The organism is Klebsiella sp. Q11, from assembly GCF_964241505.1.
GTDB classification, from domain to species: Bacteria; Pseudomonadota; Gammaproteobacteria; order Enterobacterales; family Enterobacteriaceae; genus Klebsiella; species Klebsiella michiganensis.
The window spans coordinates 56434-113147 of the sequence record NZ_CAXSXW010000009.1; the positions used below are offsets into that span (position 1 = coordinate 56434).

Here is a 56714-nt window from a genome sequence, read left to right on the forward strand (position 1 = left end):
TGAGATAAAAAAACAATCAGGAGTCGACAATGAGCACACCATCGCATCTGACCGCCCAACCGCTGGTCTGGGGGCATGGCCCCCGCACCTTTGAGGTGTTCCTCGAACCCACCTGTCCTTTCTCCGTGCGGGCATTTAATAAGCTTGATGACCTGCTGGATGAAGTTGGCGCGGATAACGTGACGATCAAAATTCGTCTGCAGTCTCAACCGTGGCATCTGTTTTCCGGCGTCATCGTCCGCTGCATTCTCGCAGCCTCCACCCTGCCGCACGGCCGCGAGCAGGCGCATAAGGTGCTTAAAGCCGTCGCCGACCACCGTGAAGAGTTTGAGTTTACCGACCACTGCAGCGGGCCGAACATGAACGCCACGCCGCAGCAGATTATCGAGCGTATCGAACGCTATAGCCACGTCTCGCTGGCCGCGGCGTTTGCCCGCCCGGAGCTGCAAAACGAGATCAAATGGCATAGCAAGTACGCGCGCCAGAACGGCATCCACGTGTCGCCGACCTTTATGGTTAACGGCCTGGTGCAGGCGGATCTCGGCAGCGGCGACGACGTCAGCGTATGGGCCGCGCGGATTCTGGCTTAGTACGACTCTCCCGCGCCGGCGCGGTAGCGCCAGCGACACGACATCAACACCTCACTAAAAAGGCAGATCAGCATGTCAGAGAATAACTACCAGCCACCTAAAGTGTGGGAATGGAAGCAAAACAACGGCGGCGCATTCGCCAATATCAACCGTCCCGTCTCCGGCGCAACGCACGATCGGGAGCTGCCGGTGGGCGCGCATCCGCTTCAGCTCTATTCGCTGGGAACGCCCAACGGCCAGAAAGTGACCATTATGCTGGAAGAGCTGCTGGCGTTAGGCGTCAGCGGCGCGGAGTACGACGCCTGGCTGATTCGCATCGGCGAAGGCGATCAGTTCTCCAGCGGCTTTGTCGAGGTTAATCCGAACTCAAAAATCCCCGCGCTCCGCGACCACTCCACCACCCCGCCGACCCGCGTTTTTGAATCCGGCAGCATCCTGCTCTATCTGGCGGAAAAGTTCGGCTTCTTCCTGCCCAAAGATCCGGCAGGCCGCGCCGAAACCCTCAACTGGCTGTTCTGGCTGCAGGGCTCGGCTCCGTTCCTCGGCGGCGGCTTTGGCCACTTCTTCAGCTATGCGCCGGTGAAAATCGAATACGCGATCGACCGCTTTACGATGGAAGCCAAGCGCCAGCTTGACGTGCTGGACAAGCAGCTTGCCCGCGGCCGTTTTGTGGCAGGAGAGGAGTACACCATCGCCGACATGGCCATCTGGCCGTGGTACGGTAACGTGGTGCTGGGGAACGTTTACAACGCCGCCGAGTTCCTGGATGCCGGTAGCTATAAAAACGTGCTGCGCTGGGCGCAGGATGTGGGTAAGCGCCCCGCCGTTCAGCGCGGGCGGATGGTTAACCGCACCTCAGGCCCGCTCAACGAGCAGCTTCACGAGCGCCATGACGCCAGCGACTTCGACACGCAAACCGAAGATAAACGCCAGGCGTAGCGCCCATGCCCGCCGGAGGCTTCCGCCTCCGGTTTTTAGCGCAAATACTTCTCAAACCACGCCAGCGTGCGTTGCCAGGCCAGGTCAGCCGCGGCCCGGTCATAGCGCGGCGTAGAATCATTATGAAAGCCGTGATTCACGCCCTGATAGAGATAGGCCTCGTAGACTTTATTGTGTGCCTTCAGCGCTTTTTCATAGGCGGGCCAGCCTTCATTAATGCCGTTATCGAGTCCGGCATAATGCAGCAGCAGCGGCGCTTTAATTTTATCAACCTCATGCAGCGGCGGCTGGCGGCCGTAAAACGGCACCGCGCAGGCCAGCTCAGGGATCGCCACCGCCGCCGCGTTGCTGACGCCGCCGCCGTAGCAGAACCCGGTGATACCGACCTTCCCCGTCGCCTGCGGATGCTTCACCATAAACGCGACCGCCGCAAAGAAATCATTCATCAGCTTCACGGGATCGACTTTCTGCTGTAGCGCGCGGCCTTCATCATCATTACCGGGATAGCCGCCGACGGAGCTCAGGCCATCCGGCGCCAGCGCGATATAGCCCGCTTTAGCCACCCGCCGGGCAACGTCTTCAATATAGGGATTCAGGCCGCGATTCTCATGAACCACCACCACGGCGGGCGCTTTGTCGGCTATTTTCGCCGGCGTCACCTGATAAGCCCGCACTTCGCCGTGGCCGTCAGGAGAAGGGTAATGAATATACTCCGGACGGATATCCGGGTCGGTAAACGCCACCTGCTCCGCCAGAGCATAGTCGGGCTTCAGCAGGTTAAACAGCGCCAGCGCGGTCATCCCGCCGACGGTATACTTCCCCGCCAGCTGGAGAAACTCGCGTTTGCTGATTTTGCCGTGGGCGTAGTAGTCATAGTATTCGAGCAGCTGCTGCGGAAAATCTTTGGCCGTTAGTCGCGTCATCACCCTGCCTCCGTTATTAAGCGCCCTTTAAGCAAAGCAGAAGCTCGGACATACGCCAGCGGAGAAAAGCAGAAACGGGGAGTAAAAAGCCCAGCGGCCAACACCGCCGGGGGAGGAGGGATCAGTGTTTCACTTTGGTCAGACGATCGAGGTAGCCCATCACAAAGGCCGACAGCACAAAGGTCAGGTGGATGATGACGTACCACATCAGCTTATTGTCCGGGACGTTTTTCGCATCCATAAACACCCGCAGCAGATGAATGGAAGAGATCGCCACGATGGAGGCGGCAACCTTATTTTTCAGCGAAGTGGCGTCCATTTTGCCCAGCCAGCTGAGCTTCTCCTTGCCCTCGTTGATATCCAGCTGGGAAACAAAATTTTCATAGCCGGAGAACATCACCATCACCAGCAGACCGCCCACCAGGGTCATATCCACCAGCGACAGCAGGGTCAGAATCATATCCGACTCACTGACGCTGAAAATATGCGGCAGTATGTGGAAGATCTCCTGAAAAAATTTGATCGTCAGCGCAATCAAACCGAGCGAAAGGCCAAAATAAACCGGCGCCAGCAGCCAGCGCGAGGCGTACATAGCATTTTCCAGAAAGCGTTCCATAAGATCCTGTCAGTTAACATAAACGGCCGCCATTATACCGCAACAGGGCAACGTTATAGCAACAGGCGTCCAACAAGAGAGCGATTCGAGGAGATAAAAAAAGGCTGGCGCAAGGCCAGCCTGAGAAGATGCGTGGAGAGAGATTACTTCGCTTTGACGGTTTCTTCGCCCACCAGGCCAATCTTCAGATAGCCCGCCTGATGCAGGGTATCCATGACCTTCATCATCGTCTCGTAGTCCACGGTTTTATCCGCGCGGAAGAAGACGGTGGTGTCTTTCTTGCCTTCGGTCAGCGCATCCAGCGAGGCGATCATGCTCTCGTCGGTAATGGGGTCATTGCCGAGGAACATGGTTTTATCCGCCTTCACCGACAGATAGATCGGCTTTTCCGGACGCGGCTGCGGCTGGCTGGAGGAAGCAGGCAGATTCACCTTCACGTCAACGGTAGCCAGCGGCGCCGCCACCATAAAGATGATTAACAGCACCAGCATGACGTCGATAAACGGCGTCACGTTGATGTCGTGCATTTCGCCGTTATCATCGAGGTTTTCGTTAAAATGCATCGCCATAAAGCATTAACCTACGCGTAGTTTCTGGGCGGTACGTACCGGCTTAACGCCGCTGGCGCTCAGGTCCAGGTCGCGGCTTTGCAGCAGCAGAACCTGGGCGGCGACATCGCCAAGGGACGCTTTATAGCTGGCGATCATGCGGGCAAAAATGTTGTAGATGACCACCGCCGGAATCGCAGCGAACAGGCCAATTGCCGTGGCCAGCAGCGCTTCCGCGATACCCGGAGCAACCACCGCCAGGTTAGTGGTCTGGGTCTGGGCAATCCCGATAAAGCTGTTCATGATGCCCCAGACGGTACCAAACAGGCCGACGAACGGGGAAATCGCGCCGATGGTCGCCAGATAACCGTTGCCGCGTCCCATGTAACGACCTACCGCCGCCACGCGACGCTCCAGTCGGAAACCGGTACGTTCTTTAATGCCTTCGTTATCTTCAGAACCTGCGGAAAGCTCCAGCTCGTTCTGCGCCTCGTTGATCAAGCGCGAGGTCAGGCTTTTCGCATCGAAACCGTTAGCGATATCGCTGGCCTGGTCGAGAGAGCGTGCTTCAGCAACCAGCTGCTGTTCGCGCTTGAGGCGGCGCTTGCTGGCCAGGATTTCTGCGCCTTTGCCGAAAAAGATAGCCCATGTAACGACCGACGCCAGAATCAGGCCGATCATCACTACCTTAACGACAATATCGGCATGATGATACATACCCCAAACGGAGAGATCCGCCTGCATCAAATTATTACCCACACTGTATCTCCAGGACGTAAATCACAAAATCTGCGCACAATAATATCAAAACGACATCGAATTGATAGTGGTTCTCATTAGTATTTACACTGTGCAGCAAATCACGTTTATTTTCCTTGCGCTTACGCAGTAAAAAAGTTGCTGACCCCGCCGTTGATAAAATTTTTACCTGTATCCGCCGCGACCCGGTACATCAACGGGCATTCATGTTAGTTTAGACGTCCAGACGTATAAAAACAGGTTATCTGAACATGGCTGATAAACATCTTGATACTGCGCTGGTTCACGCCGGGCGCAGCAAAAAATACACCCTGGGCTCGGTAAACAGCGTCATTCAGCGCGCCTCATCGCTGGTTTTCGACACCGTCGAAGCGAAAAAGCACGCGACGCGCAACCGCGCCAAAGGCGAGCTGTTCTACGGGCGTCGCGGGACGCTGACCCATTTCTCCCTGCAGGAAGCGATGTGCGAGCTGGAAGGCGGCGCCGGCTGCGCCCTCTTCCCCTGCGGCGCGGCGGCGGTCGCGAATACCATTCTGGCGTTCGTCGAGCAGGGCGACCATATTCTGGTGACCAACACCGCCTATGAGCCTACCCAGGATTTCTGTACGAAAATTCTCGCCAAACTCGGCGTCACCACCGGCTGGTTCGACCCGCTCATCGGCGGCGATATCGCCCGTCTGGTGCAGCCGAACACCCGCGTGGTGTTCCTCGAATCCCCCGGCTCCATCACCATGGAAGTCCATGATGTTCCGGCGATCGTCGCGGCGGTACGTCGCGTCGCTCCCGAAGCCATCATTATGATCGACAACACCTGGGCGGCGGGCGTGCTGTTTAAAGCGCTGGAGTTTGGTATCGATATCTCCATTCAGGCCGGCACCAAATATCTGATCGGCCATTCCGACGCGATGGTGGGTACCGCCGTGTCCAATGAGCGCTGCTGGGCGCAACTGCGCGAAAACGCCTATCTGATGGGGCAAATGGTGGATGCCGATACCGCCTATATGACCAGCCGCGGTCTGCGCACCTTAGCGGTACGCCTGCGTCAGCACCATGAAAGCAGCCTGCAGATTGCCGAATGGCTGGCGCAGCATCCGCAGGTGGCGCGCGTGAATCATCCCGCCCTGCCCGGCAGCAAAGGCCATGAGCACTGGAAGCGCGACTTCACCGGCAGCAGCGGTCTGTTCTCTTTCGTGCTCAATAAACGCCTGACCGACGCCGAACTCTCCGCTTATCTGGACCACTTCAGCTTGTTCAGCATGGCCTACTCCTGGGGCGGCTTTGAATCGCTGATTTTAGCCAACCAGCCGGAACACATTGCCGCAATCCGTCCTGATGCTGAAGTTGATTTCAGCGGCACGCTGATCCGCCTTCATGTCGGGTTAGAAAATGTTACCGATCTGCTGGATGATTTAGCGGCGGGCTTCGCGCGTATCGTGTAAAGTGACGGTCAGTGGCAACAATAGCGGACGTTTTTTAGAAAAACGGCCGCTTTAGTTGCGCCCGGGATCAAGGTGCCCGAGCCTCTTCAGGAGTACACTAGACAAAAAACACGGTACCACTTAGGAAAGTCCATGGTTGTCATTCAAGAAATTGTCGCCGCGCTGTGGCAGCATGATTTTGCCGCGTTGGCAAACCCCCACGTTGTGGGCGTTGTATATCTGGTCATGTTCGCAACCCTGTTTCTGGAAAACGGTCTGCTGCCCGCCTCATTTTTACCGGGCGATAGCCTGCTGCTGCTCGCCGGGGCGCTCATCGCCAAAGGCGTAATGGACTTTGTACCTACGGTCGCCATTTTAACCGCCGCGGCCAGCCTCGGCTGCTGGCTGAGCTATATCCAGGGGCGCTGGCTGGGTAACACCGTTACGGTTAAGCGCTGGCTTGGGCATCTGCCGCATAAGTACCATCAGCGGGCAACCTGCATGTTTGACAAACACGGCCTGCTGGCGCTGCTGGCCGGGCGTTTCCTGGCGTTTGTTCGCACCCTGCTGCCCACCATGGCGGGCATTTCCGGGCTGCCAAACCGCCGCTTCCAGTTCTTCAACTGGCTGAGCGCGCTGCTGTGGGTTGGCGTAGTCACCGGTCTGGGCTATGCGCTGAGCATGATTCCCTTCGTTAAGCGCCATGAAGATCAGGTTATGACCTGCCTGATGATTCTGCCTATCGCGCTGCTGATCGCCGGGCTGCTCGGTACGGTTATCGTGGTGATTAAAAAGAAATACTGTAACGCCTGATCGTTTACCGGGGCGGCGCGGATTCGCCGCCCTTACATCGTTCGTCACATCCCCTGAATCGTTCTGATACGCGCCGCATCCTCCCCCGGCGTCATGCCGAAATAACGCTTAAACTCGCGGCTGAACTGCGACGCGCTTTCATACCCCACCCGCATCGCCGCCGCGCTGGCCTTCATACCATCGTGGATCATCAGCATGCGCGCTTTATGCAGGCGATAGGTTTTCAGGTACTGCAGCGGGGAGGTGCTGGTGACCGATTTAAAGTTATGGTGGAACGCCGAAACGCTCATATTCGCTTCCGCCGCCAGCTGATCGACGCTGAGGTTCTCTGTGTACTGGCTTTCAATACGCTTCAATACGCGGCTAATCAGGCTGAAGTGGGTCTGACGACTGACCAGCGCCAGCAGCGCTCCCCCGCACGGCCCGGTCAGCACGTGATAGAGAATTTCGCGGATAATCTGTTTGCCAAGAATGCGCGCGTCCAGCGGGCGCTCCATGACATCCAGCAGGCGCTCCGCCGCGCACAATATCTCTTCGGACAGCACTGCAGAGTTGATCCCGCTCGACGCCATGGACGGCTGAAACTGCTCATCTTCCCCGATATCCATCAGCAGTTCTTGCAGCTGAAGAATATCGACGTTCAGCCGAACCCCCGCCAGCGGGACTTCCGGAGTGGCGAAGGTTTCGCATTCAAACGGCAGCGGTACCGTCAGCAGCAGATACTCATTGGTGTCATAGCGAAAGGTACGCTCGTTAATGTAGCCAATTTTATGCCCGGAAAAGAGAAAAACGATCCCCGGCTGATACATAACCGGCGTGCGCGTCCCCGGCTGGGTACCGTACAGCAGGCGAATATCCGGCAGCAGAGCATTAAGCATTTCTTCTTTATCTTTCAGCTGATTAACCTTATGCGTTAATAGCTGGCATATCTCAGCGCGGTTCATTTATCGTGCTTCTCCGAACGTTTTTATACCTTCGCATTGTGCGCACTTCCGGCGAATTTCTCCAGCCACAAGGAGAAATGGGCAAGACAACGGCAGGAATGTGCATTGAGGGGAACGGCCCGCGGGAACACAATGTCCGTCATCTGGCAGAGGTATTGTCTCTGTTGGCGGTTTTATCTATTTGAGGGCACCAGCCATGAATAATTTCGACCTACATACCCCAACCCGCATTCTGTTCGGTAAAGGCGCGATTGAAAATCTGCGCGATCAAATCCCGGCGGATGCACGCGTGCTTGTCACCTACGGCGGCGGTAGCGTGAAGAAAACCGGCGTGCTTGATCAGGTTCTGAGCGCGCTGAACGGCATTGACGTTCGGGAATTTGGCGGCATCGAGCCAAACCCGTCCTACGAAACGCTGATGAACGCGGTGAAAATCGCGCGTGATGAAAAGATCACTTTCCTGTTGGCGGTGGGCGGCGGCTCCGTTCTCGACGGCACCAAATTCATCGCCGCGGCGGCCCACTATGCGGCCGATAGCGATCCGTGGGAAATTCTCGAAACCTACGGCAGCAAAGTGGCCAGCGCTATCCCGATGGGCTCCGTGCTGACGCTGCCGGCGACCGGTTCCGAATCCAATAAAGGCGCGGTGATCTCGCGTAAAACCACCGGCGACAAACGCGCGTTTATGTCCACCCACGTCCAGCCGGTGTTCGCTATTCTGGATCCGGTTTACACCTACACCCTGCCGCCGCGCCAGGTGGCTAACGGCGTCGTTGACGCATTCGTCCATACCGTTGAGCAGTACGTCACCTATCCGGTCGACGGCAAAATCCAGGACCGCTTTGCCGAAGGTATTCTGCTGACCCTGGTGGAAGACGGCCCGAAAGCGCTGAAAGAGCCGGAAAACTACGACGTTCGCGCCAATATTATGTGGGCGGCCACCCAGGCGCTGAACGGCCTGATTGGCGCAGGCGTGCCGCAGGACTGGGCGACCCATATGCTCGGCCACGAGCTAACCGCCATGCACGGTCTCGATCACGCCCAGACGCTGGCTATCGTTCTGCCAGCCCTGTGGAATGAAAAACGCGATGCTAAACGCGCCAAGCTGCTGCAGTACGGCGCGCGCGTCTGGAACATCACCGAAGGTTCCGAGGAAGAGCGCATTGACGCCGCTATCGCCGCAACGCGTGATTTCTTCGAACAGATGGGCGTCCCGACGCGCCTTTCCGCCTACGGTCTGGATGGCAGCTCCATCCCGGCGCTGCTGGCGAAACTGGAAGAGCACGGCATGACCCAGCTCGGTGAAAATCAGGATATTACGCTGGACGTCAGCCGCCGTATTTACGAGGCTGCGCGCTAATCAACGCCCTCTCCGACGCGTAAACTCGCGCAAAGGAGAGGAGTTTAACTACCGTTTTTAGCTATTTCGTCCAGACTTAATGCTACCCCTCGGCGGAATTTATTCCGCTGAGTTCATTAACAGGAGGAAGGCATGACACATCCAACCGTTATAAAACTACACGACGGCAACCTGATGCCGCAGCTGGGGCTCGGCGTGTGGAAAGCAGGCAACGAGGAAGTCGTCTCCGCCATTCATAAGGCGCTGGAAGTCGGTTATCGCTCGTTTGACACCGCCGCCGTGTACCAGAATGAAACCGGCGTCGGCAATGCGTTAAGCAGCGCAGGCGTCGCCCGCGATGAGCTGTTCGTCACCACGAAACTGTGGAATGACGATCAAAAACAGCCCAAAGAAGCGCTGCAGGAAAGCCTTAAAAAACTGAAGCTCGACTACGTCGACTTATACCTCATTCACTGGCCGGTTCCGGCAACTAACCATTACGTCGACGCCTGGAAAAGCTTAATTGAGCTACAGCGGCAGGGGCTGGCAAAAAGCATCGGCGTCTGTAATTTCCAGGTTCATCATCTGCAAAAAATCATCGATGAAACCGGCGTCGCTCCGGTGATAAACCAGATTGAACTTCACCCGCTGATGCAGCAGCGCCAGCTTCACGCCTGGAATGCGACGCATAAGATCCAGACCGAGTCCTGGAGCCCGCTTGCGCAGGGCGGCGAAGGGGTATTCGATCAGAAAATTATTCGTCAACTGGCGGATAAATACGGTAAAACCCCGGCGCAGATCGTTATCCGCTGGCATCTCGACAGCGGCCTGGTGGTGATCCCGAAATCGGTGACGCCATCGCGCATTGCCGAGAATTTTAACGTCTGGGACTTCCGTCTTGATAAAGATGAATTGAGTGAAATCACTAAACTGGACCAGAACAAGCGACTGGGACCCGACCCGGATCAGTTCGGCGGTTAACCTTTCCTGCTCCGTCGGCTTCCGGCGGAGCATCGCTTTGCTATCCGGCTAAAACCACGTACATTCAGGGTTTATTGCAATCAAATGGATGCGTGCTGATGAGCTGTATTTTCTGCCAAATTGTTGAGGGGAAAGCCCCCTGCCATAAGGTGTGGGAAGATGAACACCACCTCGCCTTTCTCTCTATTTTCCCTAATACCGACGGTTTTACGGTCGTGATCCCGAAGAAGCACTACCCCAGCTATGCGTTTGATATGCCGCCGCAGGCATTGGCCGATCTGGTGCTGGCGACGCAGAAGGTGGCAAAGCTTCTGGATAAAGCCTTTGATGACGTGGGCCGTACGGGGATGTTTTTTGAAGGCTATGGCGTTGACCATGTCCACAGCAAACTCAGCCCGATGCACGGCACCGGCGATATGACCCAATGGCGGCCGATCGAGTCGCGTCAGACTAAGTTTTTTGCGCAATATGAAGGCTATCTCTCTTCCCACGATCATGAGCGGGCGGATGATGAAAAGCTGGCGGCGCTGGCGGCCAGAATCAGAGAGGCATAGCCATAGAATTTGCTTTGCCGTTTGGTAAGCTGCTGACCGGGCCCGGAATTATCAGGCCCGGTCAGCGAAGCGCCAGCGGGCAATGCAGTCAAATTAACGACCGGCGACCTTACCGCGTTTTACGGGCTTCTTCGCCGTCGCCCCGCCGTTCGAGCGCTGGTGTACAATCGGCGTATGCTTGGTCAGCGCCGGACGGGTATGGCGGTTCTGGCGACGCGCTTCGCGCATTTCGTCGATCGTCGGCGCCGGTACCAGGCAATCGCGACGGCTGCCGATCAGGTGCTTTTTACCCATGGTTTCCAGCGCCTGACGGATCAGCGGCCAGTTGGCCGGATCGTGATAGCGCAGCAGCGCCTTGTGCAGGCGGCGCTGTTTGTCGCCCTTCGGCACCACCACATCCTCACTCTTATAGCCAATCTTACCCAGCGGGTTCTTACCGGTGTAATACATGGTGGTCGAGTTCGCCAGCGGCGACGGATAGAAGTTCTGCACCTGATCCAGGCGGAAACGATGCTGTTTAAGCCACAGCGCCAGATTCACCATATCTTCATCCCGCGTGCCGGGGTGGGCGGAAATAAAGTATGGGATCAGATACTGCTCTTTACCGGCCTGCTTCGAATAGGTATCAAACAGCTGCTTAAAGCGATCGTAGCTGCCCATACCCGGCTTCATCATTTTCGACAGCGGTCCCTCTTCCGTATGCTCCGGGGCAATCTTCAGATAGCCGCCAACGTGGTGGGTAGCCAGCTCTTTGATATAGCGCGGGTCTTCAACGGCGATGTCGTAACGTACGCCGGAAGCGATGAGGATCTTTTTGATGCCTTTCAGGTCACGGGCGCGGCGATAGAGATTAATCGTCGGCTCATGGTTAGTGTCCATATGCGGGCAGATATCCGGATAAACGCATGACAGGCGGCGGCAGGTCTGCTCGGCGCGCGGCGACTTGCAGCGCAGCATATACATGTTGGCCGTTGGGCCGCCAAGATCGGAAATAATGCCGGTAAAACCGGGAACCGTGTCGCGAATCGCTTCGATTTCATTGATGATCGAATCTTCGGAACGGCTCTGAATGATACGCCCCTCATGCTCGGTAATTGAGCAGAAGGAACAGCCGCCAAAACAGCCGCGCATAATGTTAATCGAGAAGCGGATCATCTCGTAGGCCGGAATGCGGGCATCGCCGTATGAGGGATGCGGAACGCGCTTATACGGCAGGGCAAACACGCTATCCATCTCTTCGGTGGAGAGCGGGATGGCGGGCGGGTTAACCCAGATATAGCGCTCGCCGTGCTTCTGCATCAGCGCGCGGGCGCAGCCGGGATTGGTTTCATGGTGCAGAATACGCGACGCGTGCGCGTAGAGAACCTTGTCGCCTTTCACCTTCTCAAAGGAAGGCAGCAGGACGTAGGTCTTCTCCCACGGCTTCGGACGCGGGGGCTGCACGGTAACGCGCTTCGCTTCCTGTTTTGGCGGCGCGACGGTTTTGTTATCCGCGCACGGCAAATCTTCACCGTACGGATGCGGAATCGGGTCGATTTTTCCCGGCGTATCCAGACGCGTGGAATCCACTCCGCTCCAGCCCGGCAGCGCCTCTTTCACCATGATGGCGGTGTTGCGTACGTCACGAATTTGCCCAATGGGCTCGCCGGCGGCCAGACGGTGCGCCACTTCCACCAGCGGACGCTCGCCGTTGCCGAACATCAGCATATCGGCTTTGGAGTCCACCAGAACCGAGCGACGCACGGTATCAGACCAGTAGTCGTAGTGCGCGGTACGGCGCAGGCTGGCTTCGATACCGCCGAGGATCACCGGGACATCTTTCCAGGCTTCTTTACAGCGCTGGGTATAGACCAGCGTGGCGCGATCCGGGCGTTTACCGGCAACGTTACCCGCCGTGTAGGCATCGTCATGACGCAGCTTGCGGTCGGCGGTGTAGCGGTTGATCATCGAATCCATGTTGCCGGCGGTGACGCCGAAGAACAGATTCGGTTTACCCAGGCGCATAAAATCGTTTTTATTATTCCAGTCCGGCTGGGAAATAATCCCCACGCGAAACCCTTGCGCTTCCAGCATGCGTCCGCAAATCGCCATGCCGAAGCTCGGGTGATCGACATAGGCATCGCCGGTAACCAGAATGATGTCGCAGCTATCCCAGCCAAGTTGATCCATCTCTTCTCGCGACATCGGCAAGAACGGCGCGGGGCCAAAGCAGGCGGCCCAGTACTGCGGCCAGGAGAAAAGGTCACGATCCGGTTGGATCAGGGATATTGCGCTCATATTGCTTCCGGGGAAATGATAAAAAAATAATCAAAAAGGGCGGCGATTATAAGCCGGAACGATGGAAGAAATGAAGGAGGTTTTTCCAATCCCGGCCGCATGGAACCGGGACAGAATAAATTACGGCGCCGGATTCACCAGAATCTGGCCAATGGAGCCCCGGTCGGCAAGCTCCAGCGTCTGGCTTAAATACTGGAACGGGAAGTGCGGCCAGGAGGGCTGATTGTAATAGACCAACAGTTCAACCTGGCCGTCGATCCAGACGGTATCCTTCCAGCCGCGATCTTCCGGGAACGGCGCGGAGCCGTTGACGTTACGCACCTGGAACATGACGCCTTCAATATGGAACGACTGCGGCCGGTCGGCGCGCACAATCCAGCGCTCCCAGGTGCCCTGCTGCGCCGTAATATCGATACGCTGCGGATCCCACAGCTGACCGTTGATCCCCGGATCGTCGCCAAGGGTGATCTCACGGCTGCGAATCGCCGCGCCGGCCAGAATTTCCGTCGGCAGCAAACGCACGGGCAGACTATCGGTCACCAGCGGCAGCAGGCCCGTCGGGCGCAATGTCAGAATCAGCGTGGAGATCAGAATGCTCGACGGCTCGAAGAAGCCGCGAATACGATCGACGATGCTTGCCGCTTCCCCGCAGGTGATCGACACTTCATCGCCGTTGGTCATATCGACCAGAATTTCTCGACGCTCTCCCGGCGCCAGCGACAGCTGCTTCAGCGAAACCGGCGCGGGCAGGAGCCCCTGGTCACCGGAAATCACGTGCAGCAATCGGCCATCGCTCATCTGCAGCTGATAGCGACGGGAGTTGGACGCATTCAGCAGGCGCAGGCGCACCCAGCCGCGCGACACCTCAACGAAAGGCCCCTGTACGCCGTTCACCAGCAGCGTATCGCCCACGAAACCACCGCTACCGGGCTCGCTGTATTCAGGCGTACCGAAGTTATCCAGACGCTTGTCCTGAATAATCACCGGGAAATCATCCACGCCGTAGTGATTGGGGATCGGCAGATTCTTACTGACATCATCTTCCACCAGCCACATGCCGGCCAGGCCGTTATAGACCTGTTTTGCCATATGGTTTGGGGTGTTGGCCTGATACCACAGGGTCGCCGCGCTTTGCCGGATTGGCAATACCGGCGCCCAGTCGGCGTTAGCGGACATCATGCGCGCGGCGCCGCCGATCAGCGGACCGGGGACCTGCAGACCACGGATAGTCATCGCCACGTTTTCCGTCAGGCGGTTGCTGTAGATCAGCTTCACATCGTCGCCATTCCAGACGCGAATGGTTGGCCCCATATAGCGACCGTTAATCCCCCACACCGAGGCGCGGGTACCGGGCGTAAACGACCAGTGCGCGCGCTGTAGCGTCAAGAATAGCGGCTGCCCGCGGCGGGACTCCAGCAGAGGGGGGATCGGCAGCGCAGGCTGCTGGCCAGCGGCCTGTGCCTTCAGCGGCGCGGCGCCCGCGCACAGCGCTACGCCTGAAGCCTTAATGAACTGACGCCGACTGAGTGACATATTAACTCCATGAAATACTGACTAATTAATAAGGGAATTCGTTTCCCGCCAGCAATCCGCGCGCTGTTTGCGGCGTTTCCTGTGTTATTTCTTTGCGGCCGCTTCGCGTTCGGCAACTTCTTTATCCAGCTCAGCGATTTTCGCGGACATCAGCTCGCGGCAGTGCGTGGCCAGCGCGCGAACGCCCTCTTTTCCATACTGGCTGGTATCTACCGGCGGCAGCATTTCTACAATCACCAGACCGTTATTCAGACGATTGAGATTAATTTTATTCGATGTATTAGACACGCACACCGGAATAATTGGCACGCCAGCCGCGACAGCGGCATGAAAAGCGCCGGTTTTAAAGGGCAGCAAACCGCGGCCGCGGCTGCGGGTCCCTTCCGGAAACATCCAAAAAGAGATATTGCGCTTTTTAAATGCGTTCACGACTTCGGCAATAGTGCCATGCGCCTTTGCCCGGTTATTGCGATCGATCAGCAGGTTCCCCGTCAGCCAGTAGAGCTGGCCGAAAAAGGGGATCCACGCCAGGCTCTTTTTACCCACGGTCACGGTCGGCGGCTGCACGATATTTGATGCCGTCACCATATCATAGTTATTCTGGTGGTTAGCGATATAGATAGCGTTGCCGTAGCTTTCCGCGTCGGCTGGCTTGCGCAGCTCGACTTTCAGGCCGAAGACCGGCGACAGTTTGCCAAACAGGTGGCCGAAGGTGGCGACGTGCTTAGGGTTACGCGGGCTGAACAGACAATAAATACAGCCGAAGATGCAGACCAGAATACAATAGATGACAACGATAATTAGTCGAAAAATAAATAGCATAGCTACCTCTAAAACCCAAACCGCTTAGAATTATACTCGCTGTTTCGCAGATTGCAGGCATCGGGCATCATTGCAAAGCGCGTTGCGCATCTCGAATGACGCAGGCGGATATTGTTCATCGCAATGCCTGAATAAACAACGATTTTGCGGTAAATATTAACCTCCCCCGCCGAACCGCGGGGGAGGATGCTCCTACTCTTCGCTATCGCCCGCGGAGGCGCGACGCGGTGAATCAATCTCCACCCGGTCAATTTTCTGTAATCCGCGCATCAGAGAGCCGCGGCGGCCGCGCTCGCCGGTGACTTTTTGCAGCTCTTCCGGGCGTAGTTTGATTTTCCGTTTGCCGACGTGAATCGTCAGCGTACTTTGCGGCGGCAGAACGAACAGGTGCGCCAGGCCATCCTGGCCCGCAGCCGCTTCCGCCGACGGAATACTGATGATCTTGTTGCCTTTGCCTTTCGACAGCTGCGGCAGATCGCTCACCGGGAACATCAGCATGCGGCCGGCTGCGGTAATGGCCAGCAGCATATCGGACTCATCCTCAATCACCAGCGGCGGCATTACGTGCGCGTTATCCGGAAGGCTAATCAACGTCTTACCGGCACGATTGCGCGCGACCAGATCGTTGAAAGTACAAATAAACCCGTAGCCTGCGTCGGAAGCCAGCAGCAGTTTTTGGTTATCGGCCTCCATCAGCATATGTTCTACCGTCGCCCCCGGCGGCAGCGTCAGCTTACCGGTGAGCGGCTCGCCCTGTCCGCGTGCGGACGGCAGGGTGATCGGGTCAATCGCGTAGCTACGCCCGGTGGTGTCAATAAAGACCACCGGCTGATTGCTCTTCCCTTTCACTGCGGCTTTAAAACTGTCGCCCGCTTTATAGTTCAGCCCCGGCGCGTCGATATCGTGGCCTTTGGCGCTGCGCACCCAGCCGCTCTGCGACAGAACGATGGTGACCGGCTCGGACGGCAGCATATCGTGCTCGCTCATCGCTTTCGCTTCTTCACGCTCGCGCAGCGGCGAACGGCGATCGTCGCCAAAGGCGTCGGCGTCGGCCTGCAGCTCTTTCTTCAGCAGGTTATTCATTTTGCGTTCAGAAGCCAGAATGGCCTGCAGATGGTCGCGCTCTTTTTCCAGCTCGTTCTGCTCACCGCGAATCTTCATCTCTTCCAGCCGGGCGAGATGGCGCAGTTTTAATTCCAGAATCGCTTCCGCCTGAGTTTCGCTGATGCCAAAGCGCGACATCAGGGCCGGCTTAGGCTCATCTTCGTGACGGATAATTTCGATAACTTCATCGATATTCAGAAACGCCACCAGCAAACCTTCCAGGATATGCAGACGCTTAAGGACTTTTTCCAGACGGTAGCTGAGACGACGGCGCACGGTATCGCGGCGGAAAGTCAGCCATTCCGAGAGGATTTCCAGCAGGTTTTTTACCGCCGGACGGTTATCGAGCCCGATCATATTCAGGTTGATACGATAGCTCTTTTCCAGATCGGTCGTCGCGAACAGGTGGTTCATCACCTGCTCCATATCCACGCGGTTAGAGCGCGGGACGATCACCAGGCGAGTCGGGTTTTCGTGATCCGATTCGTCGCGCAGGTCATCCACCATCGGCAGCTTTTTGTTGCGCATCTGGGCGGCGATCTGCTCGAGCACGCGGGCGCCGGAAACCTGATGCGGCAGCGCGCTGATCACCACCGCGCCGTCTTCTTTCGTCCACACCGCGCGCATCCGCACCGAACCGCGGCCGTTCTGGTAGATTTTGCGGATCTCGGCGCGGGGGGTGATGATTTCCGCTTCGGTCGGGTAATCCGGCCCCTGTACGATATCCAGCAGATCGTCCAGCGAGGTCTGCGGTTTTTCAATCAGGGTAATGGCCGCCTGAGCGACTTCACGCAGGTTGTGCGGCGGAATATCCGTCGCCATGCCGACGGCAATGCCGGTAGTGCCGTTGAGCAGAATATTAGGCAAGCGCGCAGGCAGCATCTTCGGCTCCTGCAAAGTGCCGTCGAAGTTCGGTACCCAGTCAACGGTGCCCTGCCCCAGTTCGCTCAGCAGCAGTTCAGCATACTTCGACAAACGGGATTCGGTATAACGCATCGCGGCGAAGGATTTAGGATCGTCCGGTGCCCCCCAGTTCCCCTGACCGTCAACCAGCGGATAGCGGTAAGAGAAGGGTTGCGCCATCAGCACCATGGCTTCATAGCAGGCGCTATCGCCGTGCGGATGGTATTTACCCAGCACGTCGCCGACGGTGCGGGCGGACTTTTTGAACTTGGCGCTGGCGTTGAGACCCAGCTCAGACATCGCATAGACGATGCGACGCTGGACCGGCTTCAGGCCATCGCCAATAAACGGCAGCGCCCTGTCCATGATGACGTACATGGAGTAGTTCAGGTAGGCGTTTTCCGTAAATTCATGCAGCGCAAGGCGCTCTGCCATATCGCTCATTAATCGTGAATCCTCAATCTGCGTACCGGCCGTTCGGACGGCAAAACTACCGGCGATAATACCCTATCTGACGCCCTGAGTCACAGGGCGTTAGGCTGGTTGAGGAATTCAGTGGACATCCTTCATTTCAGCGGAAGATAAACGTCCGTCTGCAGCTCATGCTCACCGACTTCATGCACGAAAGTGAGGTAGCGAAAGAAAACAGGGAAATCGCGCAGCGACTCTCCCGATGCGGGCAGCCAGTCGCGATAAAGAAACCAGATGCTCTGCGCGAGCGTGTCCAGAGAGCCGTGATGACGCACCACTGCGCAACGTCCGCCGGGGATCTCGCCATTCACCACGCCGAAGCTGTTTTCCGGCACCGGCTGGCTGACCGTACCGCCAATATCGAAACGAAAATCGTCAGCCGGCGTGGCCGCGGGGTCGTCCCAGGAGATTCCTCAGGTTGCGCAGCTGGCGACCGGGGACAGACCGCTCACCTTGCGCCAGGCGATAAACTTCGCGGCGGTCTCATTGACTAAATCAGGGTTGCCGCGATGCCGCAGCCTCGCGATCTGAGTGGTAGGTAGCTGGATTATTTTAACATCCATCGGGTGTTGCTCCTGTAGCGTATGTTTCGGCACACGTCGATGCCATTCCAGCCAGTCCGGCTGTTGACGGAACTGGCTGGGGCTTTGCGCGAAAGCGCTGCGGAAGGCACGGCTGAACGACTCAGGATTCTGGAACCCCGCATCAAGGGCAATATTGATAATCTTTTCCTGTGGATTAAACGCCAGTCGCCAACAGGCGCGACGCAGACGTAGCCACTGGATATAGCGATAGAGCGGTACCCCGCTATAGGCGCTGAATTGCCGGTGAAAATGATACGGCGAGCTGTGGGCTATCGCACTAAGCGTCTCCAGCGACAGCGGCGTGTCCAGATGGCGCTCAATGTACAAGCACACTTGCTGAAAACGCCCGGCAAAGGCCGGGCTTACCTGAGTATCGTTCATCGCATCCTCCCGGAAACATACTCTGACAGAGCGAGGAGTGCGGTTCCTGACCGATCTTGCTTAAGATGATAAGAAAATTATGGCGTGATTTTACGAATCTGCTTTACGTCGATTTCCACTGAGTTCCAGTCTTTATCCACTTCACCCTGAATCTCTACCGTATCCTGCGGGGTCACGGTCACGCCGTTCCAGCGCTTGTGATCGATATCGACGTTCACGGTGCCGGAGCTGTCCTGGAATTTATACAGGTCGTCGGAAATACGCTCCACGATTTTACCGCGCAGGGTCACCCAGGTATCGTCACGCAGGCTTTTCGCATTCGCAACCGTCGTTACGCTCCCGTTCGGGCCAATGAACCCGCCGTTTTGCGTAGTCGTCTGGCTGGTTTGCGTCGAGCCGGGTCCGGAAAATCCGCCCTGCCCGGCGGCCAGTACCGGCATGGAAACTAAGGCGATGATAGCGGTCATTGCGGCGATTTTCTTCATGATGTGTTCTCCCTTTGTGTTTATATCGTCACTATTACACCGGGCAAAACTTAACGACTTCTTAAGCGGAAAAAATAAATTTTATTCCTGTACAGCGCGCGCCGCAACGCGCTTTACTGCGGGAATATCCGAGGGACACAGGAGCAGAAAATGCGCATTTTACTGGTGGAAGACGACAAACTGATCGGCGACGGCCTTAAAACCGGCCTGACCAAGCTGGGCTTCAGCGTCGACTGGTTTACCCGCGGCGAAGAGGGCAAAGCCGCGCTGTACCACGCCCCTTACGACGCCATTATTCTGGACCTGACCCTGCCCGGCATCGATGGGCTGGATATTCTGCGCGAATGGCGCGACAAAGGCCGCCACGAACCGGTACTGATCCTCACCGCCCGCGACGCGCTCAGCCAGCGCGTTGAAGGGTTACGTCTCGGCGCCGATGACTACCTCTGCAAACCTTTCGCACTGGTTGAAGTCGCCGCGCGTCTGGAAGCGCTGATGCGTCGCGCCCACGGCCACAGCAGCAGCGAGCTGCGGCACGGCAATGTTGTTCTCGATCCAGGCCGACTCACGACCACGCTAAACGGCGACAGTCTGCCGCTCAAGCCAAAGGAGTTTGCTCTGCTGGAACTCCTGATGCGCAACGCCGGACGCGTGCTGCCGCGTAAGCTGATTGAGGAAAAGCTCTATAGCTGGGATGACGATGTCTCCAGTAACGCGGTAGAAGTGCACGTCCATCATCTGCGCCGTAAGCTCGGCAGCGGCTTCATTCGCACCGTGCACGGCATCGGCTATACCCTGGGGGATGCATGAAACGACTGGGTAGACTGAGCCTGCGCGTCCGCCTGACGCTGCTTTTTCTGCTGCTGACCAGCGCCGCCTGGGGCATTGCCAGCCTTGTGGCCTGGCAACAAACCGCCGACAAACTGGATAAGCTGTTCGATACCCAGCAGCTGCTGTTCGCCCGCCGCCTGAGCGCGATGAATGTTGACGAACTCCATACCCTCGCTCCGCAGGTACGGGAGCAGAAAAAGGTCAAACATGGCCATCTCGATGACGATGCGCTGGCTTTCGCTATCTTTACCGCCGATGGCAAAATGGTGCTTAACGATGGCGAAAATGGCCAGGATATCCAGTGGGGTAACCATCGGGAGGGGTTCAGCGATGGCTACCTGCGCGGCGACGATGACGAGTGGCGCTTCCTGTGGCTTACCACCCGCGACGGCCGCCACTGTATCGCCGTCGGTCAGGAGTGGGATTACCGCCGCGAGATGGCGCTGGATATCGTCACCTCCCAGCTTACGCCCTGGCTGGTTGCGCTGCCGCTGATGTTTTTGCTGCTCATCGTGCTGTTGAGCCGGGAGCTGGCGCCGCTGAAAAAGCTGGCCACCACGCTGCGCGCCCGGGCGCCGGACTCCGCCGAAACGCTAAATAGCGAGAACGTACCCAGCGAAGTTCGCCCGCTGGTCGACGCGCTAAATCAGCTCTTTACCCGGACGCATGACACCATGATCCGCGAGCGTCGCTTCACGTCCGATGCCGCCCACGAGCTGCGCAGCCCGCTGGCGGCGCTGAAGGTGCAGACCGAAGTGGCCCAGCTCTCAACGGACGATCCGCAAGGGCTGGATAAAGCGCTGGCGCAGCTTCATCAGGGGATCGATCGCGCCACTCGCCTGGTCGACCAGCTGCTCACCCTGTCGCGTCTGGATTCGCTGGCGCAGCTGGACGATCTCCAGACTATCGCCCTTGATGAACTGCTGCAGTCGGCGGTCATGGAGATGTACCACCCCGCCCAGCAGGCCGGCGTTGAGCTACGCCTGCACCTGAACGCGAAAAACATCACGCGCACCGGCCAGCCGCTGCTGCTGAGCCTGCTGGTGCGCAATCTTCTGGATAACGCCGTGCGCTATAGCGCCGCCGGACGCCAGGTCGACATCATCCTTGATGCGGGTGAATTTCGCGTACGCGACAACGGCCCGGGCATCAGCGCCGAGGCCCTGACGCGCATCGGCGAGCGCTTTTATCGCCCTCCCGGCCAGGAACAGCCCGGCAGCGGCCTTGGGCTCTCCATCGTCAAACGCATCGCCGCGCTGCACGGGATGACGGCCAGTTTCGACAACGCCCGGGGCGGCGGATTCGAGGCGCGCATTCGCTGGTAGCGACATTATTGCTAAAAAAGCAAAAGACTTTGCACATTTTGCTCATTTTACCGCTCTGCCCTGCGGGGTAAAATTAGCCTCAAAATTGAAAAGTTGAGGATAAAAAATGAGCAACATCCTGATTATTAACGGTGCGAAAAAATTCGCCCACTCTAACGGCCAGCTGAACGACACCCTGACCGAGGTCGCGGATGGCTATCTGCGCGACGCCGGGCATGATGTTAAGGTCGTCCGCGCCGAGAGCGACTACGACATAAAAGAAGAAGTGCAGAATTTTCTCTGGGCAGATGTGGTTATCTGGCAGATGCCGGGCTGGTGGATGGGCGCACCGTGGACGGTGAAAAAGTACATTGATGATGTCTTTACCGAAGGTCACGGCGCGCTGTATGCCAGCGATGGCCGCACCCGCTCCGACGCCAGTAAGAAATATGGTTCCGGCGGCCTGATTCAGGGGAAAAAATATATGCTGTCCCTGACCTGGAACGCGCCGATGGAAGCGTTCACCGAGAAAGATCAGTTCTTCCACGGCGTTGGCGTCGACGGGGTGTACCTGCCATTTCATAAGGCCAACCAGTTCCTTGGGATGAGCGCCCTGCCCACCTTCATCGCCAACGATGTGATCAAAATGCCCGATGTTCCGCGTTATACGGCAGAATATCGCAAGCATCTGGCGGAAATTTTTGGTTAACTGTAGTGAGTTATGAAAAGACGACAAGCGCGGCTCATTTTAGCGGCGGCTTGAAGTATGATGAGAATATACAGAAGGAGTTGAGTTAACCATGTTGACAGTGATCGCTGAAATTCGCACTCGTCCGGGCCAACACCATCGTCAGGCGGTGCTGGATCAGTTCGCAAAAATTACCCCGACCGTTCTCCAGGAAGAAGGCTGCCACGGCTATGCGCCGCTGGTGGATCACGCCGCTGGCGTCAGTTTTCAGACTACTTCACCAGATTCCATCGTGATGGTCGAGCAGTGGGAAAGCGTCGCGCATCTTGAAGCGCACCTGCAGACGCCGCACATGAAAGCCTACGGCGAAGCCGTGAAAGGCGACGTACTGGAAATGAATATTCGTATTCTTGAAGCGGGTATTTAAGCAAGCAAAAGAGATCGGCCGGTTTCCCGGCCGATTTTTTATTATCCGTCCAGCTCCGCCAGATCGCCCTTCTCCTGCAGCCAGTTACGCCGATCTTCAGAACGCTTCTTCGCTAACAGCATATCCATCATGGCGGTCGTCTGCTGCTCGTCTTCATCGTTGATAATCAGCTGTACCAGACGGCGGGTATTCGGATCCAGCGTGGTCTCGCGCAGCTGCATCGGGTTCATCTCGCCCAGCCCTTTGAAGCGCTGCACGTTCGGCTTGCCTTTCTTGCGCTTAAGCTGCTCCAGCACGCCAGTTTTCTCTTCTTCTGTAAGCGCGTAATACACGTCTTTGCCGAGGTCGATACGGTACAGGGGCGGCAGCGCCACGTAGACGTGACCTTGTTTAACCAGCGTGCGGAAGTGCCTGACGAACAGCGCGCAAAGCAGCGTCGCGATGTGCAGGCCATCGGAGTCGGCATCCGCCAGAATACAAATCTTGCCGTAGCGCAGCTGGCTCAGGTCGTCGCTATCCGGATCGATACCGATGGCGACGGAAATATCATGCACTTCCTGGGAAGCCAGCACCTCATCGGAAGAGACTTCCCAGGTGTTCAGGATTTTACCTTTCAGCGGCATGATCGCCTGATACTCGCGATCGCGCGCCTGCTTGGCCGATCCGCCCGCCGAATCCCCTTCCACAAGGAACAGTTCGGTTCGGTTCAAATCCTGGGCGGTACAGTCCGCCAGCTTACCGGGCAGCGCCGGACCGCTGGTCAGCTTTTTACGCACCACTTTCTTCGCCGCGCGCAGGCGACGCTGGGCGCTGGAGATCGCCATTTCCGCCAGCAGCTCTGCCGACTGAACGTTCTGGTTCAGCCACAGGCTGAAGGCATCTTTGACCACCCCGGAAACAAACGCGGCGCACTGACGTGAAGAGAGGCGCTCTTTCGTTTGCCCGGCAAACTGCGGGTCCTGCATCTTCACGGACAGGACGTAGGCGCAGCGCTCCCAGATATCTTCCGCCGACAGCTTCACGCCGCGCGGCAGAATATTGCGGTATTCGCAGAACTCGCGCATGGCGTCCAGCAGCCCCTGGCGCAGGCCGTTAACGTGGGTACCGCCCTGCATCGTCGGGATCAGGTTGACGTAGCTTTCGGTCAGCAGTTCACCGCCTTCCGGCAGCCACAGCAGCGCCCAGTCGACCGCTTCGGTATCGCCGGAGAAGGTGCCGACGAACGGTTTTTCCGGCAGCAGCGGCAGGCCGTTAACCGCTTCGCTAAGATAGTCGGTCAGACCATCGGCGTAGCACCAGCGCTGTTCGCTGTCGTTAACCAGATCGCGGAAAACAATCTCTACGCCCGGGCAGAGAACGGCCTTGGCCTTTAATAAATGAGAAAGGCGCGAGACGGAAAAACGCGGGCTATCGAAAAAGCTTTCGTCCGGCCAGAAGTGCACGCTGGTACCGGTATTGCGCTTACCGCAGGTACCGGTCACGTGCAGATCTTCTACTTTATCGCCGTTTTCAAACGCGATGCTGTAGACCTGGCCGTCGCGGCGCACGTTCACCTCAACGCGTTTCGATAAGGCGTTGACCACCGAAATCCCTACGCCGTGCAGGCCGCCGGAGAACTGGTAGTTCTTATTGGAGAACTTCCCCCCGGCGTGCAGGCGGCAAAGAATCAGTTCAACTGCCGGAACCCCCTCTTCAGGGTGGATATCCACCGGCATTCCGCGTCCATCGTCGATGACTTCCAGCGACTGATCGGCGTGGAGAATCACCTCCACGCGTTTCGCGTGACCGGCCAGGGCCTCATCCACGCTGTTATCAATAACTTCCTGACCAAGATGGTTTGGACGTGTGGTATCAGTGTACATTCCCGGACGGCGGCGAACCGGCTCTAGCCCGGTGAGTACCTCAATGGCATCAGCGTTATATGAAGATTGCGTCATGGTGTGTATTCGTAGGTCGTTCCGAACCGCTCAGCGCAGGCCCAGAAAATCGATAATCTGAGTGAAATGATCTTCAAAGCCAACAAATGCGTGATTACCGCCCTCCTCTACCGTTTGTCGGCAGGAGGCGAAATAATCCACGGCCTGGCGGTAATCAAGCACTTCATCACCCGTTTGCTGCAATAACCAGATTAAATCCGGCGCTTCCAGCGGGTCAATTTGCATGACCTTGAGATCGTAAATATGGCGAGACTCTAGCACATATTGCTGCCCCGTGTATGGATTCTCATTGGGGCCAAGGAAATTGTTCAACAGCTCAAACGGGCGCACCGCGGGGTTCACTACCACGGCGGGCAGCATAAAGCACTGCGATAGCCAGGTCGCGTAATATCCCCCCAGCGACGACCCGACAACGCCCAGCGGTTCACCGCCATGCTCCAGCACGATAGACTCCAGATGCTCAGCCGCCTGCGCGGGATAAACCGGGAGCTCCGGTATCACCATCGAGATGTCAGGATAGGTCTGCGCCAGCCACGCTTTCAGCGCAGTCGCTTTTGCCGACCGAGGCGAGCTGTTAAAACCATGCAGATAGAGAAGCGTAGACATCAGTATCCTTCTGAAGCGATATCCGGGTGAAATTTCACGCCTTCGAGGCGGCAAACTTCAGTGGTCAATGTGCCGTCAGGATGCAGTTCCAGCCAGCGCCAGCCTGGGGAGACGGTATCGAGCGTGAAGTTCGCGCAGTGCGGCTTAAACTGCACGCAGGTGGATGGCGTGGCCATCATGCGCCGTCCGTTCCAGTCAAGGTCCAGCTCCTGGTGAATATGGCCGCAGAGCAGATGCTTAACGCGAGGAAAAGCGGCCAGCGCGCAATCAAGCGCCCCGGCATTGCGCAGGCTATGCTGATCCAGCCAGCTACAGCCTGACGGCATGGGATGATGGTGCAACAGCAGCAGCGTATAGCGCTGCGGAACTTCGGTCAGCTTCTGCTCAAGCCATTCCAGCTGGAAATCGCTCAGCTCGCCGTGCGGCACGCCGAACACCTGGCTATCCATCAGCAATACTTGCCAGTGGTCGCCCAGCAATACGCGTTTAGCGGGAGAGATGCCGGATTCCTGCAGCGTGCTGTACATTGCCGGTTGAAAATCATGATTACCCGGTAGCCAGACGCAGGGTGCAGTAAAACTCGCGATGCCTTCAGCAAAATGCTGGTAGGCCGCGGCAGAGTGATCTTGCGCCAAATCGCCTGTAGCAACGATCAGGTCGCACTCTCGCTGTGAGGCGTGGATCGCATCCAGTACGGCCTGATAGCTTTCCCAGGTATTGATACCTAACAGCGTTTCATGTTTTTCAGCAAACAGGTGAGTATCGGTAATTTGTAATATCCTGACTCTGGCCTCACCAGCCAAAGGTAGGTTTAACAGGCTTTCCAAATGGTGTCCTTAGGTTTCACGACGCTAACAAACCGGAATCGCCATCGCTCCATGTGCAAAACAGTATCGCAGCCAATCGGCCAGAAACTGATTAATTTGATGCTTTTCGTCGCGTTGATGCAACTTTTTATTAGGATAATCATACCGCGCTTTAAAGCGAAAGATCTGCTGACTTGAACACACTTCAGCGACCATTGCATCGTGATAGAGCCGTACCGTCATTGACGGCAGACTCCAGTAGCTCACCGACGGCGCCGTCTGTTCAATCGCCACTAACGTAGTGTAGCGGGTCGATTCGACGATGGTTAATCGGTATTGCGCGTTGCCCACCTGGTAACTCACCTTTTCTCCCGCTGCATCCGTTCGCGGCAACAGGCGGCGCAGCTGGGCAAAGTTGGTTTCACACAGGCGCATCATTTCAGGAAAGTCAGGCGTATAACGCTTCATTTTGTCCACTCGTTTCGTAAATTGTGATAATGCAGTTGCAGCCATTGCAGCGCGATGACAGAGGCTGCGTTGTCGATTTTCCCCTCTTCCACCCATCTGTAAGCCTGTTCCCGGCTCACCACATGAACGCGAATATCCTCGTTTTCGTCGGCCAGTCCATGAATTCCTTTTGCCGTCGTTGCATCGACTTCACCCACCATAATAGACAGCCTTTCGCTGGTGCCGCCGGGGCTGGCCAGGTAGCTCAGGACCGGTTTAACCCGGCCAACAATAAGCCCGGCCTCTTCCACCGCTTCACGACGGGCGACATCTTCAGGAGATTCGCCTTCTTCTATCATACCGGCGACCATTTCGAGCAGCCACGGGCTCGCGCTGGTATCATACGCCGCAATACGGATCTGCTCGACGAGCACAACTTCATCGCGTACCGGGTCAAAGGGTAGCAAGACTGCGGCGTGGCCGCGCTCAAAAATTTCGCGGGTCACTTCGCCGCTCATCCCGCCGTTAAACAGGCGATGGCGAAAACGATATAAATCGAGCGAAAAAAAACCGCGATAAAGCGTTTCGCGTGCAATAATTTCTACATCGTTTTTAGAGAAGGTAATCCCCTGCTGATTGACGTCGCTCATTTCGATATCCTGTAGAACATGAAGTTATGAATTTATAGGCGGTGTGGCTACCGTTTTACGGCTCGTATGCTAGATTGGTGCAAATTACCGCCCCATGGCACATAACGCCAACTTTTTACGGTAACAGACTCTATACAATCAGTGATTATTTTTAGAATTTGAGTAGCGCTAAATGCTTCACAACAAGGAATGCAAATGAAGAAACTCTTTCCCATCCTTATCGGCCTGGGCCTGACTGGCTTCAGCGCCATGAGCCAGGCTGAAAACCTGCTGCAGGTTTATCAGCAGGCGCGTGTCAGCAACCCTGATCTGCGTAAATCAGCAGCCGATCGTGATGCCGCATTCGAGAAGATCAACGAAGCGCGTAGCCCGTTATTGCCACAGCTCGGTCTGGGTGCAGATTATACCTATACCAGCGGCTTCCGTGATGCTAAAGACCAGAATTCCGACGTCACCAGCGGATCGCTGCAGCTCACGCAGGTTCTGTTTGATATGTCGAAATGGCGTGCGCTGACGCTGCAGGAAAAGAACGCCGGCATTCAGGACGTCACCTATCAGACGGATCAGCAAACGCTGATTCTGAACACCGCGACGGCCTATTTTAAAGTGCTGGCCGCGATCGATACGCTCTCCTATACCGAAGCGCAGAAACAGGCTATTTACCGCCAGTTAGATCAGACCACCCAGCGCTTTAACGTTGGCCTGGTGGCGATTACTGACGTACAGAACGCCCGTTCGCAGTACGATGCCGTGCTGGCGAATGAAGTCACCGCGCGCAACGACCTCGATAACGCCGTAGAAGGGCTGCGTCAGGTGACCGGCAACTACTATCCGGAGCTGGCCTCGCTGAACGTTGATGGTTTTAAAACCACTAAACCATCGGCGGTGAACGCGCTGTTGAAAGAAGCGGAAAACCGCAACCTGTCGCTGCTGCAGGCCCGACTCAGCCAGGACCTGGCGCGCGAGCAAATTCGCCAGGCGCAGGATGGGCATCTGCCGACCCTGAATTTAAACGCGTCCAGTAGCGTATCTAATAACAGCTACAGTGGTTCTAAAAACACCACGCAGGACAGAGATATCGGGCAGAACCAAATCGGCCTGAACTTCTCCCTGCCGCTGTATCAGGGCGGGATGGTGAACTCCCAGGTTAAACAGGCGCAGTACAACTTTGTCGGCGCCAGCGAGCAGCTGGAAAGCGCGCATCGTAGCGTGGTGCAGACCGTTCGTTCCTCTTTTAACAACGTGAACGCGTCCATCAGCAGCATCAATGCCTACAAACAGGCCGTGGTGTCTGCCCAAAGTTCACTGGATGCCATGGAAGCCGGTTATTCAGTGGGTACGCGTACCATCGTCGATGTCCTGGACGCGACCACCACGCTGTATAACGCAAAACAGCAGCTGTCCAACGCGCGTTATAACTACCTGATTAACGAGCTGAACATCAAGTCCGCGCTCGGTACGCTGAACGAGCAGGACCTGGTTGCGCTGAACAACACGCTGGGTAAAGCGATTCCGACCTCGCCGGACAGCGTGGCGCCGGAAAATCCGCAGCAGGATGCCAGCGCTGACGGCTACAGCAACACCGTCGCGGCAAAACCGGCGTCCGCACGCAGCACCAGCGGCAGCAATCCGTTCCGCCAGTAATTAAGCTTGCGCACTCCACGCTTCGCTTACCCCGCAGGTAAGCGAAGCGTTAAACGTAAGGCAACGTAAAGATCCCCCGCTTTCCGCCCCTATTCGCTTCATTTTCCACCACTCATCCTCTATCCTGAGCGTTAACAAAACGCATACCACTGGGTCCAGGAAGACAAACATGAAACGGACAAAAAATATTAAACACGCCTCCTTCCGCAAAAGCTGGAGCGCTCGTCATTTAACTCCCGTTGCGCTCGCCGTGACGGCGGTATTTATGCTCGCCGGCTGTGAACAAAGCGATGAAACGGTTTCTCTGTATCAAAACGCCGATGACTGCTCTGCCGCTAACCCGAGCAAATCCGCAGAGTGCACCACCGCTTACAACAACGCGCTCAAAGAAGCGGAGCGCACCGCGCCGAAATACGCCTCCCGTGAAGATTGCGTCGCCGAATTCGGTGAAGGTCAGTGCCAGCAGGCGCCGGCTCAGGCAGGCATGGCTCCGGAAAACCAGGCCCAGGCGCAAAGCAGCGGCAGCTTCTGGATGCCGCTGATGGCGGGCTACATGATGGGCCGGATGATGGGCGGCGGAATGGGCGCTCAGCAGCCGCTGTTCAGCTCAAAAAACCCGGCCAGCCCGGCCTATGGTAAATACACCGACGCGGGCGGTAAGAGCTACGGAGCAGCGCAGCCGGGCCGTACCATGACCGTGCCGAAAACTGCGATGGCGCCAAAACCAGCCACCACCAGCACCGTGACGCGCGGCGGGTTTGGCGACTCGGTCGCTAAGCAATCAACCATGCAGCGTAGCTCAGCAAGCTCCTCTTCTTCACGCTCGATGGGCGGCTAAGCGACATGGAAAGAATCAGCATTACCGAGCGCCCGGACTGGCGCGAAAAGGCGACAGAATATGGCTTTAACTTTCACACCATGTACGGCGAGCCATACTGGAGCGAAGAAGCCTATTACAAACTGACGCTGGCGCAGGTTGAAAAGCTTGAAGAGGTCACCGCTGAGCTGCATCAGATGTGTCTGCAGGCGGTGGAAAAAGTCATCGCCAGCGATGAGTTAATGGCCAAATTTCGCATCCCCAAACACACCTGGGGCTTCGTACGCCAGTCGTGGAAAACCCATCAGCCCTCGCTGTATTCGCGTCTCGATCTCGCGTGGGACGGCGTGGGTGAGCCGAAGCTGCTGGAGAACAACGCCGATACGCCGACGTCTCTCTATGAAGCGGCATTCTTCCAGTGGATCTGGATGGAAGATCAGCTGAACGCCGGTCAGCTGCCGGCAGGCAGCGATCAGTTCAACAGCCTGCAGGAGAAGCTGATCGATCGCTTTGGCGAGCTGCGCGAGCAGTTCGGCTTCCAGCTGCTGCATATGGCCTGCTGTCGCGATACCGTTGAAGACCGCGGTACCGTGCAATATTTACAGGACTGCGCCGCAGAAGCGGGCGTGGCGACCGAGTTCCTCTACATCGAAGATATTGGTCTCGGCGAAAAAGGCCAGTTTACCGACCTGCAGGATCAGGTGATTGGTAATCTGTTCAAGCTCTATCCATGGGAGTACATGCTGCGCGAGGTGTTCTCCACCAAGCTGGAAGATGCAGGCGTGCGCTGGCTGGAGCCGGCGTGGAAGAGCATTATCTCCAACAAAGCGCTGCTGCCGCTGCTGTGGGAGATGTTCCCCAACCATCCGAACCTGCTGGCCGCTTATTTCAGCGAAGATGCGCATCCGGAGCTGGAGAAGTACGTTATCAAACCGATCTTCTCCCGCGAAGGCGCTAACGTCTCTATCGTGGAGAATGGCAAAGTGCTGGAGGCGGTAGAAGGGCCGTACGGTGAAGAGGGCACCATCGTGCAGGCGTTCTATCCGTTGCCGAAGTTTGGCGACAGCTACACGCTCATCGGCAGTTGGCTGATTAACGACCAGCCGGCGGGAATTGGCATTCGCGAAGACCGGGCGCTGATCACTCAGGATCTGTCGCGCTTTTATCCGCACATTTTCGTCGAGTAACAGCAAACCCCGGCGGCATTGTTTACTGCCGGGGTTTATCTATTTTCAGGCGCCAATGACCACCGACAGCATGCTCAGGGAGCCCATTTCCATTCCTTCAACCGGGATCGTAATCGGCTCTTCACCGTCCCAGGCGCCCAGCACGTACAACAGCGGCAGAAAGTGATCGGCCGTCGGGTTCGATAACGATCCGCCTTCATGCGCCAGGTAATTCACCAGCGGATGTTCCGCTACGGGACCTTTCCAGTCCAGGTTCGCCTTCACGTAGTCATTAAACGACGCCGCCCAGGGATAAGGTGTATTTTCGCCGTGCCAGCGTGCGGTACGCAGGTTATGCACCACGTTGCCGCTTGCCACCAGCATAATGCCCTCATCGCGTAGCTGAGCCAGCTTACGCCCCATTTCGAAATGCCATGCCGCGGGCTTCGTACTATCAATACTCAGCTGTACCATCGGAATATCGGCATCGGGATACATTTTAATCAACACGCCCCAGGAACCATGGTCAAAGCCCCAGGCTTCTTTATCCAGCGTCACCGGCACCGGCGCCAGCAGCTCGACCAGACGCTGGGCCAGCTCAGGCGAACCCGGCGCCGGATAATGCGTATCGTAGAGCGCCTGGGGAAAACCGCCAAAATCATGAATCGTTTTCGGCGCCTCCATCGCGGTCACTCCTGTACCGCGAGTGAACCAGTGCGCGGAGATCACCACAATGGCTTTAGGCCGCGCCAGCGTCTCGCCCAGATGCCGCCAGGCGCGAGTATAGATGTTATCTTCCAGCACGTTCATCGGGCTACCGTGACCTAAAAACAGCGCGGGCATGCGGGTACGGGACATAGTGATATCCTTTATTAAGAAAGTTGATGTATTTACATTACGCTCTTTCTATGGAGGATAAACTCAGATAAGCATGATGATGATCGTCAGAAAATTTGAATGTAAGCGGCGGTAAAGAGTGAATCCGCGCGCTCGCGATCGTCAATGGATCACGATACTCTTAATAAGAATCATTTTCATAAGGAGGTGAATGTTGTCCTCACCCGTCATTTTGACCCTGCTGGCAGGGAGCGCTACCTTTATTGGCGCCATTTTCGGCGTTATCGGGCAGAAACCCTCGAATCGCTTACTGGGGTTCTCACTGGGATTCGCCGCCGGGATCATGCTGTTGATTTCGTTGATGGAGATGCTGCCCGCCGCGCTGGCTACCGAAGGCATGTCCCCCATGCTCGGCTACGGCATGTTTATTATCGGCCTTCTGGGCTACTTTGCGCTTGACCGCATGCTGCCTCACGCCCACCCGCAGGATCTGATGTCTCCCGGCATTTCCCGCCCGCGTAACCTGCGCCGTACGGCGATTTTACTGACCTTAGGCATCAGCCTGCATAACTTCCCCGAGGGCATTGCGACCTTCGTGACGGCCAGCAATAATCTCGAGCTGGGCATGGGGGTCGCGTTAGCCGTTGCGCTACACAACATCCCGGAAGGACTGGCGGTAGCCGGACCGGTATATGCCGCCACGGGCTCCAGAAGTAAAGCGGTGTTCTGGGCGGGTCTTTCCGGCATGGCGGAAATCTTCGGCGGCGTGCTGGCCTGGCTGGTGCTGGGCAGCGCGATATCCCCGGTGATGATGGGCGCCGTTATGGCCGCGGTTGCCGGTATCATGATTGCGCTGTCGGTTGATGAGCTTATGCCGCTGGCGAAAGAGCTCGATCCACAAAGCAACCCGAGCTATGGCGTGCTGTGCGGGATGTCAGTGATGGGATTAAGCCTGGTGGTTTTGCAAACGGTGGGCATTGGCTAAACAAAAGCTAAAAACAATGAAGCCCACCATAAGGCAGGCTTTATTCAGCAACCAACTGCAATCAGCTGGCTTTACGCTCGTGTTCGCGACGGTAGGCTACTAAATCTTCAATCGTGACCACTTCCATATTGTGCTGCTGAGCAAACTCGATGCACTGCGGCGCACGCGCCATAGAGCCGTCGTCGTTGGTCAGTTCACACAGTACGCCCGCCGGTTTGAGGCCAGCCAGCGTGACCAGATCGATGGTTGCTTCAGTATGGCCGCCGCGGGTCAGGACGCCGCCCGGCTGCGCGCGCAGCGGGAAAACGTGTCCTGGGCGGTTCAGGTCGGACGGCTTAGCGCCATCGGCAATTGCCGCACGCACGGTGGTCACGCGGTCAGCGGCGGAAACGCCGGTGGTCACGCCTTCAGCGGCTTCGATGGTCACGGTAAAACCGGTACCGTAGGCGCTGGTGTTGTTCTCAACCATCATTGGCAGGTCGAGCTGTTTACGGCGATCTTCCGTCAGGCACAGGCAGACAATGCCGCTGCCGTGGCGAATGGTCAGCGCCATCTGCTCAACGGTCATGGTTTCAGCGGCGAAAATCATATCGCCTTCGTTTTCACGGTCTTCATCGTCAAGTACCATCACACCGCGGCCTTCGCGCAGTGCATCCAGAGCACGTTCTACACGTTCAAAAGCGGTACCAAAAGAGGAAAGTAGCGTCTGATTCATGGTAAAAAAAACCTCATCAATTGTATGGTTACCAGAATCAGGGCAGTCTTAGGAGCGCCGGTTTAGCGGCAAAAGTCAACGCAAGCGGGTACAAACCCGGCTGAGCCGTTACTCTCTCCCATCCGGACTCTAACCGTCGGCCCCGGAATTACACCGGATCTGCTGACCTTTCTGCATTTGCAGAAAGCGCTCGCGGGCTTTCAACGCTATGGTTGATTTACCGCCGGTGGGGAATTTCGCCCCGCCCTGAGAATAAGCAAAGCAACTATAACGCTATTGACTATCGTCGGCAATGCATAAGCTTCAAACATTTATGGTTTATAGGCGCCGACGATCGCACTACAATGAGCGGATAACCGACCAGAGCAGGAAACCACCATGATTGACCCGAAAAAAATTGAACAAATCGCCCGTCAGGTTCATGAATCAATGCCGAAGGGGCTCCGCGATCTGGGGGAAGACGTGGAGAAAAAAATCCGTCAGGTGCTCCAGTCGCAGTTAACTCGTCTGGACCTGGTAAGCCGCGAAGAGTTCGACGTGCAGACGCAGGTGCTATTGCGCACGCGTGAAAAGCTGGCGCTTCTGGAGCAGCGTCTTAACGATCTGGAAAACCGTTCGCCGAGCGCACCGGCTGCGCCGGACGTCGAAGAGAAGCCGTAAAACAAGCAACGGGCCGTCAGGCCCGTTGTCGTATCTGTAGTGCGGTCAGTAGATTAGTGCTCCAGCTCCGCTTCTGGCGTCATGGTTTTATTCGCCTGGCGGCAGTAAAGTTCGTAGCGTTGACAAAACCATTCGCGATGCGCTTCATCCATATTACCAACAATGGCCTGAAGATCGACGGGCTGACCTTGTGCGTTCATTCTGGCGAAGCTCTGGGCCAGAAAATCAAAATTCTTCATTAAATACATATCGTTTTTCTTCATACGCATACTCCTTCAGCCGTTGGTGTTCTGATTGGTCATATGCTTTTTACTGACTTCAGTATTTATCCTTACCTTAACTTTTTTTGTACGAAAAATGCGCCTGAAGTGGCGATTTGTTGAGCCAAATCATTTATGCCGTCATTAAATAAAAAGAGGCCCGCGATTGGGCAATCGCGGGCCTCTTTTGTCCGGTTTTGCAGCGTTATCGCTGGTTACGCCTCGGTTAGCGCGATAATTCCGGACATACCGCCGCTACAGTGCGAAGAGAAAACATTACTGTTTGTTATCTTTCTGGATCTTTTTGATGATGTTGGTCGTCGAGCAGCCATCTTCAAAGTTGAGCACCAGCACCTCGCCGCCGTTTGCCCAGACTTCTTCGCTACCGGCGATCTGTTCCGGCTTATAGTCGCCGCCTTTTACCAGCAGATCCGGCAGAATTCCGGCAATCAGCCGCTGCGGGGTATCCTCTTCAAAAGAGACCACCCAATCGACGGCTTCCAGCGCGCCCAGCACGATCATCCGCTGATCCAGCGGGTTGACCGGGCGAGAATCGCCTTTCAGACGCCGGGTTGACGCGTCGCTGTTCACCGCAACGATCAGCCGATCGCCCAGCTTGCGCGCGTTAGCCAGGTAGGAAACGTGGCCCGCGTGTAAAATGTCGAACACGCCGTTGGTCATCACCACTTTCTCGCCGCGCTTGCGCGCCGCGGCAACCGCCAGCTTCAGCTCTTCTTCGCTCATCACGCCAAAACCGGTCTCGGAGCGCCCACGCACGGCGTTCTCCAGTTCGATAGGCGAAACGGTAGAAGTACCGAGTTTACCGACCACGACGCCCGCCGCCGCGTTGGCAAAGTAGCAGGCCTCTTCCAGAGTGTTGCCGGAGGCCAGCGTCGCCGCCAGCACGCCGATGACCGTGTCGCCCGCACCGGTAACATCATAGACTTCCTGGGCCTGCGTGGGCATATGCAGCGGCGGTCGCCCCGGCTGCAGCAGCGTCATCCCCTGCTCGGAACGGGTCACCAGCAGCGCCGAGAGGTCAAAATCGGCGATGATTTTCATCCCGCGCTCAACGATCTCTTCTTCATCCTTACATTTACCCGCGACCGCCTCAAACTCTGAGAGGTTAGGCGTCAGCAGGGTGGCGCCGCGATAGCGTTCAAAATCCGTGCCCTTCGGGTCGATAAGCACCGGAACGCCCGCGTCGCGAGCCAGCTTAATCATGGTCTGGACGCTGGTCAGCGCGCCTTTGGCGTAATCAGACAGCACCAGCGCGCCAATGGAGCTCAGCGCCTGCTGAATACGCTCGTGCATCGGCTGCGGATCGACGCCGGAGAAACCCTCTTCAAAATCGAGACGAATCAACTGCTGGTTGCGCGACAGCACGCGTAGTTTGGTAATCGTCGGATGGGTCGGGACGGACACAAAGTCGCACTTCACGTTGACGTCGGCCAGCGCCTTGCTTAACGCGCGGGCGGCATCGTCAATCCCGGTCAGGCCAACCAGACGAGAGGTCGCGCCGAGCGACGCAATGTTCATCGCCACGTTTGCCGCGCCGCCAGGACGTTCTTCGATATTTTCCACCTTCACCACCGGCACCGGCGCTTCCGGCGAAATACGGCTGGTGGGACCATACCAGTAGCGGTCCAGCATCACATCGCCAACCACCAACACTCCTGCACGTTCAAACTCTGGCAGCGTTACTTTCATTCCTCTCTCCTGCGAGACGCAAACTTTGCGCGCGATAATAGCACACCCGGTTTTTTAGTTAAGCCATCAACCACTTCTGCCAGCTGGCGCTGACCTGTTCACGCTCCTGGCTAAACGCTTCTGGCGCCACGTTCCCCGGCTGCTCCTGCAGCGCCAGGTGATGGAGCGCATCGCGCAGCGTGGTGTAAGCGTGAGTTAACGCCCTCGCCTCTGCCTCGTCCATAATGTCGTTCTGCGCCAGCAGTTCCAGAATACGGACGTTATCGGACCAGCGCGTGAGCTTCGGTTTATCACTGGCATAGCGTAGGACCAGATACTGGGTAATAAATTCAATATCCGTGATACCCCCGGCATCGGCTTTAATATCAAAGCGATCGTGATGCTTATTCCCCAGGTGAGCGCGCATTTTTTCGCGCATTTCCCGCACTTCGGTCTGCAGTTTTTCGCCTTCTCGCGGGGTTGTAAGAATATCCCGACGAATGGCGTCAAAGCGCGCCTGTAGCTCAGGATCGCCATACACGACGCGGGCGCGAACCAGCGCCTGATGCTCCCAGGTCCATGCCTCATTTTGTTGATAATCAGCAAAGGCATCGGCGGTGGTCACCAGCATGCCCGCCGCGCCAGAAGGACGTAAGCGAGCGTCCACTTCGTACAGAATGCCCGACGAGGTGCGAGTGCTGAAAAGATGCATGATGCGCTGCGCCAGCCGCAGATAAAACTGACGACCGTCGATTTCGCGCTCGCCGTCGGTCATCACCTCCATCGGACAATCGTGGAGGAACACCAGATCGAGATCGGAACTGTAGCCCAGCTCCCAGCCCCCCAGCTTACCGTAGCCAACCACCGCAAAACCACGCCCCTGGCGATCGTGCAGGTGCATCGGCTGCCCGTAGCGGGCCACCATCTGCAGCCAGGCCTGCTGGACCACCGCGTCAATCATCGCCTCCGCCAGCCAGGTTAAGTGATCGCTCACTTTCATCACCGGCAGGGTGCCGGCGATATCGGCCGCGGCGATATGCAGCAGCTGCGCCTGCTTAAACTGGCGCAGCGCCTCCAGCTGCTGCTCTTCATCATCTTCCGGTACGCGCAGCAGATACTGCCGAAGCTCGTCGCGATAGGCATCGGTGGCCGTCGGTTGATAAAGCGTATTCGGGTCCAGCAGCTCGTCCAGCAGCAGCGGATGGCGAGCCAGCTGGCTGGCGACCATCGGCGATGCCGCGCACAGGCTAATCAGGTGCTTTAACGCGCCGGGGAATTCGCTCAGCAGCTCCAGATAGGTTGTGCGGGTGACAATCCCGGTGAGCAGCGGCGTAATGCGCGCCAGCGGCACCGGGGCATCCGCGCGCGAGCAGATTTCGCTGAGCAGATGCGGCATGAGCTGGTCGAGCACCTGACGGCCGCGCGGGCCAATCGTGCGCCGGTCCAGCTCTTTACGAAAATCGGCGATCAGCGCCAGCACGCTGCGGCGATCGCTGTCGGCGAGATGCGCCAGCGCCGGGCTGGTATCATCCTCCTGCAGCGCGTCCTGCCACAGTTCGCGCCAGTACTCTTCAAGCTGTTCATCCGGCGACTGGGTTTCATCGTCGCCGATCAATTCATTAAACACGCGCCGCACGTTAGCCATCTGCTCCGCCAGCCGCGCGCTGAGCGTATCCCAGTCGGCAGCCCCCATCCCCCAGGCCAGCCGGGCGCGATTAAGTTCATCCTGCGGCAGGGTTTGCGTCTGCTCGTCGTTGATGCTTTGCAGCAGGTTTTCCAGTCGACGCAAAAACAGATAGGCTTCGCGCAGCCTCTGCGCATCCCCTTCCGGCAGCAGGTGCAGCTCTTCGATGGCGGCCAGCGTCGGCAGCAAAGCCCGCTGTTGCAGCATCGGTTCGCGTCCGCCGCGAATCAGCTGGAAGACCTGGACGATAAACTCCACTTCGCGGATGCCGCCCGCGCCGAGCTTGATATTGTCCTTCAGTCCCCGACGGCGCACCTCACGGGCGATCATTCCCTTCATGTTACGCAGAGACTGAATCACGCTGAAATCAATATAGCGGCGGAAGACAAACGGCCGCAGCATGGCGCGCAGCTCGCTGGCGTAAACGCCATCGTTATCGCCCATGATTCGCGCTTTCACCATCGCGTAGCGCTCCCAGTCGCGCCCCTGCTCCTGGTAATAATCCTCCAGCGCGGCAAAGCTCAGCACCAGCGGGCCGCTGTCGCCAAACGGGCGCAGGCGCATATCAACGCGGTAGACAAAGCCATCCTGGGTGGGCTGATCCAGCACCTTAATCAGGCGCTGCCCGAGGCGGGTAAAAAACTGGGCGTTGTCCAGCTCGCGACGGCCGCCGCGCGTGGCGCCATGCTCCGGCCAGGCGAAAATCAGATCGATGTCGGAGGAGAAATTCAGCTCGCCGCCGCCGAGCTTGCCCATCCCGAGGATCAGCAGCGGCTGCGGCGTACCTTCAGCATTACACGGAGTGCCCCATTCACGGCAGCAGGCGGCGTATAGCCAGTCGCGCGCGGCGACGATTAAGGTCTCCGCCAGCGCGCTTAGCTGCTGCAGGCTGCTCTCTTCGCTGACCAGCGATAGCGCCTGGGCCCAGGCGATACGCACCATGATCCGACGGCGAAACTGGCGCAGCTCGCGCATCAGCGCGGCTTCATCATTGACCTCGGCCAGGCGAACCTGCAGCCAGTCGGCATAGTGATGCCACTCCTGCGCCTCGGGGGGCGCACTTTCAAGCTCTGCCAGCCACTGCGGCTGCACGATCAGACTCTGTTCGACGAAATCGCTAAAGGCCATGACCGATTGCGCCCGATCGCTCAACGTCGATACGGGAAAATCCGCTGGTAGCCGGTCTGCGACCGTCTGCCAGTGCTGCTGTAATTGCGAAGAAAGCGGCATCTTAGGGGCTCCCTGGCCTGAAAATTATCGTTTTCCACTATGCAGCCAGAACGGCTCCGCGGCCAGCGCCTGGCGACGAAAATATTCGATGACGCTGCTGTCGTTATGCGCAATCGCCCGGCGGGTTTCTTGCCAGTTTTCCAGCCACGGCGCGGCAGCGTCGATATAAGCTCCGGATAGCAGCTGAACGGTGTCAATTTCACGGGTCAGGCGCGGAAGCTGATCGACATAACCGTCAGCGGACGGCTGGCGGAAGGCGTTTTTCAGCTCCGCCGCCGCTCTGGAGAGCTGAATATCCGCGAAGCGTTTAAACGAACCGGCAATTTTCTGCTCTCCGGCTGCGTTCAGGAAGGGACGCCAGCCGCGGTTTATCAGCAGATCGGTGAGCGTCAGCTTGGCTCTGACGGTCGCCACGCTGAAAAGCGCCGCCTGGGCGGTTTCGGCCTCCGCCAGCGCCGCCTCAGCTTCGCTCAGACGCTCACGCAGCAGCGTGGTGGCCTTGCGCGGGACAATACCGCCAAACAGCACCAGCGCGTGCCGCACGCGGGCGATAGCGTGCAAAATCTCCGCTTTCGCTTTTGCATTGCCGCGATTGAGGAGTTCATCATGATACAGCCAGTGCGCCAGCGCGCTTTCCAGCGCCGCTTCCAGACCCTGCTCGACGCTGGCCTTCGGCGCGACGCGAAGGATCGTTAACGCGGTCATCGGACGTTCTTCATTGCCCTGCGCCAGATGATAACCGCGCGCCGCCTTGCTCAGGCTGCCCTGACGCAGTACGCCGGTATCCAGCAGGCGACGGGCAAGGGTCAGAATGTCCTGCGTAGTACCGGACAGCAGTTCCAGCTCCAGTTCACAAATCGGTTCCTGATGCTCGCCGGCTTTAACTTCGCCGCGGTCAAGCGCGATTTCAATTTCGCTGTCGCCTTCTTTGACCACCCATCTTTCACGCTCAAAATCAGTGCTGAAAAGCGGCTGTACGTTCTGTGCGAGCGCCGCCGGCAGTTCCCCCTGCGGCCAGACCTCAGCCGGCAGTTTCTCCAGCGCCAGCTCCGGCGTGTCCAGCGGAATGTTGTATTCCGGACGCTGATGCAGGCCGCCGACGACGCGCCCGGCGATTTTCAGCGTCATTTCATAGCGCCCCTGGTCGCCGCGAATGCGCAGCCCCATGTCGTGGCGGCGCAGCCAGTTATCCGCCGTTTCATAGTAAATATTCAGCAATTGACCCGCTGGCGTATGCTTTGCCTCCAGCGCGTTGAGGTGCTGACGCAGCGCGTCAACGCCATCCTGAGCGACGATAAACTTTAATTCGATTTCTTGAGCCATGACTGAATTCTTCCGCTTATATGCTGTGCCGGGAAATTGCGGCGAACTAACAACGATATTTCTTGTCAGTAAATAGTATTTTGCGGCGAATCGCCATGCAATGCGCATTTTGCCGGGCCACCTCCTGGATGATTCCGATTGTGGCGGAAAACTTTGCGTCGCTTCGGCGATGCCACTACTATCGTTCAACTTTTTATGACCAAACGATGACCTGATGCCAAAATTACGCCTTATTACATTGACTTTGCTGGCGCTGAGCGCCGCCACGGCGGTCCACGCGGAAGAAAAACGTTACGTTTCAGATGAACTGAATACCTGGGTGCGCAGCGGTCCGGGCGATAACTATCGTCTCGTGGGCACCATCAACGCCGGTGAAGAAGTCGCGGTGCTGCAAACCAACGACAGCACGAACTACGCTCAGGTACGCGACAACAGCGGCCGTACCGCCTGGATCCCCTTGAAAGAGCTGAGCAACGAGCCCAGCCTGCGCACCCGCGTGCCGGATCTGGAAAACCAGGTTAAAACCCTGACCGACAAACTCAACAACATCGACACCACCTGGAACCAGCGCACGGCGGATATGCAGAAGAAAGTCGCCGGTAGCGACGCCGTGATAAACGGTCTGAAAGAAGAGAACCAAAAGCTGAAAAATGAGCTGGTTGTCGCGCAGAAAAAGGTAAACGCCGCAAATCTGCAGCTTGATGACAAACAGCGCACCATTATCATGCAGTGGTTTATGTACGGCGGCGGCGTGCTGGGCGTCGGCCTGATCCTCGGACTGGTGTTGCCGCACCTGGTACCGAGCCGCAAACGCAAAGACCGCTGGATGAACTAATTCGTCTTCTCTGCCAGACTTACGTATCATCGTAAGAAAATAAAGACGGGAGAGTGAGGCGTGAAGGTTTATCTGGTCGGTGGTGCAGTACGAGATGCGTTATTAAGGCTACCGGTTAAAGACAAAGATTGGGTCGTGGTTGGCGCCACGCCTCAGCAACTTCTCGACGCGGGCTACCAGCAGGTAGGCCGTGATTTTCCCGTGTTCCTGCATCCGCAAAGCCGCGAAGAGTATGCGCTGGCGCGCACCGAGCGCAAGTCCGGCTCCGGCTACACCGGCTTTACCTGCTATGCCGCCGCTGACGTCACCCTTGAGCAAGACCTGCTGCGCCGCGATCTGACGATCAACGCGCTGGCCCAGGACGCCGACGGCCAGATTATCGATCCCTACGGCGGCCTGGCTGATTTACGCCAGCGCCTGCTGCGCCACGTCTCGCCCGCCTTTAGCGAGGACCCGCTACGCGTCCTGCGCGTGGCGCGTTTTGCCGCCCGCTACGCGCATCTGGGGTTCCGCATCGCCGATGAAACCATGGCGCTGATGCGGGCGATGGCCGATGCCGGCGAGCTGGCGCACCTCACGCCCGAGCGGGTGTGGAAAGAGACGGAAAGCGCCCTCTCTACCCGCAATCCGCAGGTCTTCTTCCAGACATTACGCGACTGCCGCGCGCTCAAGGTGCTGTTCCCGGAAGTCGACGCTCTTTATGGCGTACCGGCTCCGGCTAAATGGCACCCGGAAATCGACACTGGCCTGCACACGTTGATGACCGTCACCATGGCGGCGATGCTCTCGCCCGAAGTGGATGTCCGTTTTGCCACCCTATGCCACGACCTCGGGAAAGGGCTGACGCCGAAAGCGCTCTGGCCGCGCCATCATGGTCACGGTCCGGCTGGCGTTAAGCTGGTCGAGCAGCTCTGCGCCCGTTTGCGGGTGCCAAACGAGCTGCGCGACCTGGCAAAACTGGTCGCCGAATTTCACGATCTGATTCATACGCTGCCCATCCTGCAGCCGAAAACGCTGGTCAAGCTGTTCGATAATATCGACGCCTGGCGCAAGCCGCATCGTGTCAGGCAAATCGCGTTAACCAGCGAGGCCGACGTGCGCGGGCGCACCGGCTTTGAAGCCTGCGATTATCCGCAGGGTCGCCTGCTGCTGGAAGCCTGGGACGTTGCCCGGTCGGTTTCAACTAAAGAGGTGGTGGCGGAAGGTTTTCAGGGCGTTGAAATTCGTGAAGAGCTGACGCGTCGGCGGATTCAGGCCGTCGCCCGCTGGAAAGAAAAGCGTTGCCCTCAGCCGCGGGACTGAGGGCGGGCGCTTAGAAGAAGACCACGTAGACCGCTGCCGCAACGATAAAACGGTAGATGGCGAATGGGATAAACGAAATACGTTTAATCAGCTGCAGGAAGGTTTTAATCGCAATCAGCGCGACGATAAACGCTGTGATAAAACCGACGGCAAACATCGGAATATCGCCGGCGTTCAGGAAGCCAATGCTCTTGTACATATCCAGTACGGTTGCGCCCATCATCATCGGCACCGCCAGCAGGAACGAGAACTCAGAGGCCGCATAGCGGCTGACGCCCATCAGCATCCCGCCGGAAATCGTCGCCCCGGAACGCGAGAAGCCCGGCCACAGCGCCAGACACTGGAAGCAGCCGATGACGAACGCCTGACGATAGGTCATATCATCAATGCCCACCGCGCGCGGCTGTTTCGGCTTCAGCACCTCCGCCGCGATCAGCAGCACGCCGCCCACAATCAGCGCATACATCACGTTTATCGGGTTAAACAGCGACTTGATGGTATCGTGGAAAATCAGCCCCAGCACCACCGCCGGGATCATCCCCAAAAGAATATGGATAAGCGACAGGCGACCGCTGCCCTGGCCTTCATGTTCGGGCTTTTTGCCAAAATGAATGCCGATAAGACCAAACAGGCGGCGCCAGAACATCACCACAACGGCCAGAATGGAACCAAGCTGAATAACGACTTCAAACGTATTCGCGGTATCGCCTTCAAAACCCAGCAGATGACCGACAATAATCATATGACCAGTACTGGAGACAGGTAAAAATTCTGTCAAACCCTCAACCACACCCAATATTGCCGCTATCAGCAGCGAGTGTATATCGCTCATCCAATTAAACCCTTTAAAAAGTAAAATGAAAAAACCAGGAACGAAGAACCGAGCTATCAGGCGTGCTTATTTGGCCACAGACAGCGCGCAGAAAAGTGAGCGTACAGGTTGTACGCAAGGATTTCGAGCGCTGTCACAGGGCAAAACGGCAAAGAAAATAGCCTGATGGCCGGATTCTATGACCGGTATAAACGCAATTTGTTTAACGAGTATGACCTGAAAAGTTTTGTTTCAGATTAAGGCCACGTTCAATAATGACGCCGACGTTAGCCGCTCGGGCTACCGCCCCAGGTTTGCTGACTTTAATACGTACCCATGGAGATTGAAAATTTTCCAGCAGCAGGTCGGCAATTTCTTCCGCCACGCGTTCCACCAGCGCAAAACGCCCGCCTTCGACGTGGCTGATTACCAGCTCGCTGATATCAGCATAGCTGAGACAATCGCTGACATCATCGCTGGCCGCCGCTTTGCGGTTATCCCACGCCATTTCGATATCGAACACCAGCTTCTGTTCGATGGTCTGTTCCCAGTCGTAAACACCAATTGTGGTGATTACCGAAAGTTGCTCTATAAATACAATATCCATCACGACCTGCCTGCTTTTTGGCTAAACCGGATACCACTTCCGGCCAATTATGCGTATTATCCACAGATGCAAAGACATCCCCTAAATAATTTGCGTTGCAGGAAGACAGTGACGCGGCAAGGCTCCAGGAGCATAGCGTCGCTATGGGTCCCGGCGAGCCAATGCGCGGACAACGCGCAGTGCGCAGGGGATAAAACGACACTTTCAAAATGGAACAGCTGATGAGTGCAATCGCGCCTGGACTGGTTATCCTCGCCTACCTCTGCGGCTCAATCTCCAGCGCCATTCTCGTTTGCCGCCTCGCTGGCCTTCCCGACCCTCGCGACAGCGGCTCCGGCAATCCAGGGGCGACGAACGTCCTGCGAATTGGCGGCAAGGGCGCAGCCGTAGCGGTGCTTATTTTTGACGTCCTGAAAGGTATGCTGCCGGTCTGGGGCGCGTGGGCGTTAGGCCTGACGCCGTTCTGGCTCGGCCTGGTGGCGATCGCCGCCTGCGTGGGCCATATCTGGCCGGTATTTTTTAACTTTCGCGGCGGTAAAGGCGTGGCCACCGCTTTCGGCGCCATTGCTCCTATCGGCTGGGATCTCACCGGCGTGATGGCCGGAACCTGGCTGCTGACGATTCTGCTCAGCGGCTACTCCTCGCTGGGGGCTATCGTGAGCGCGCTGATTGCTCCGTTCTATGTCTGGTGGTTCAAACCGCAGTACACTTTCCCGGTTTCGATGCTGTCATGCCTGATTCTGCTGCGCCATCACGACAACATACAGCGTCTGTGGCGTCGTCAGGAAACCCGCATCTGGACCCGGCTCAAAAAGAAGAAAAAAACGCCGGAGCAGAAATAAACGTTGCTGCGCCGCAACTCACGGCAAGTGAGTCCCAGGTGATTAAAGTAAACCAACGCGGCTGCGGCTCGAAGTATGACGGGCATAAGCTTTTCATATGACCGGGATGGTTGGCCCCCGATCAATACTCTTCGCTGCTGTTTTATCTTGATTTTGCAGGGGCGCGACATTGCACGGCACCGTGTTACCACAGAATAAAAAAGGCTGGCAGGCCTCGCTGGACCTCCAGTTTCAATTTCTCGGCGGGAAAACCACGCTCGCCTCCCGTCGTCATGTCGGTCCCCTCACCGTTCAGCGCCCGTTTTATCCCGAAGAAGAGACCTGCCACCTCTATCTGCTTCATCCGCCCGGCGGTATCGTCGGCGGCGATGAGCTCACCATTAGCGCGACGATGGATCCCGGGTGCCACACGCTGATCACCATGCCCGGCGCCAGCAAGTTCTATCGCAGCAGCGGCGCGCAGGCGCGTCTTCAGCAAACCCTGACGCTGGCCGAAAACTCAACGCTCGAGTGGCTGCCGCAGGACGCCATCTTCTTTCCCGGCGCCAACGCCGCTTTGTCTACCGTCTTTCATCTCTCCGCCTCCAGCACGCTGCTGGCGTGGGACCTGCTGTGCCTTGGCCGGCCGGTCATCGGCGAAGCCTTTAGCCACGGCGCGCTCGCCAATCGTCTGGAGGTGTGGGTCGACGGCTCTCCGCTGCTGATTGAGCGCCTGAGCCTGGCCGATGGACAGCTGGCCTGCGTCGCGCAGCAGCCGTGGGTGGGAACGATGCTGTTCTACCCGGCGAACGAAACGCTGCTCGAAGGCGTACGCGAAAAACTTACGCCGCTGGCAAACTACGCCGGCGCGACGCTCACCGACGGCCTGCTGACGGTACGCTTTCTAAGTGACGATAATCTGCTTTGCCAGCGGGCGATGCGCGATATCTGGCAATTTATGCGCCCGCACCTGACCGGCAAATCTCCGGTACTCCCCCGAATCTGGCTGACTTAAGAGAACGCTATGGAACTGACACCCAGAGAAAAAGACAAGCTGTTGCTGTTTACCGCCGCGCTGGTGGCGGAGCGTCGCCTGGCCCGCGGTCTGAAGCTCAATTATCCCGAATCCGTGGCCCTGATTAGCGCCTTTATTATGGAGGGCGCGCGCGATGGCAGAAGCGTCGCCGAGCTGATGGAAGAGGGACGCCACGTCCTGAGCCGCGACCAGGTCATGGAAGGCGTGCCGGAAATGATCCCCGATATCCAGGTCGAAGCCACCTTCCCGGACGGCTCGAAGCTGGTTACCGTCCATAACCCGATAATCTGAGGTAGCGCGATGATCCCAGGAGAATATCAGGTAAAACCCGGCCAGATAGCGATTAACGTCGGCCGCGCCACCTGCTGCATTATCGTTGAAAATCACGGCGACCGGCCGATTCAGGTCGGCTCGCATTACCACTTCGCCGAGGTCAACCCGGCGCTGAAGTTCGATCGCCAGCAGGCGACCGGCTATCGCCTGAATATCGCCGCCGGCACCGCAGTGCGCTTCGAACCGGGCCAAAAGCGCGAGGTGGAGCTGGTGGCGCTGACCGGAACCCGCGCGGTGTACGGTTTCCGCGGAGACGTTATGGGCGCGCTGGAGGCAAACGATGAGTGACATTTCACGTCAGGCCTATGCCGACATGTTCGGCCCCACCACCGGCGATAAAGTTCGCCTGGCGGACACCGAGCTGTGGATCGAGGTCGAAGATGATTTGACCACCTACGGCGAAGAGGTCAAATTCGGCGGTGGCAAAGTGATCCGCGACGGTATGGGCCAGGGACAGATGCTTTCCGCCGGGTGCGTGGATCTGGTGCTGACCAATGCCCTGATCGTCGATTACTGGGGGATCGTCAAAGCCGATATTGGCGTCAAAGACGGGCGGATCTTCGCGATCGGCAAAGCCGGCAACCCGGATATTCAGCCCAACGTCACGATCCCGATCGGCGCGGCCACGGAAATTATTGCGGCGGAAGGCAAGATCGTCACCGCCGGCGGCGTCGATACGCATATTCACTGGATCTGTCCGCAGCAGGCGGAAGAGGCGCTGGTCTCCGGCGTCACCACCATGATCGGCGGCGGGACCGGCCCGGCGGCGGGCACCAACGCCACGACCTGCACGCCCGGGCCGTGGTACATCTCGCGGATGCTGCAGGCCGCGGACAGCCTGCCGGTCAATATTGGCCTGCTGGGTAAAGGCAATGGTTCGAATCCGGATGCGCTGCGTGAGCAGGTTGCGGCCGGGGTTATCGGCCTGAAAATTCACGAAGACTGGGGCGCGACCCCGGCGGCAATCGACTGCGCGCTGACGGTGGCCGACGAAATGGACGTGCAGGTCGCGCTGCACAGCGACACCCTCAATGAGTCCGGATTCGTTGAGGATACCCTGGCGGCCATCGGCGGGCGCACTATCCATACTTTCCATACCGAAGGGGCGGGCGGCGGCCATGCGCCGGATATTATTACCGCCTGCGCGCACCCCAATATTCTGCCCTCGTCGACCAACCCGACGCTGCCCTATACCGTCAACACCATTGACGAACATCTGGATATGCTGATGGTTTGCCATCATCTCGACCCGGATATCGCCGAGGACGTGGCGTTTGCCGAATCGCGCATTCGGCGGGAAACCATTGCCGCGGAAGACGTCCTGCACGATCTGGGCGCCTTCTCCCTCACCTCGTCTGATTCACAGGCGATGGGGCGCGTCGGCGAAGTGGTGTTGCGCACCTGGCAGGTGGCGCACCGGATGAAGGTCCAGCGCGGCCCGCTGGCGGAAGAGAGCGGCGATAACGACAACTTCCGCGTGAAGCGCTATATCGCCAAATACACCATTAATCCGGCGTTAACCCACGGTATCGCCCATGAAGTCGGTTCGATTGAAGTGGGGAAACTGGCGGATCTGGTGCTGTGGTCCCCGGCGTTCTTCGGCGTGAAGCCGGCGACGATCGTCAAAGGCGGTATGATCGCGATGGCGCCGATGGGCGACATCAACGCCTCTATCCCGACGCCGCAGCCGGTGCACTATCGCCCGATGTTCGGCGCGCTGGGCAGCGCTCGCCACCGCTGCCGTTTGACCTTTCTGTCGCAGGCGGCGGCGGAAAACGGCGTCGCTGAACGGCTGAACCTGCGCAGCGCGACGGCGGTGGTTAAAGGCTGCCGCACGGTACAAAAAGGCGATATGCACCACAACGGCCTGCTGCCCACTATTACCGTGGATTCGCAAACCTACGAGGTGCGCATCGACGGCGAACTGATAACCAGCGAACCGGCGGACGTGTTACCGATGGCGCAACGTTATTTCCTGTTTTAAGGAGCGCAAATGCTTTATTTGACCCAACGGGTGGAGACACCGGCGCAGGCCACGGCCAGCGTTACCCTGCCGATTGACGTGCGGGTAAAAAGCCGCATTAAAGTCACGCTTAACGATGGCCGTCAGGCGGGCCTGCTGCTGCCGCGCGGTCTGCTGCTGCGCGGCGGCGACATTCTCAGTAACGAAAACGGCAGCGAATTCGTTGAAGTGATCGCCGCTGATGAAGCCGTTTCGGTCGTACGCTGCGCCGATCCTTTTATGCTGGCGAAGGCCTGCTATCACCTTGGCAATCGCCACGTGCCGCTACAGATTATGCCCGGCGAGCTGCGCTATCATCACGATCACGTCCTGGACGATATGCTGCGCCAGTTTGGCCTGGCCGTGGATTTCGCGCATCTGCCGTTTGAACCGGAAGCCGGCGCCTACGCCAGCGAATCGCACGGCCATCACCATCACCACCACCATCACGATCGTGAGCACAGCCACTAAATGCCGACGCCGGAAAAACGTCTGCGCTTGATGCAGCTTGCCAGCAGCAGCCTCCCGGTTGGCGGCTACAGCTGGTCCCAGGGGCTGGAGTGGGCGGTGGAAGCAGGCTGGGTAGCGGATACCGCCGCCTTTGAGCGCTGGCAGCTGCGCCAAATGGAGCAGAGCTTTTTTACCGTCGACCTGCCGCTGTTTGCCCGCCTCTACCGGGCCTGCGAAGCGGGCGATCTGGCCTGCGCCCGGCGCTGGACCGCTTATCTGCTCGCCTGCCGGGAAACCCGCGAGCTGCGCGATGAAGAGCGCAACCGCGGCGCGGCCTTCACCCGGCTGCTGGCCGACTGGCAGCCGGACTGCCCGCCCGAGTGGCGCAAGCTGTGCCAGCAAAGTCAGCTAACCGGCATGGCGTGGCTCGGCGTACGCTGGCAAATCGCCATTCCTGACCTGGCCCTGAGCCTTGGCTATAGCTGGATTGAAAGCGCGGTGATGGCGGGCGTCAAGCTGGTGCCCTTTGGCCAGCAGGCGGCCCAGCAGTTGATTCTTCGCCTGTGCGACCGCTACGCGGCGGACATGGACAGCGCCCTGGCGACCCCGGACGACGCCATCGGTTCGGCGACGCCGCTTGCGGCTATCGCTTCCGCCCGGCACGAAACCCAGTATTCCCGATTATTCCGTTCTTAGGAGAAGATATGAACATGATTAAGCAACCGCTGCGCGTCGGCGTCGGCGGCCCGGTCGGCTCCGGAAAAACCGCGCTGCTGGAAGCCCTTTGCAAAGCCATGCGCGACACCTGGCAGCTGGCGGTGGTGACCAACGATATCTACACCAAAGAAGATCAGCGCATTCTCACCGAGGCTGGCGCCCTGGATCCTGAACGAATTGTCGGCGTCGAAACCGGCGGCTGCCCGCATACCGCTATTCGGGAAGATGCGTCGATGAACCTTGCCGCGGTGGAAGCGCTGAGCGAGAAATTCGGCAATCTCGATCTCATCTTTGTGGAAAGCGGCGGCGATAACCTGAGCGCCACCTTCAGCCCGGAGCTGGCGGATCTCACCATCTACGTCATCGACGTGGCGGAAGGGGAAAAGATCCCGCGCAAAGGCGGACCGGGGATCACCAAATCCGACTTCCTGGTGATCAACAAAACCGATCTTGCACCGTACGTGGGCGCGTCTCTGGAAGTGATGGAGCGCGATACCCTGCGCATGCGCGGCGAACGCCCGTGGAGCTTCACCAACCTGAAAAGCGGCGACGGCCTGCAAAATATCATCGCCTTTATCGAAGACAAAGGCATGCTCGGCAAGTAACCCCTGCACCATCCCGGCGCAGAGGTGTCGGGATGGTGCATACCCTGCCCTCTCTTTAGCCATCCCCTTCATGAAGCCCTGATAGCGCCTGCCCTGCGATGTGGCATAAGGTTTGCTAATTCCAGTCATGCCTAACCATTAAGGAATGACTATGTCATCACTGGATATAAAAACTGATTTACCTGCGCAAACCAGTGCCTCCGGCTCCAAAGAAACGCTGGAAGATTATACCCTTCGCTATGCTCCGCTGAGCTTTCGCCGCTGGGGACCGGGGGTTGTCGCGGTGACCGCATTGGGCGGCATCGCCTATCTGGCTGACTTTTCTATCGGCGCCAGCATCGGCATGGCCTGGGGCACCACCAATGCGATTTACGCGATCCTGCTGGCGGCGCTGGTTATTTTTCTTACCGGTATTCCGCTGGCGATTACCGCCGCGCGCTATAACATCGACCTCGACCTAATCACCCGCAGCGCCGGTTTCGGCTACTTTGGTTCGGTGATCACCAGCATTATCTTCGCCGGATTTACCTTTATCTTCTTCGCGCTTGAAGGCTCGATCATGGCGCAGGGGCTGCTGGTGGGCCTGGGGATCCCGCTGTGGATGGGCTATCTCATCGCCACGCTGATGGTCTTGCCGCTGGTGGTCTACGGCATGAAGGCGCTGACTCGCCTTCAGGTCTGGACGACGCCGCTGTGGCTGGTCCTGATGGTGGTTCCGGTGGCGTGGCTTATCGCCAAAGACCCGGATCTGGTGGACGGCTTTATGAACTTCGCCGGTAAAAACAACGCCGCAACGGTAGATTTAACCGCCATTATGCTCGGCGCGGGGGTCTGCCTGTCGCTGATCATGCAGATTGGCGAGCAGATCGACTACCTGCGCTTTATGCCGCCGAAGACCGCGGAAAACAGCAAAAGCTGGTGGCTGGCGGTGTTCTCCGCCGGCCCGGGCTGGGTCGTATTAGGCGCGATTAAACAGATTATCGGCGCTTTCCTCGGCTTCTATCTGCTGACCCGCTTCCCGGCGGTGCACAACACCGAACCGGTGCAACAGTTCGTCAGCGTCTTCGATAACCTGGTCCCCGGCTGGCTGGCGCTCACCCTCGCGGTAGTGCTGGTGGTTATCTCGCAGATTAAAATTAACGTCACCAACGCCTATTCCGGCTCGCTGGCGTGGACCAGCGCCTGGACGCGCACCACCAAACGTTATCCGGGGCGGATTATTTTCGTCATCGTCAACCTGACGATTGCCCTTGCCCTGATGGAAGGCGACATGTTTAGCGCTCTGGCGTGGATCCTCGGCTTCTATTCTAACTTTGCCATCGCCTGGGTGGTGGTGGTCGCCACCGACATCACCGTCAACAAAGGGGTGCTGAAGCTGGCGCCGGCGCAGCCGGAGTATCGCCGCGGGATGATCTACAACGTCAACCCGGTAGGCGTGGTCTCTTTTGCCCTCGCGGCAGGCCTTTCGATTAGCGCCTTCTTCGGCCTGCTGGGCGAAACGCTGGCGCCGTTCTCGCCGCTGATTGCGCTGGCGGTGGCTTTCGTGATGACGCCGGCCATGGGGATCGCCACCCGCGGGCGCTATTACATTAAACAGCACGATGATGGTATCGCCGAGCCGCGCTACGATGCGCAGGGTAACGCATCGATCACCGTTTACCGCTGCCTGAGCTGCCGGGAAGAGTACGAACGTCCTGACGTGATGCATTCGCACAAGCACCAGGGGGCGATTTGCTCGCTGTGTAAGAGTATGGAATAAGTCGCGAAGGCAGGCCGACAGGACGTCGGCCTGTGAAATATCAGACGTTATGCCGCCGGAAGCTCAGCCAGCGGCCAGCGCGGACGAACGGTAACGCCGAGCTCCGCTTTAGCGCCGGAGCGCAGACGGACCATCCCCGCATAGGCAATCATCGCGCCGTTATCGGTACAGAATTCAGGACGAGCGTAGAAGACTTCACCACCGCGCTTTTTCATCATTTCCGCCAGCTTCGCGCGCAGCGTACGGTTAGCGCTGACGCCCCCCGCCATCACCAGCCGTTTAAAGCCGGTTTGATCCAGCGCGCGGCGGCACTTAATCATCAGCGTATCCACGACCGCATCTTCGAAAGCGCGGGCGATATCGGCGCGGGTTTGATCGTCATCGCCGTTGCTGCGAATGGTGTTCGCGGCAAAGGTCTTGAGGCCAGAAAAGCTGAAATCCAGCCCGGGACGGTCGGTCATCGGGCGCGGGAAGACAAAGCGCCCTTCGGTGCCCTGGGAGGCCATCTTCGACAGCATCGGGCCGCCGGGATAATCCAGCCCCAGCAGTTTCGCTGTCTTATCGAAGGCTTCGCCCGCCGCGTCGTCAATCGATTCGCCCAGCAGTTCATACTGGCCAATGCCGGTGACGCCGATCAGCTGGGTATGGCCGCCGGAAACCAGCAGCGCGACAAAAGGATACTGCGGCGGATTATCTTCCAGCATCGGCGCCAGCAGGTGCCCTTCCATATGGTGTACCGGGATCGCCGGCACGTTCCAGGCGAACGCCAGCGAGCGGCCTACCGTCGCGCCGACCAGCAGCGCGCCAACCAGGCCGGGGCCCGCCGTATACGCAACGGCATCGATATCCTTTGCCGTCAGCCCGGCTTCCTTGAGCGCCGCCTGAATCAGGGGGACGGTTTTACGTACGTGGTCGCGCGAGGCCAGCTCGGGCACCACTCCGCCGTAGTCAGCGTGCAATTTCACCTGACTATACAGCTGGTTGGCTAACAGACCTTTTTCGTCGTCATAAATGGCGATGCCGGTTTCATCGCAGGATGTTTCAATTCCCAGTACACGCATGGCTAGTTTTACCTCGTTTCAATACCGCGCAGTGTAGGACCAATGCGGGTTGATGTATACCCTAAGAATTTCAGGTCGCGGGAAGGCGGCGACGCAGCGCATCCCCCGGAGCGTACGGAAAGTACGTGACTGGGGTAAGCGACAAATCTGTCAGGAACAGATTTGAACGTCGTGGAACGACGGCCCGTAAGGGCGAGTCTCATGGATGAGACTCGTAACTCAAAAGCCAACGCTCCTGCGGGCTGAAAGACGACGGGTATAAAACTTTCCTCACCCCTGGCGTTCACTTCGTGTATACTCCCTGTCCTTATAAAAGTCCCTTTCAAAAATCGCGTCGGTGCTTTACAAAGCAGCAGCAATTGCAGTAAAATTCCGCACCATTTTGAAATAAGCTGGCGCTGATGCCAGCGGCAAACCGAATTTATCAAAGGTGAGAGTTACATGCCGGTAATTAAAGTACGTGAAAACGAGCCGTTCGACGTAGCGCTGCGTCGCTTCAAACGTTCATGCGAAAAAGCAGGTGTTCTGGCGGAAGTTCGTCGTCGTGAGTTCTATGAAAAACCGACTACCGAACGTAAACGCGCTAAAGCTTCCGCAGTGAAACGTCACGCGAAGAAACTGGCTCGCGAAAACGCACGCCGCACTCGTCTGTACTAATCTGTTGGGAGCCACGCTCTCAATTCAGACCGAGTTGTAGTTGTAAGGCCGTGCTTCCGAAAGGAATGCGCGGCTTATTTTCGTTTATGCATTAGCATATACACCCAATCATTCAAGATGCATCAAGGCGGCAAGGGAGTGAGTCCCCAGAGCTTACCGAAGTAAGTGACAGGGGTGAACGAGCGAAGCCAACGCAGAGGCAGCTTGAAGGGTAACGTGTATAAAACGGGGCATATGGCTGGACGAATTCCACGAGTATTTATCAATGACCTGCTGGCGCGCACCGATATCGTCGATCTGATCGATGCCCGGGTAAAGCTGAAAAAGCAGGGCAAAAATTTTCACGCGTGCTGTCCGTTCCATAACGAAAAAACCCCCTCTTTCACCGTCAACGGTGAAAAACAGTTTTACCACTGCTTCGGCTGCGGTGCGCACGGCAACGCTATCGACTTCCTGATGAACTACGACAAACTCGAGTTCGTGGAAACCGTCGAAGAGCTGGCTGCCATGCATAATCTGGACGTGCCGTATGAAGCAGGTAGCGGACCCAGCCAGATTGAGCGCCATCAGCGGCAAAATCTCTATCAGCTGATGGATGGTCTGAACACGTTTTATCAACAGTCTCTGATGCAACCCGCCGCCGGCCCCGCGCGCCAGTATCTGGAAAAACGCGGCTTAAGCAGCGAGGTGATTACGCGCTTCGCGATTGGCTACGCCCCTCCCGGTTGGGACAACGTTTTAAAACGTTTTGGCGGTAATCAAGAAAACCGCCAGTCGCTGATTGATGCGGGCATGCTGGTCACTAACGATCAGGGACGCAGTTACGACCGCTTCCGCGAACGGGTGATGTTCCCCATCCGCGATAAGCGAGGCCGGGTGATTGGTTTTGGTGGTCGCGTGCTGGGTGACGCCATGCCGAAGTATCTGAACTCCCCGGAGACCGATATTTTCCATAAAGGCCGCCAGCTGTACGGTCTTTATGAAGCGCAGCAGGATAACGCTGAACCGCCCCGCCTGCTGGTGGTCGAAGGTTATATGGACGTGGTGGCTCTGGCGCAGTTCGGCATTAACTATGCCGTTGCATCGCTGGGGACGTCGACGACCGCTGACCATATTCAGCTGTTGTTCCGGGTCACCAATCAGGTGGTTTGCTGCTACGACGGCGACCGGGCCGGCCGCGATGCCGCCTGGCGCGCGCTGGAAACGGCGCTGCCGTATATGACCGACGGGCGCCAGCTGCGCTTTATGTTTCTGCCGGATGGCGAAGACCCGGATACGCTGGTGCGCAAAGAAGGGAAAGCCGCATTTGAAGCGCGGATGGAGCAGGCTCAGCCGCTCTCCACGTTTTTGTTCAACAGCCTGCTACCGCAGGTGGATTTGAGCACCCCGGACGGCCGCGCGCAGCTGAGTACCTTAGCGCTGCCGCTGATAACCCAGGTGCCGGGTGAAACGCTGCGCATATACCTGCGCCAGGAGTTAGGCAATAAGCTGGGGATTTTAGATGATGCGCAGCTTGAACGTTTAATGCCAAAACAGTCTGAAAATGGCATCCAGCGCCCTGCTCCGCAGCTAAAACGCACGACCATGCGTATACTGATAGGGTTACTGGTACAAAACCCGGATCTGGCGCCGCTGGTACCGCCCCTGGAAGGGCTGGACCCGCGTAAAATGCCGGGGCTTGGGTTGTTCAACGAACTGGTTAAAACCTGTTTGGCACAGCCGGGCCTGACCACCGGGCTGCTGTTAGAGCAGTATCGCGGCACAAATGAGGCCGCAACCCTTGAAAAACTGTCGATGTGGGACGATATAGCAGATAAGGATATTGCTGAAAAAACCTTCACCGACTCGCTCAACCATATGTTTGATTCACTGCTGGAGCTGCGGCAAGAAGAGTTGATAGCTCGCGACCGCACGCACGGCTTAAGCAGTGAAGAGCGCCGGGAACTCTGGACCATCAGCCAGGAACTGGCCAAAAAATAAACGAAAGACAAACTCATTCAAGTTGTATCAAAGCAGCATGAGAACGAATCCCCGGGAGTGCGCACAAGCACATGACCAGGATGAGAGAACGTAGCTAACGCAGAGACAACTTGAAAGATAACGCATTGAACGGCTTAAGTGCCGAATATCGTTCGGGAAGACCCCGACAGCCGCTCGAGGCGCAGCGGCAATAATATAAGTACGCCCTCGCTTTAAATGTTAGCAGTTCGCCTGCTTACACCAATCAAACGAATTAAGTGTGGATACCGTCTTATGGAGCAAAACCCGCAGTCACAGCTGAAGCTTCTTGTCCAACGTGGTAAGGAGCAAGGCTATCTGACCTATGCCGAGGTCAATGACCATCTGCCGGAAGATATCGTCGACTCCGACCAGATCGAAGACATCATCCAAATGATCAACGACATGGGCATTCAGGTGATGGAAGAAGCACCGGATGCCGATGATCTTTTGCTTGCTGAAACGAACAACAATACTGACGAAGATGCGGAAGAAGCTGCGGCGCAGGTTCTCTCCAGCGTTGAGTCTGAAATCGGACGCACAACCGACCCGGTGCGCATGTACATGCGTGAAATGGGTACCGTCGAACTGCTGACGCGCGAAGGCGAAATCGACATCGCTAAACGTATCGAAGACGGTATTAACCAGGTTCAGTGCTCGGTGGCTGAATACCCTGAAGCGATCACCTATCTGCTGGAGCAGTACGATCGCGTTGAAGCGGAAGAAGCGCGTCTGTCCGATCTGATCACCGGTTTTGTCGACCCGAACGCCGAAGAAGATATGGCGCCAACGGCGACGCACGTCGGTTCTGAACTCTCTCAGGAAGAGATGGATGACGATGAAGACGAAGATGAAGAAGAAGACGACGACAGCAGCGATGACGACAACAGCATCGACCCCGAGCTGGCGCGCGAGAAATTCGCCGAGCTGCGTACGCAGTACGAACTGACCCGCGACACCATCAAAGCGAAAGGTCGTAGCCACGCCGCAGCGCAGGAAGAGATCCTCAAGCTGTCCGAAGTGTTCAAACAGTTCCGTCTGGTACCGAAGCAGTTCGATTACCTGGTTAACAGCATGCGTATCATGATGGATCGCGTTCGTACTCAAGAACGTATCATCATGAAGCTGTGCGTTGAGCAGTGCAAAATGCCGAAGAAAAACTTCATCACTCTGTTCACCGGCAACGAAACCAGCGAAACCTGGTTCAATGCGGCCATCGCCATGAACAAGCCGTGGTCAGAGAAGCTGCTTGACGTGAAAGAAGACGTTCAGCGCGGCCTGATGAAACTGCAGCAGATTGAACAAGAGACCGGCCTGACCATCGAGCAGGTAAAAGATATCAACCGTCGTATGTCCATCGGTGAAGCGAAAGCGCGCCGTGCGAAGAAAGAGATGGTTGAAGCGAACCTGCGTCTGGTTATCTCGATCGCCAAGAAATACACCAACCGCGGTCTGCAGTTCCTCGATCTGATCCAGGAAGGCAACATCGGTCTGATGAAGGCGGTTGATAAGTTTGAATACCGCCGCGGCTACAAGTTCTCCACCTACGCAACCTGGTGGATCCGTCAGGCGATCACCCGCTCTATCGCAGACCAGGCGCGCACCATCCGTATTCCGGTGCATATGATTGAGACTATCAACAAGCTCAACCGTATTTCCCGCCAGATGCTGCAGGAGATGGGCCGTGAGCCGACGCCGGAAGAGCTGGCCGAACGCATGCTGATGCCGGAAGACAAAATTCGTAAGGTGCTGAAAATCGCCAAAGAGCCTATCTCCATGGAAACGCCGATTGGCGACGATGAAGATTCGCATCTGGGAGATTTTATCGAGGATAACACCCTCGAGCTGCCGCTGGACTCTGCCACCACCGAGAGCCTGCGCGCCGCCACCCACGACGTTCTGGCTGGCCTGACCGCCCGTGAAGCGAAAGTCCTGCGTATGCGCTTTGGTATCGACATGAATACCGATCACACGCTGGAAGAAGTGGGTAAACAGTTTGACGTAACCCGCGAACGTATTCGTCAGATCGA

The 56714-nt window shown here is 57.5% G+C and carries 54 protein-coding genes, 3 pseudogenes and 1 riboswitch (2 of these 58 only partly in view); of the genes and pseudogenes, 30 read left to right on the forward strand and 27 right to left on the reverse strand.

The features are described from left to right. On the reverse strand, positions 1-42 hold the 5' end (the start) of the coding sequence (locus ACESQ2_RS16185; RefSeq protein ID WP_305955792.1) for a hypothetical protein. Its footprint begins 102 nt before the window's first position; only the first 42 of its 144 coding nucleotides appear in the window; its start codon is at positions 40-42; its stop codon lies beyond the left edge, outside the window. On the opposite strand from ACESQ2_RS16185, the gene ACESQ2_RS16190 reads away from it, so the two are divergent. Together ACESQ2_RS16190 and yghU are read left to right on the forward strand one after the other, a co-directional pair. Beyond that, complete coding sequence (locus ACESQ2_RS16190; protein WP_014839560.1) at positions 30-590, forward strand: thioredoxin domain-containing protein; 561 nt, start codon at positions 30-32, stop codon at positions 588-590. The two genes, ACESQ2_RS16185 and ACESQ2_RS16190, sit on opposite strands and share 13 nt — an antisense overlap. Positions 591-662: 72 nt before the next feature. Beyond that, on the forward strand, positions 663-1529 hold the full coding sequence (gene yghU, locus ACESQ2_RS16195; RefSeq protein ID WP_014226859.1) for a glutathione-dependent disulfide-bond oxidoreductase: 867 nt from the start codon (positions 663-665) through the stop codon (positions 1527-1529). 35 nt (positions 1530-1564) lie between these two features. Here yghU and yghX read toward each other — a convergent pair whose 3' ends face one another. From yghX to exbB, 4 genes are all read right to left on the reverse strand, one after another. Beyond that, positions 1565-2452, reverse strand: coding sequence for a YghX family hydrolase (gene yghX / locus ACESQ2_RS16200; RefSeq protein ID WP_046877672.1), 888 nt, complete (start codon positions 2450-2452; stop codon positions 1565-1567). A gap of 121 nt (positions 2453-2573) precedes the next feature. After that, entirely contained in the window at positions 2574-3068 is a 495-nt protein-coding gene (locus ACESQ2_RS16205) for a TIGR00645 family protein (RefSeq protein ID WP_004105804.1), read from the reverse strand. Positions 3069-3211: 143 nt separating this feature from the next. After that, positions 3212-3637, reverse strand: coding sequence for a TonB system transport protein ExbD (gene exbD / locus ACESQ2_RS16210; protein ID WP_014226862.1), 426 nt, complete (start codon positions 3635-3637; stop codon positions 3212-3214). Positions 3638-3643: 6 nt separating this feature from the next. After that, on the reverse strand, positions 3644-4375 hold the full coding sequence (exbB, locus tag ACESQ2_RS16215) for a tol-pal system-associated acyl-CoA thioesterase (protein ID WP_032692873.1): 732 nt from the start codon (positions 4373-4375) through the stop codon (positions 3644-3646). 251 nt (positions 4376-4626) lie between these two features. Here exbB and metC point away from each other — a divergent pair, with 251 nt between their 5' ends. Next, positions 4627-5814, forward strand: a complete 1188-nt coding sequence (gene metC / locus ACESQ2_RS16220) for a cystathionine beta-lyase (protein WP_373170890.1) — start codon at positions 4627-4629, stop codon at positions 5812-5814. Between the two features lie 132 nt (positions 5815-5946). After that, a complete protein-coding gene (gene yghB, locus ACESQ2_RS16225; protein WP_004125241.1) occupies positions 5947-6606 on the forward strand; it encodes a DedA family general envelope maintenance protein YghB in 660 nt (219 codons plus the stop codon). A 44-nt stretch (positions 6607-6650) separates the two neighbouring features. Here yghB and ACESQ2_RS16230 read toward each other — a convergent pair whose 3' ends face one another. Beyond that, on the reverse strand, positions 6651-7550 hold the full coding sequence (locus ACESQ2_RS16230; protein WP_046877671.1) for an AraC family transcriptional regulator: 900 nt from the start codon (positions 7548-7550) through the stop codon (positions 6651-6653). A 196-nt stretch (positions 7551-7746) separates the two neighbouring features. Here ACESQ2_RS16230 and yqhD point away from each other — a divergent pair, with 196 nt between their 5' ends. The 3 genes from yqhD (at position 7747) to ACESQ2_RS16245 (ending at position 10424) form a co-directional block, all read left to right on the forward strand. Beyond that, a complete protein-coding gene (gene yqhD, locus ACESQ2_RS16235) occupies positions 7747-8910 on the forward strand; it encodes an alcohol dehydrogenase (protein WP_032692877.1) in 1164 nt (387 codons plus the stop codon). A 132-nt stretch (positions 8911-9042) separates the two neighbouring features. After that, positions 9043-9870 (forward strand): 2,5-didehydrogluconate reductase DkgA, encoded by an 828-nt coding sequence (gene dkgA / locus ACESQ2_RS16240; RefSeq protein WP_046877669.1) that lies wholly within the window; start codon positions 9043-9045, stop codon positions 9868-9870. A 98-nt stretch (positions 9871-9968) separates the two neighbouring features. Further along, positions 9969-10424, forward strand: coding sequence for an HIT family protein (locus tag ACESQ2_RS16245; RefSeq protein WP_025105926.1), 456 nt, complete (start codon positions 9969-9971; stop codon positions 10422-10424). Positions 10425-10550: 126 nt separating this feature from the next. On the opposite strand, the pseudogene ACESQ2_RS16250 reads toward ACESQ2_RS16245, so the two are convergent. The 6 genes and pseudogenes from ACESQ2_RS16250 to ACESQ2_RS16275 all read right to left on the reverse strand — a co-directional run. Beyond that, positions 10551-12791: pseudogene (locus ACESQ2_RS16250) on the reverse strand (YgiQ family radical SAM protein); the annotation flags it as partial. Between the two features lie 30 nt (positions 12792-12821). Continuing rightward, positions 12822-14234, reverse strand: coding sequence for a cell division protein FtsP (gene ftsP, locus ACESQ2_RS16255; protein WP_004854230.1), 1413 nt, complete (start codon positions 14232-14234; stop codon positions 12822-12824). A gap of 84 nt (positions 14235-14318) precedes the next feature. Beyond that, on the reverse strand, positions 14319-15056 hold the full coding sequence (plsC, locus tag ACESQ2_RS16260; RefSeq protein ID WP_004125254.1) for a 1-acylglycerol-3-phosphate O-acyltransferase: 738 nt from the start codon (positions 15054-15056) through the stop codon (positions 14319-14321). 192 nt (positions 15057-15248) lie between these two features. Continuing rightward, entirely contained in the window at positions 15249-17507 is a 2259-nt protein-coding gene (parC, locus tag ACESQ2_RS16265) for a DNA topoisomerase IV subunit A (protein ID WP_373170892.1), read from the reverse strand. Between the two features lie 122 nt (positions 17508-17629). Beyond that, positions 17630-18499 (reverse strand): annotated as a pseudogene (locus ACESQ2_RS16270) (GyrI-like domain-containing protein). 77 nt (positions 18500-18576) lie between these two features. Further along, a complete protein-coding gene (locus tag ACESQ2_RS16275; RefSeq protein WP_014839568.1) occupies positions 18577-18984 on the reverse strand; it encodes a YgiW/YdeI family stress tolerance OB fold protein in 408 nt (135 codons plus the stop codon). A 150-nt stretch (positions 18985-19134) separates the two neighbouring features. On the opposite strand from ACESQ2_RS16275, the gene qseB reads away from it, so the two are divergent. The 4 genes from qseB to ACESQ2_RS16295 all read left to right on the forward strand — a co-directional run bounded on the left by qseB (position 19135) and on the right by ACESQ2_RS16295 (position 22234). After that, positions 19135-19794, forward strand: a complete 660-nt coding sequence (qseB, locus tag ACESQ2_RS16280) for a quorum sensing response regulator transcription factor QseB (protein WP_064377962.1) — start codon at positions 19135-19137, stop codon at positions 19792-19794. Continuing rightward, positions 19791-21140, forward strand: a complete 1350-nt coding sequence (gene qseC / locus ACESQ2_RS16285; protein WP_373170895.1) for a quorum sensing histidine kinase QseC — start codon at positions 19791-19793, stop codon at positions 21138-21140. Before qseB ends, qseC begins: the two co-directional genes overlap by 4 nt. 106 nt (positions 21141-21246) lie before the next feature. Beyond that, positions 21247-21828 carry an NAD(P)H-dependent oxidoreductase gene (locus ACESQ2_RS16290; protein WP_014226872.1) on the forward strand — a complete coding sequence of 194 codons (582 nt, stop codon included), beginning with the start codon at positions 21247-21249 and terminating at the stop codon, positions 21826-21828. Positions 21829-21919: 91 nt separating this feature from the next. Next, the gene (locus ACESQ2_RS16295) at positions 21920-22234 is read left to right on the forward strand and encodes a putative quinol monooxygenase (protein WP_004125281.1); all 315 of its coding nucleotides are present in this window, start codon (positions 21920-21922) and stop codon (positions 22232-22234) included. A 41-nt stretch (positions 22235-22275) separates the two neighbouring features. On the opposite strand, the gene parE is transcribed toward ACESQ2_RS16295, so the two are convergent. From parE to nudF, 5 genes are read right to left on the reverse strand one after another with little or no spacing between them, the layout of a single operon-like run. Continuing rightward, positions 22276-24171 (reverse strand): DNA topoisomerase IV subunit B, encoded by a 1896-nt coding sequence (gene parE / locus ACESQ2_RS16300; RefSeq protein ID WP_373170897.1) that lies wholly within the window; start codon positions 24169-24171, stop codon positions 22276-22278. A 30-nt stretch (positions 24172-24201) separates the two neighbouring features. Next, positions 24202-24777, reverse strand: a complete 576-nt coding sequence (gene yqiA / locus ACESQ2_RS16305) for an esterase YqiA (RefSeq protein WP_004854243.1) — start codon at positions 24775-24777, stop codon at positions 24202-24204. Beyond that, entirely contained in the window at positions 24777-25604 is an 828-nt protein-coding gene (gene cpdA, locus ACESQ2_RS16310; protein WP_004854245.1) for a 3',5'-cyclic-AMP phosphodiesterase, read from the reverse strand. The genes yqiA and cpdA overlap by 1 nt, the downstream gene beginning before the upstream one ends. Before the next feature lie 24 nt (positions 25605-25628). Beyond that, on the reverse strand, positions 25629-26051 hold the full coding sequence (locus ACESQ2_RS16315) for a DUF1249 family protein (protein WP_004854247.1): 423 nt from the start codon (positions 26049-26051) through the stop codon (positions 25629-25631). Beyond that, on the reverse strand, positions 26048-26680 hold the full coding sequence (nudF, locus tag ACESQ2_RS16320; RefSeq protein WP_004854249.1) for an ADP-ribose diphosphatase: 633 nt from the start codon (positions 26678-26680) through the stop codon (positions 26048-26050). Before nudF ends, ACESQ2_RS16315 begins: the two co-directional genes overlap by 4 nt. A gap of 195 nt (positions 26681-26875) precedes the next feature. On the opposite strand from nudF, the gene tolC reads away from it, so the two are divergent. The 3 genes from tolC (at position 26876) to ACESQ2_RS16335 (ending at position 30328) form a co-directional block, all read left to right on the forward strand. Next, positions 26876-28324, forward strand: coding sequence for an outer membrane channel protein TolC (gene tolC / locus ACESQ2_RS16325; RefSeq protein ID WP_032692881.1), 1449 nt, complete (start codon positions 26876-26878; stop codon positions 28322-28324). 169 nt (positions 28325-28493) lie between these two features. Then, entirely contained in the window at positions 28494-29162 is a 669-nt protein-coding gene (locus ACESQ2_RS16330) for a DUF1190 family protein (protein ID WP_004125303.1), read from the forward strand. Positions 29163-29167: 5 nt separating this feature from the next. Continuing rightward, positions 29168-30328, forward strand: a complete 1161-nt coding sequence (locus ACESQ2_RS16335; RefSeq protein ID WP_025105920.1) for a glutathionylspermidine synthase family protein — start codon at positions 29168-29170, stop codon at positions 30326-30328. 45 nt (positions 30329-30373) lie between these two features. Here ACESQ2_RS16335 and ygiD read toward each other — a convergent pair whose 3' ends face one another. Continuing rightward, positions 30374-31165: a 4,5-DOPA dioxygenase extradiol gene (gene ygiD, locus ACESQ2_RS16340; RefSeq protein ID WP_014226877.1), complete on the reverse strand. Its 792-nt coding sequence runs from the start codon at positions 31163-31165 to the stop codon at positions 30374-30376. A gap of 193 nt (positions 31166-31358) precedes the next feature. Here ygiD and zupT point away from each other — a divergent pair, with 193 nt between their 5' ends. Further along, positions 31359-32129 carry a zinc transporter ZupT gene (gene zupT, locus ACESQ2_RS16345; protein WP_224225451.1) on the forward strand — a complete coding sequence of 257 codons (771 nt, stop codon included), beginning with the start codon at positions 31359-31361 and terminating at the stop codon, positions 32127-32129. Between the two features lie 61 nt (positions 32130-32190). On the opposite strand, the gene ribB is transcribed toward zupT, so the two are convergent. Beyond that, positions 32191-32844, reverse strand: a complete 654-nt coding sequence (gene ribB, locus ACESQ2_RS16350; protein WP_004854262.1) for a 3,4-dihydroxy-2-butanone-4-phosphate synthase — start codon at positions 32842-32844, stop codon at positions 32191-32193. Positions 32845-32950: 106 nt separating this feature from the next. Next, positions 32951-33102: riboswitch (FMN riboswitch) on the reverse strand. 120 nt (positions 33103-33222) lie between these two features. On the opposite strand from ribB, the gene ubiK reads away from it, so the two are divergent. Further along, positions 33223-33504 carry a ubiquinone biosynthesis accessory factor UbiK gene (ubiK, locus tag ACESQ2_RS16355; protein ID WP_004854265.1) on the forward strand — a complete coding sequence of 94 codons (282 nt, stop codon included), beginning with the start codon at positions 33223-33225 and terminating at the stop codon, positions 33502-33504. A 53-nt stretch (positions 33505-33557) separates the two neighbouring features. Here ubiK and glgS read toward each other — a convergent pair whose 3' ends face one another. From glgS to ACESQ2_RS16375, 4 genes are all read right to left on the reverse strand, one after another. Next, positions 33558-33767 carry a cell surface composition regulator GlgS gene (gene glgS, locus ACESQ2_RS16360; protein ID WP_004854266.1) on the reverse strand — a complete coding sequence of 70 codons (210 nt, stop codon included), beginning with the start codon at positions 33765-33767 and terminating at the stop codon, positions 33558-33560. A gap of 273 nt (positions 33768-34040) precedes the next feature. Next, positions 34041-35474, reverse strand: coding sequence for a bifunctional D-glycero-beta-D-manno-heptose-7-phosphate kinase/D-glycero-beta-D-manno-heptose 1-phosphate adenylyltransferase HldE (gene hldE / locus ACESQ2_RS16365; protein ID WP_014226884.1), 1434 nt, complete (start codon positions 35472-35474; stop codon positions 34041-34043). Between the two features lie 58 nt (positions 35475-35532). Further along, the gene (gene glnE / locus ACESQ2_RS16370; RefSeq protein ID WP_373170903.1) at positions 35533-38367 is read right to left on the reverse strand and encodes a bifunctional [glutamate--ammonia ligase]-adenylyl-L-tyrosine phosphorylase/[glutamate--ammonia-ligase] adenylyltransferase; all 2835 of its coding nucleotides are present in this window, start codon (positions 38365-38367) and stop codon (positions 35533-35535) included. A 24-nt stretch (positions 38368-38391) separates the two neighbouring features. Continuing rightward, positions 38392-39690 (reverse strand): inorganic triphosphatase, encoded by a 1299-nt coding sequence (locus ACESQ2_RS16375; RefSeq protein ID WP_046876553.1) that lies wholly within the window; start codon positions 39688-39690, stop codon positions 38392-38394. Positions 39691-39904: 214 nt separating this feature from the next. On the opposite strand from ACESQ2_RS16375, the gene ACESQ2_RS16380 reads away from it, so the two are divergent. Together ACESQ2_RS16380 and ACESQ2_RS16385 are read left to right on the forward strand one after the other, a co-directional pair. Continuing rightward, a complete protein-coding gene (locus tag ACESQ2_RS16380; protein ID WP_014226886.1) occupies positions 39905-40525 on the forward strand; it encodes a TIGR04211 family SH3 domain-containing protein in 621 nt (206 codons plus the stop codon). Positions 40526-40585: 60 nt separating this feature from the next. Continuing rightward, positions 40586-41827 carry a multifunctional CCA addition/repair protein gene (locus tag ACESQ2_RS16385; protein ID WP_373170905.1) on the forward strand — a complete coding sequence of 414 codons (1242 nt, stop codon included), beginning with the start codon at positions 40586-40588 and terminating at the stop codon, positions 41825-41827. 10 nt (positions 41828-41837) lie between these two features. Here the strand turns inward: ACESQ2_RS16385 and bacA are convergent, their stop codons facing one another. Further along, a complete protein-coding gene (gene bacA, locus ACESQ2_RS16390; RefSeq protein WP_004854277.1) occupies positions 41838-42659 on the reverse strand; it encodes an undecaprenyl-diphosphate phosphatase in 822 nt (273 codons plus the stop codon). 202 nt (positions 42660-42861) lie between these two features. Continuing rightward, entirely contained in the window at positions 42862-43245 is a 384-nt protein-coding gene (gene folB, locus ACESQ2_RS16395; protein WP_025105911.1) for a bifunctional dihydroneopterin aldolase/7,8-dihydroneopterin epimerase, read from the reverse strand. Between the two features lie 221 nt (positions 43246-43466). Here folB and plsY point away from each other — a divergent pair, with 221 nt between their 5' ends. After that, complete coding sequence (gene plsY / locus ACESQ2_RS16400; RefSeq protein ID WP_004854283.1) at positions 43467-44087, forward strand: glycerol-3-phosphate 1-O-acyltransferase PlsY; 621 nt, start codon at positions 43467-43469, stop codon at positions 44085-44087. Positions 44088-44183: 96 nt separating this feature from the next. Here the strand turns inward: plsY and ACESQ2_RS16405 are convergent. Continuing rightward, positions 44184-44267, reverse strand: a pseudogene (locus tag ACESQ2_RS16405) (short-chain dehydrogenase); the annotation flags it as partial. Between ACESQ2_RS16405 and ACESQ2_RS16410 the strand changes: the two are divergent. From ACESQ2_RS16410 to ACESQ2_RS16445, 8 genes are all read left to right on the forward strand, one after another. Continuing rightward, positions 44257-45081, forward strand: coding sequence for an urease accessory protein UreD (locus ACESQ2_RS16410; RefSeq protein ID WP_172868399.1), 825 nt, complete (start codon positions 44257-44259; stop codon positions 45079-45081). The pseudogene ACESQ2_RS16405 and the gene ACESQ2_RS16410 overlap by 11 nt on opposite strands. Before the next feature lie 9 nt (positions 45082-45090). Beyond that, positions 45091-45393 (forward strand): urease subunit gamma, encoded by a 303-nt coding sequence (locus ACESQ2_RS16415; protein ID WP_014226891.1) that lies wholly within the window; start codon positions 45091-45093, stop codon positions 45391-45393. A gap of 9 nt (positions 45394-45402) precedes the next feature. Next, entirely contained in the window at positions 45403-45723 is a 321-nt protein-coding gene (locus tag ACESQ2_RS16420) for an urease subunit beta (RefSeq protein WP_345911722.1), read from the forward strand. Next, positions 45716-47419, forward strand: coding sequence for an urease subunit alpha (gene ureC / locus ACESQ2_RS16425; protein WP_122117492.1), 1704 nt, complete (start codon positions 45716-45718; stop codon positions 47417-47419). Before ACESQ2_RS16420 ends, ureC begins: the two co-directional genes overlap by 8 nt. Positions 47420-47428: 9 nt before the next feature. Then, positions 47429-47908 (forward strand): urease accessory protein UreE, encoded by a 480-nt coding sequence (ureE, locus tag ACESQ2_RS16430; RefSeq protein WP_049069759.1) that lies wholly within the window; start codon positions 47429-47431, stop codon positions 47906-47908. Further along, a complete protein-coding gene (locus ACESQ2_RS16435) occupies positions 47909-48583 on the forward strand; it encodes an urease accessory protein UreF (RefSeq protein WP_014226895.1) in 675 nt (224 codons plus the stop codon). An 8-nt stretch (positions 48584-48591) separates the two neighbouring features. Next, positions 48592-49209 carry an urease accessory protein UreG gene (gene ureG / locus ACESQ2_RS16440; RefSeq protein ID WP_046876555.1) on the forward strand — a complete coding sequence of 206 codons (618 nt, stop codon included), beginning with the start codon at positions 48592-48594 and terminating at the stop codon, positions 49207-49209. A gap of 151 nt (positions 49210-49360) precedes the next feature. Further along, positions 49361-50968 carry a cytosine permease gene (locus ACESQ2_RS16445; RefSeq protein WP_373170908.1) on the forward strand — a complete coding sequence of 536 codons (1608 nt, stop codon included), beginning with the start codon at positions 49361-49363 and terminating at the stop codon, positions 50966-50968. A 47-nt stretch (positions 50969-51015) separates the two neighbouring features. On the opposite strand, the gene tsaD is transcribed toward ACESQ2_RS16445, so the two are convergent. Continuing rightward, the gene (gene tsaD / locus ACESQ2_RS16450) at positions 51016-52029 is read right to left on the reverse strand and encodes a tRNA (adenosine(37)-N6)-threonylcarbamoyltransferase complex transferase subunit TsaD (RefSeq protein ID WP_014226897.1); all 1014 of its coding nucleotides are present in this window, start codon (positions 52027-52029) and stop codon (positions 51016-51018) included. 441 nt (positions 52030-52470) lie between these two features. On the opposite strand from tsaD, the gene rpsU reads away from it, so the two are divergent. The 3 genes from rpsU to rpoD all read left to right on the forward strand — a co-directional run. Then, positions 52471-52686, forward strand: coding sequence for a 30S ribosomal protein S21 (gene rpsU, locus ACESQ2_RS16455; RefSeq protein ID WP_001144069.1), 216 nt, complete (start codon positions 52471-52473; stop codon positions 52684-52686). A gap of 234 nt (positions 52687-52920) precedes the next feature. After that, the gene (dnaG, locus tag ACESQ2_RS16460; protein ID WP_014226898.1) at positions 52921-54666 is read left to right on the forward strand and encodes a DNA primase; all 1746 of its coding nucleotides are present in this window, start codon (positions 52921-52923) and stop codon (positions 54664-54666) included. Between the two features lie 273 nt (positions 54667-54939). After that, positions 54940-56714: the 5' portion of an RNA polymerase sigma factor RpoD gene (gene rpoD, locus ACESQ2_RS16465; protein ID WP_004105908.1), read on the forward strand. The gene runs 70 nt beyond the window's last position; only the first 1775 of its 1845 coding nucleotides appear in the window; the start codon lies at positions 54940-54942; its stop codon lies beyond the right edge, outside the window.

Coding starts and splice junctions, on each gene's coding strand:
- ACESQ2_RS16190 (WP_014839560.1), top strand. CDS start 30: ATGAGCACACCATCGCATCTGACCGCCCAACCGCTGGTCTGGGGGCAT.
- yghU (WP_014226859.1), top strand. CDS start 663: ATGTCAGAGAATAACTACCAGCCACCTAAAGTGTGGGAATGGAAGCAA.
- yghX (WP_046877672.1), bottom strand. CDS start 2,452: ATGACGCGACTAACGGCCAAAGATTTTCCGCAGCAGCTGCTCGAATAC.
- ACESQ2_RS16205 (WP_004105804.1), bottom strand. CDS start 3,068: ATGGAACGCTTTCTGGAAAATGCTATGTACGCCTCGCGCTGGCTGCTG.
- exbD (WP_014226862.1), bottom strand. CDS start 3,637: ATGGCGATGCATTTTAACGAAAACCTCGATGATAACGGCGAAATGCAC.
- metC (WP_373170890.1), top strand. CDS start 4,627: ATGGCTGATAAACATCTTGATACTGCGCTGGTTCACGCCGGGCGCAGC.
- yghB (WP_004125241.1), top strand. CDS start 5,947: ATGGTTGTCATTCAAGAAATTGTCGCCGCGCTGTGGCAGCATGATTTT.
- ACESQ2_RS16230 (WP_046877671.1), bottom strand. CDS start 7,550: ATGAACCGCGCTGAGATATGCCAGCTATTAACGCATAAGGTTAATCAG.
- yqhD (WP_032692877.1), top strand. CDS start 7,747: ATGAATAATTTCGACCTACATACCCCAACCCGCATTCTGTTCGGTAAA.
- dkgA (WP_046877669.1), top strand. CDS start 9,043: ATGACACATCCAACCGTTATAAAACTACACGACGGCAACCTGATGCCG.
- ACESQ2_RS16245 (WP_025105926.1), top strand. CDS start 9,969: ATGAGCTGTATTTTCTGCCAAATTGTTGAGGGGAAAGCCCCCTGCCAT.
- ftsP (WP_004854230.1), bottom strand. CDS start 14,234: ATGTCACTCAGTCGGCGTCAGTTCATTAAGGCTTCAGGCGTAGCGCTG.
- plsC (WP_004125254.1), bottom strand. CDS start 15,056: ATGCTATTTATTTTTCGACTAATTATCGTTGTCATCTATTGTATTCTG.
- parC (WP_373170892.1), bottom strand. CDS start 17,507: ATGAGCGATATGGCAGAGCGCCTTGCGCTGCATGAATTTACGGAAAAC.
- ACESQ2_RS16275 (WP_014839568.1), bottom strand. CDS start 18,984: ATGAAGAAAATCGCCGCAATGACCGCTATCATCGCCTTAGTTTCCATG.
- qseB (WP_064377962.1), top strand. CDS start 19,135: ATGCGCATTTTACTGGTGGAAGACGACAAACTGATCGGCGACGGCCTT.
- qseC (WP_373170895.1), top strand. CDS start 19,791: ATGAAACGACTGGGTAGACTGAGCCTGCGCGTCCGCCTGACGCTGCTT.
- ACESQ2_RS16290 (WP_014226872.1), top strand. CDS start 21,247: ATGAGCAACATCCTGATTATTAACGGTGCGAAAAAATTCGCCCACTCT.
- ACESQ2_RS16295 (WP_004125281.1), top strand. CDS start 21,920: ATGTTGACAGTGATCGCTGAAATTCGCACTCGTCCGGGCCAACACCAT.
- parE (WP_373170897.1), bottom strand. CDS start 24,171: ATGACGCAATCTTCATATAACGCTGATGCCATTGAGGTACTCACCGGG.
- yqiA (WP_004854243.1), bottom strand. CDS start 24,777: ATGTCTACGCTTCTCTATCTGCATGGTTTTAACAGCTCGCCTCGGTCG.
- ACESQ2_RS16315 (WP_004854247.1), bottom strand. CDS start 26,051: ATGAAGCGTTATACGCCTGACTTTCCTGAAATGATGCGCCTGTGTGAA.
- nudF (WP_004854249.1), bottom strand. CDS start 26,680: ATGAGCGACGTCAATCAGCAGGGGATTACCTTCTCTAAAAACGATGTA.
- tolC (WP_032692881.1), top strand. CDS start 26,876: ATGAAGAAACTCTTTCCCATCCTTATCGGCCTGGGCCTGACTGGCTTC.
- ACESQ2_RS16330 (WP_004125303.1), top strand. CDS start 28,494: ATGAAACGGACAAAAAATATTAAACACGCCTCCTTCCGCAAAAGCTGG.
- ACESQ2_RS16335 (WP_025105920.1), top strand. CDS start 29,168: ATGGAAAGAATCAGCATTACCGAGCGCCCGGACTGGCGCGAAAAGGCG.
- ygiD (WP_014226877.1), bottom strand. CDS start 31,165: ATGTCCCGTACCCGCATGCCCGCGCTGTTTTTAGGTCACGGTAGCCCG.
- ribB (WP_004854262.1), bottom strand. CDS start 32,844: ATGAATCAGACGCTACTTTCCTCTTTTGGTACCGCTTTTGAACGTGTA.
- ubiK (WP_004854265.1), top strand. CDS start 33,223: ATGATTGACCCGAAAAAAATTGAACAAATCGCCCGTCAGGTTCATGAA.
- glgS (WP_004854266.1), bottom strand. CDS start 33,767: ATGAAGAAAAACGATATGTATTTAATGAAGAATTTTGATTTTCTGGCC.
- hldE (WP_014226884.1), bottom strand. CDS start 35,474: ATGAAAGTAACGCTGCCAGAGTTTGAACGTGCAGGAGTGTTGGTGGTT.
- glnE (WP_373170903.1), bottom strand. CDS start 38,367: ATGCCGCTTTCTTCGCAATTACAGCAGCACTGGCAGACGGTCGCAGAC.
- ACESQ2_RS16375 (WP_046876553.1), bottom strand. CDS start 39,690: ATGGCTCAAGAAATCGAATTAAAGTTTATCGTCGCTCAGGATGGCGTT.
- ACESQ2_RS16380 (WP_014226886.1), top strand. CDS start 39,905: ATGCCAAAATTACGCCTTATTACATTGACTTTGCTGGCGCTGAGCGCC.
- bacA (WP_004854277.1), bottom strand. CDS start 42,659: ATGAGCGATATACACTCGCTGCTGATAGCGGCAATATTGGGTGTGGTT.
- folB (WP_025105911.1), bottom strand. CDS start 43,245: ATGGATATTGTATTTATAGAGCAACTTTCGGTAATCACCACAATTGGT.
- plsY (WP_004854283.1), top strand. CDS start 43,467: ATGAGTGCAATCGCGCCTGGACTGGTTATCCTCGCCTACCTCTGCGGC.
- ACESQ2_RS16415 (WP_014226891.1), top strand. CDS start 45,091: ATGGAACTGACACCCAGAGAAAAAGACAAGCTGTTGCTGTTTACCGCC.
- ACESQ2_RS16420 (WP_345911722.1), top strand. CDS start 45,403: ATGATCCCAGGAGAATATCAGGTAAAACCCGGCCAGATAGCGATTAAC.
- ureC (WP_122117492.1), top strand. CDS start 45,716: ATGAGTGACATTTCACGTCAGGCCTATGCCGACATGTTCGGCCCCACC.
- ureE (WP_049069759.1), top strand. CDS start 47,429: ATGCTTTATTTGACCCAACGGGTGGAGACACCGGCGCAGGCCACGGCC.
- ACESQ2_RS16435 (WP_014226895.1), top strand. CDS start 47,909: ATGCCGACGCCGGAAAAACGTCTGCGCTTGATGCAGCTTGCCAGCAGC.
- ureG (WP_046876555.1), top strand. CDS start 48,592: ATGAACATGATTAAGCAACCGCTGCGCGTCGGCGTCGGCGGCCCGGTC.
- ACESQ2_RS16445 (WP_373170908.1), top strand. CDS start 49,361: ATGTCATCACTGGATATAAAAACTGATTTACCTGCGCAAACCAGTGCC.
- tsaD (WP_014226897.1), bottom strand. CDS start 52,029: ATGCGTGTACTGGGAATTGAAACATCCTGCGATGAAACCGGCATCGCC.
- rpsU (WP_001144069.1), top strand. CDS start 52,471: ATGCCGGTAATTAAAGTACGTGAAAACGAGCCGTTCGACGTAGCGCTG.
- dnaG (WP_014226898.1), top strand. CDS start 52,921: ATGGCTGGACGAATTCCACGAGTATTTATCAATGACCTGCTGGCGCGC.